Here is a 55,901-nt window from a genome sequence, read left to right on the forward strand (position 1 = left end):
ACATCGTCGAATTGCCATGCGGAGGCCCAGGCGCCCGAACTCCGCACATCGCTCCCCGGTGGTGTGCCCCACCCCAACGCGCCGGTCGCGTCCTAGACGATAGCGGACCCGCGACCTGCGCGGGTCGTGCCCTCCGCCGGCCAGAGCCGGTCCACCTCGGCGTTGAGGGTCGCCCCGATGAGTACGGCGAGAGCCGTGATGTAGAGCCAGAGCAACACGGCCACCGGCGCGGCGAGCGAGCCGTACACCGACAGGGGGCTGAACCACGCGGCCAGCACCGCCCGCAGCACGGCCGCGCACACGATCCATATGAACAGGGCCAGCAGCGCCCCCGGCATCTCCCGCCACCACCGCGTCCGCACGGGCACGCTCACGTGGTAGAGCAGCGTCAGGAAGAGCACCGACCCCACGATCACCACGGGCCAGTAGAGCATGCTCACCAGCCCCGCCTGCTGCGGCAGCGCCGCCTGGAGCAGCGTCGGCCCCACCACCAGCACCGGCATCACGATGATCCCGATGAGCAGCGACACGAGGTAGAGCCCGAAGGACATGAGCCGGGTGCGGATGATCCCGCGCTCCTCGCCGAGTCCGTAGGCCACCGAGATCAGGTCGACGTAGACGAACAGCGCCCGCGACCCCGACCACAGCGACAACACGAATCCCAGTGAGATCAGCGACACCGTGCCCTGGTCCACGCCTCTTAAGACGTCGTCGATGAGCGGCGTGACGACACGGTCGACCGCGTTCTCGGTGAAGAGCAGGTGGGCCTGCTGCTCGACCCAGGAGCGGATGTCCACCACCGTGGACGGGCCGAGCACGGTGCTGAGGTGGGCCAGGACGCCGACGAGGCCGAGCACGAAAGGGGGCAGGGACAGCAGAGCGAAGAAGGCCGCCTCGCCGGCGAGCCCGGTGACGCGATAGGTGATGCCCGCCATGGTGGTCGAGCGCACAAGCGCCCAGGCGTCGGTGCCCTTGATCCAGGTCAGCCCCGCTCTGGTGCGCGTGACGGCCCAGCGACGGCCGCGTCTGGCGCGGCCGGTCCGCTGTGGCGGGGCTTCGGTGGACGTCATAACACCTAACGGTATTGCCACACCTCCCATCCCCGCGCCTATCAGCAATTTTTTCCTGTTTTGCGGAGAAGATGGCGTTGCTGAGGGGACGGATGAGGCGGCTGATGCGTCACTGATCTCAGCGGACGCGTCCGAAGTGTGGACCCGACATTGGACATTCAGGATGGGGCAGGTATGGTTTTGGACATGCCTGCGGACCCGATGCTCGTCGTGCGACGTCACGTCGACTTTCTACGTGTCCGCAGTGCCATCTGTCGCGACGCCCGTTGAACCCCGCACCTGACTGTTGCCAGCAGGGCGCGCGACAGGCGTCTTGATCCTCACCTCCAAGACCCCCGGACTCAACGATGAGACGGGCGGTCGCCTGTGCCGCGCGTCCGTGACGCCGAATCCCTGTGAAGACGTAAGGACGCGCACATGACGACCCCGGCCAGGCCAGCCAGCCGGCACCACAAGCGCCCCAAGGGCGAAGGCCAGTGGGCCCTCGGCTATCGCGAGCCGCTTAACAAAAACGAAGAGAACAAGAAGAACGACGACGGGCTCAACGTCCGTCAGCGGATCATCGACATCTATTCCAAGGGCGGGTTCGACTCGATCGATCCCTCCGACCTACGCGGCCGTTTCCGATGGTTCGGTCTCTACACCCAGCGCCGCCCCGGCATCGACGGCGGCAAGACCGCCATCCTGGAGCCGGAGGAGCTGGACGACCGTTATTTCATGCTCCGCGTGCGCATCGACGGCGGCCAGCTCAGCCTTGAGCAGCTCCGGGTGATCGCCGACATCTCCAACAAGTACGGCAGGGGCACCGCCGACGTCACCGACCGGCAGAACATCCAGCTCCACTGGATCGAGGTCGAGTCCGTGCCCGCGATCTGGGAGGCCCTGGAGGCGGTAGGCCTGTCGACCACCGAGGCCTGCGGCGACACGCCGCGTGTGATCCTCGGGTGTCCGCTGGCCGGCATCGACGCCGAGGAGACGATCGACGGCACCAAGCCGATCGAGCAGATCTTCGAGCGCTACATCGGCGACGCCGCCTTCTCCAACCTGCCGCGCAAGTTCAAGGCCGCGGTCAGCGGCTGCACCGCCCACTGCACCGTCCACGAGATCAACGACGTGGCGTTCGTGGGCGTGGTGAACGAGGCAGGGGAGCGCGGCTACGACATCTGGGTGGGCGGCGGCCTGTCGACCAACCCGATGTTCGCCAAGCGACTTGGCGCGTTCGTCTCCGAGGAGCGTGTGCCCGAGGTCTACGCGGGCGTCTGCGGCGTCTTCCGCGACTACGGCTACCGCCGGCTCCGCCACCGGGCCAGGATCAAGTTCCTGGTCAACGACTGGGGCGCGGAGAGGTTCCGCGAGGTCCTGGAGAAGGAATACCTCGGCTACGCCCTGCCCGACGGCCCGGCCCCCGAGGCCCCGCGCGGCGGCAGGCGCGACCACGTCGGCGTGCACCCGCAGCGCGACGGCAACTTCTACGTCGGGTTCGCGCCGAAGGTGGGCCGGCTCGACGGCGACAAGCTCCACCTGATCGCCGACATCGCCGAGCGGCACGGGTCCGGGCGGGTGCGCACCACCGTCGAGCAGAAGATGGTCATCCTGGACGTCGCCCCCGACCAGGTGGACAGCATCGTCGCCGACCTGGAGGCCGCGGACCTCCAGGTCAACCCCTCGACGTTCCGCCGCCAGACGATGGCCTGCACCGGCATCGAATACTGCAAGCTGGCCATCGTCGAGACCAAGGGCCTGGCGGGCAAGCTCATCGACGAGCTCGAGCAGCGCCTGCCCGACTTCAAGGACCCGCTGACCATCAACGTCAACGGCTGCCCCAACTCCTGCGCGCGCATCCAGGTCGCCGACATCGGCCTCAAGGGCCAGCTGGTCGTCAACGACAAGGGCGAGCAGGTGGAGGGCTTCCAGATCCACCTCGGCGGCTCGGTCGGCCTCAATCCCGTCTTCGGCCGCAAGGTCCGCGGGCTCAAGGCCACCGCCGATGAACTGCCCGACTATGTGGAGAGGGTGCTGAAGAACTTCGAGGCCCAGAAGAACGAGGGTGAGACCTTCGCCGCCTGGGTCGCCCGCGCCGACGACGCGGATCTGAAATGACCGAGAGAGCCGTTCCCTTCCATTGCCCGTATTGCGGTGACGAAGACCTCGAACCCTATGAGACCGACGGCGGGTGGTACTGCAGGTCGTGCGCCCGCGCCTTCAAGCTGAAGTTCCTCGGGATCGGAGTACGAAGTTGAGCATGGTGGACATCGAACTCGGCCTCAGGCAGCAGCGCGGCACCCTGGACCTCCAGGACATCGTCACCTCCGCCGCCGTCTTCCTGGAAGAGGCCTCGGCCCGAGAGATCATCCGCTGGGCCGCGGCCACCTTCGGCGACCGGATGTGCATCACCGCCTCGATGAGCGACGCACTGCTCATCGACCTGGTGAGCCGGGTTAAGCCGGGCATTGACACTCTTTTCATCGACACGGGCTATCACTTTCCCGAGACCATCGGCACCCGCGACGCGGTGCGCCAGGTCTACGACGTCAACGTGATCGACGTGAAGCCGTCCCGGACCGTGGCCGAGCAGGAGCGGGATCTCGGCCCCCGGCTGTTCGGTCGCAACCCCGATTTGTGCTGCTATTTGCGTAAAGTGGAGCCTTTGAACCGGGCGTTGGAGCCGTACCTCGCGTGGATCTCCGGCATCCGCCGCGACGAGGCGGTCACCCGGGCGGGCATCAAGGTCGTCGAGTGGGACGCCAAACGGCAGATGGTGAAGGTCAACCCCATCGCCCGCTGGACCCAGGAGGACGTCGACAACTACATCGCCGACAACGGTGTGCTGATCAACCCGCTGCACTACGACAACTATCCGTCGATCGGCTGCGCCCCCTGCACCCGGCAGGTCGCACCCGGCGAGGACCCGCGCAGCGGGCGCTGGGCGGGCCTGGGCAAGACCGAGTGCGGTTTGCACGTCTGACACCCCTTCCCGGCCGGCGCCCCGTGCGCCGGCCGGGCCCGGGGTACGGCAAAGGCCCGGCAGGCCGGTCGCCTCGCACGCCGCCGGTGCCCGGAGACGCGACACCCGCCGGTCATCGAAACGCAACACCGCCGACATCGGCCCGGCCGATAGTGGCACAGCCGACAGTGGCCCAGCGCCGATCCGGGTCATCCGTACGGCTCATGCCGTACGCCCCGACGCACACCGCCGCGCCCGCTCCCGAGAACGGCCCAAGACACGACATGACACGACACAACACACCGCTGATCGCCGTCGCGCACGGCTCGCGTGACCCGCGTGCCGCCACGACGGTCGAAGCCCTGCTCAGACGTGTGCGCCGGGCCCGCCCCGGCCTCGCCGTACGCGCCGCCTATCTCGACCACAGCGTGCCCACCCTCGGGCAGGCCCTCAAAGGGCTGGACGAGGCGGTGGTCCTGCCCCTCCTCCTGACCGCCGCCTTCCACAGCAAGGTCGACATTCCCACCGCGCTCCACGAGGCGGAGCTCGGCACCCCGCTGCGCCGCGTGCACTACGGACCCACCCTCGGCCCCCACCCGCTGCTTGTGCGGGCCTTGGAGCGCCGTCTGGAGGAGGCCGGGGTGCTCGTCGGCGACCCGAGCACGGCGGTCGTGCTCGTCTCGGCAGGTTCCAGCGACCCCGCCGCCAACGCGACCATCGCCGCCATGGCCCGCGACTGGTCCGCCGAGCGCGGCTGGTGGTCGGTCACCCCGGCCTACGCCTCCGCCGCCTCCCCCTCCCCCGAACAGGAGGTGACCCGCCTGCTGCGCTCCGGCGCGCCCCGGGTGGTCGTCGCGCCCTATCTGCTCGCACCCGGATATTTCTCCGACAAGGTACGGCGGGCCACCCTGGCCGCCGGGGCCACCTCGGTGGCCGACGTGCTCGGCGACGCTCCCGAGGTCGCCGCCGTCCTCCTGGAGAGGCATCACCAGGCACTCCCGGTTCTCGCTCCTCGCTGAAAGCGGCACGTCGCGATTGACGCGAGGTCCGCCGGGGACGACCTTTGACGTGACCGCCCGGTCGACGCCGAGGGAGGTGCCGGTTGGCCACGCCGACCTCGGACGTCCCCGGCGGAAATCTGCGCCGGGAGTTCACTTTCGCCTCGACGTTCTCCTTGGCGTTCGCGTTCATCTCGCCGATCATCGCCCTCTACGCGATCTACGCCCTCGGCCTGAGAACCGCCGGGCCGCCGTTTTGGTGGGCCTTCCTCGCGGTTTTCGCGGGACAACTGCTGGTCGCGACGGTCCTGGCGGAGCTGGCCAGCCGATGGCCGGTCGAGGGCGGCCTGCTCCAGTGGTCGCACCGCCTCGTCGGCCCGCGCTACGGCTGGGCCACCGGATGGGTCTACATCTGGACGCTGACCACCCTGGCGGTCGCCACGGCCTACGCGTGCAGCGCCTTCGCCGCCCGCCTGCTCGGCCTCGGCGAGCCGCCGGTCGCCGTCCGCCTCGCCCTGGCGCTCGCCGTCGTCGCGTTGTCCACGCTGCCCAACCTGGTGGGCCCGCGGGCCCTCAAGGTGTTCGTGCTGGTCGCCCTCGCCTGCGAGGCGATCGGCTCGCTGGTGCTCGGCACGGTCCTGCTGGTGTTCCACCGCGCCAACGACCTGTCCGTCCTGTTCGGCGGCTCGGCGGGCGACTTCTCGGCCGGGGCCTTCGTCGGCGCCGTCGCGATCGTGGGCTGGGCGTTCATCGGTTTCGAGAGCGCCGCCGACGTGGCCGAGGAGGTCAGAGAGCCCGAGCGCGCCGTCCCGAAGGCGCTCGTGCGCTCCCTGGTGCTCGTCGCGCTGACCGTCATGTACGCCGGGCTGGCCCTCATCCTCGCCACCCCCGACCTCGGCGCCGTCACGGCGGGCGGCGTCCCCGACCCCATCTCCCACACCGTCGCCGCCACCCTCGGCCCCGCCGCCGTGCCCGTGGTCATGCTGGTCGTGTGCACCGGCTTCATCGCCGGCATGGCCGCCATCGGCGCCGCCGTCTCACGCGTCGTCTACGCCCTCGCCCGCGACCGCGAGCTCCCCTTCTCCCGCGGCCTCGGCGTCCTGTCCGCTGCCCAGGCCATCCCCCGCAACGCCGTACTCGCCTGCTCGGCCCTGGCCGCCGCCCTGCTCGTCCTGACGGTGTCCGCCGGCCTCTACGACACCCTCATCGCGATGTCCACGGGCGGCTTCTACCTGGCCTTCGCCCTGCCGGTCCTGGCCCTCCTCGCCCACCGCCGTCGCGGCGGGTGGCACGGCGGGCCGTGGCGCCTGCCGTCCGTGCTCTCCGCCACGGTGAACGTGCTCGCGGGCCTCTGGCTGGTGGCCGAACTCGTGAACATCGTGTGGCCACGCGACACGGGGGCACCCTGGTATGTCCAGTGGGGTAGCCCGCTCATGTTCGGGGCCGTCGCCGTACTCGGCGTGGTGACCCACCGCGCGCGGCGATGGGAGCGCCTCAACGGACGGGCGCCACTTTGACCGGCGTGAGTCACAGGTTCTCAAGTATCGACACCGCTTAGGGGCTGTCACAGCCATCAGCCGAACACGAACTCGAACTCGGATTCAGGGGATGTGCCCTGGAGTGCGGGCATCTCCTCCGGCCGGTCATGCAGACGTTCCACGACGAAGATCGTCGGTGGTCCGGGGGAGGGGACGGGGGCGTGGTTGGGAGGGTGTCCTTCGACGAAGAAGTGCACAGCACCCTGATCGGCTGGCTACGGTTAAGGCGTGCGTGGCGACCTTCTGGACATCATCCTGATCGTATTGATGGTCATTTTCGGCGTGTCCGGCTACCGTCGAGGCTTCATCATCGGCGTCCTGAGCTTCATCGGGTTCGTGGGCGCGGGTTTCCTCGGCATCGCCATCGCCCCGTCGATCGCCGAGTCCCTGGTCGCCGGTGAGACCGAGCAGGCTCTGCTGGCGCTCGTCATCGTCTTCCTGAGCGCCATGATCGGCCAGTTCGCCTTCTCCACGATCGGTGCCGTCGTGCGCAGCCACGTCACCTGGGAGCCGGCCAAAGTGGCCGACGCCGTCGGGGGCACCTTGACGAGCGCGGCGTCGGTGCTGGTGATCGCGTGGATGATGGGGTCGCTACTCAGATATTTCCCCTACCCGGTGCTCAGCCAGCAGGTCAACGGCTCCCTGCTGTTGTCGACGGTGGACCAGGCGCTGCCGCCGTCGGCGAGGAGGTGGCAGGAGCCCTTCCGGGACCTGATGGATCGCTCCGGCTTCCCGACCGTCTTCAGCGCGATAGGGCCCAGCCCGATCGTCGAGGTCCCCCCGCCCGACCAGAGTGTGCTTAAGTCCGGTCTGCTTCAGCGGGCGCGCAAGGGCGTCGTCAAGGTCCAGGGGCGCGCCCCCTCGTGCAACAAGCAGATCGAGGGCACCGGCTTCGTCTACGCGCCGGACCGGGTCATGACCAACGCCCACGTCCTCGCGGGCGTGACGCAGGGCCTCACCGTGAGCGACCACGAGGGACGCGTCCACCAGGCCCGCGTCGTGCTCTTCAACCCCAACCGCGACATCGCGGTGCTCCATGTCCCCAACCTCAACCTGCCGAGCCTCCGCTTCCACGGGACCGCCTCCAAGGGCGACGACGCGCTCATCGTCGGCTACCCCCGCGGCGAGGGCTTCAAGGCGCGCCCGGCCCGCATCCGCAACAAACTCAAGGCCGAGGGCGGCGACATCTACGGCAGGGACGCCGTCCGCGAGACCTACGCCATCCGAGGTGTGGTGCAACCGGGCAACTCCGGCGGCCCGCTCCTCACTCCCGACGGCCGTGTCTACGGCGTGATCTTCGCCGCGGCCACCGACGACGACGAGACCGGCTTCGTCCTCACCGCCTCGGAGGTCCGCGCCGACGCTCAGGTCGGATCCACAGCCACCAAGCCCGTCAGCACCCAGGTGTGCGACTGAACCGGTAGCACCTCGCTCTTCCGCCGCAATGGCGAGGATCGATGTCCACGAGGCAACTCATTGTACGGCCGCGATGTCTGCGGCATGCAGGGCACATCTGTCCTCGGCAGGCTGACGCAGAGCCGATCCCTACAGCCGAACGATAGCCGTCCGGACGGGGTCGAGGTGTAGTTCGTAAGGCCCGAAGCAGTCGGCCGCGAGGGTCGCGACCGGAGCTCCGCAGGGACACGCCCGGTTGAGTCCCTGGTCACCGGCCGGCCCGCAGCACCCACCGCTGTTCTCCCAGTCGGGCAGGGGCTGAAGGCCGGGGGCGTCCCCGGGGTGTATCAGCACTGTGTCCTGGACGCCCGCCGAGATGACGAAGCCCTCTTCGCGGGAGACCAGAGGCCCGCGGGACTGGGCCGGCTTCGGGTTCTCCTGATCGTCCTGCACGACGTAGGGAGGTCCCCAGGGCTCCGGGTCGATCGCGTAGCAGCCCTGCGGGACAGTGGAAGGCGCTCGGCGGCTTTCCTTGTCCCGGTCCTGATCGTCGCCTGAGACGGCAGGGATCGCGGCAAGCTCGGCCAGGTCCGGAGTGATCGCGGTGCCGCACTTGGAGCAAAGGAAGACGGTCATCTTTTCGTTGTAGTGCTCAGGGCTGCCGGTTCGCTGGTCGGGGCACGGGTGTTCAAGCGGTTTCGTGTCCGCGTAGATAGTGCAGGACTGCCAGGACGCGGCGGTTGTGGTGGGTGGAGGGTGGGAGGTCGAGGCGGTCGAAGAGGGTGGAGATGCGTTTTTCCACGGCGGCGGGGGTGAGGTGGAGGCACTCGGCGATGGAGGTGTTGGAGCGGCCCTCGGCCATGAGGACAAGGATCTCACGCTGGGCGGCGGTCAGTCGGCGCATGTCCATACTGCTCCCTAGGTAGGGAAAACCCGAGAGTTCTCCCTGTTCTCTTGCCACATTCTGACCGGTCAGAATAAATACTGTCCATGCGGACAAGCGAGAAGGCCTCCCTCATCGAGGAGATCCGCCGCCGGCAGATCGTGACGAGCGCGATCGAGACCATCGCCGGCAGCGGCTTCAATCAGGCGTCGCTCACGGAGATCGCCAGGAACGCCGGCGTCAGCAAGGGCGTGATCGGCTACCACTTCGAGGGCAAGGACGAACTGATCCAGCAAGTGGTCACCACCCTGCTGCGGGAGTCGAACGATTACATCAAGGAGCGGGTTCGGGCCCAGGAGAAGGCGGCCGATCAGCTCAGGGTCTACATCGAGGCCAGCTTCGCCTTCATGGGCGAGAACCGTGCGAACTTCGTCGCGTTGGTCGACATCTGGGGCAGCTTCGGGAGTGTGGCGGCCAAGCGGGCGTTCAACGCGACGGCGTATGAGCCATGCCGGCGCCACCTGTCGGGCATTCTCCGGGCAGGGCAGGAGAAGGGGGAGTTCCGGGACTTTCCCGTGGAGACGGTGGCGACCATGCTCCAGGGGGCCGTCGACGGGGTGATGCTCCAATGGGTGTTCGACGAGCGGGCCGTCGACCTGGCGGCGTGCGCGGCCGAGTTGACGGCGATGTTCGACCGCGCCACGGCGGTCGAGCCGTGAGCCTTGGCCACCTGCTCCGCGAGCGGGCGGAGGCGGCGGGTCACCGTACTCTGCTGCGTTTTCCCGGAGTGGCGGAGTTGACCGTGGCCGACGCCGATCTCCGGTCGAACCGGCTGGCCAACGGCCTGGCCAGGCTCGGCGTCGGGAAGGGCGACCGGGTCGTGGTCATGCTGGCGAACGGGCTCGGCTTTCCCCTGCTGTGGTTCGCGCTCGCCAAGCTGGGTGCCGTGATCGTGCCGGTCAACGCGGGCTACCGGCGCGACGACCTGCGCCACGTGCTCACGGACTCGGGCGCGGGGGTGGCCGTGGCGGGCACGCCGGAGGCGGCCCGCCTGCTGCGCGACGCGGGCGGCGTGCGTGCGGTGGTCATGCTCGACGCCGCCACCGGCGACCCCCGCGACGGGGAGTACGGCACAGCCATCGACATCTCGGACCCGCACTTCGAACTCGGCGACGTCGGGCCGGGTGACCTGCTCAACCTGCAATACACCTCCGGCACCACCGGGTTCCCCAAGGGGTGCATGCTGACCCACGGCTACTGGCTGCGGCTGGCCGGGGCGGCGGCGGACCTCATGGAGGTGCGTGAGGACGACGTCGACATGACGGCTCAGCCGTATTCCTATATGGACCCGCAGTGGAACACCGTGCTGTGCCTGATGGCGGGGATTCCGCTGGTGGTGCTGCCGCGCTTTTCCGCCTCGGGGTTCTGGGGCTCGGTGCGTGAACATGGGGTGACGTTCTTCTACGTGCTCGGCACGATGCCGGTCTACCTGCTCAAGCAGCCGGCCGATCCGGTGCTGGACCGGGCGCACCGGGTGCGGGCCGTGTTGTGCTCCGGCATCGCCCCGGGCATCCACCGCGCCTTGGAGGAGCGCTGGGGTGCGCCGTGGCGTGAGGCATATGGCAGCACGGAGACCGGGGTGGACCTCTTCGTCCCGCTGGAGGACGCCGGCAGCGTCGGGTCGGGGCTGATGGGGCGGCCGGTGCCGGGGAAACGGGTGGAGATCCGGGACGGCGAGATGGTGGTCAAGGGCGAGCCGATGATGCTCGGCTACTGGAACCGGCCACCGGTGTTCGACGACGGCTGGTTCCACACCGGCGACCTGGTGGAACGTGCCGCGAACGGCTACTTCCGCCTGGTCGGCCGGACCAAGGACATGATCCGCCGCGGTGGCGAGAACATCGCCGCCGCCGAGGTCGAGGCGGTGCTCACCGGCCACCCGTCGGTGCTGGCGGCGGCGGTGGTGCCCGTGCCGGACGAGTTACGCGGCGAGGAGGTGCTGGCCTACCTGCGGACGCGGGAGCCGGTCGAACCCGGCGAGGTGGTGAAGTACGTCGCGGACCGGTTGGCGAAGTTCAAGGTGCCGAGGTTTGTCGTCTTCGTCGACGACTTCCCGATGACTCCCTCGGAGCGCATCGCCAAGCATGCGCTGACCACCGCCGGTGCTCATGTGTATGACGCGGTGAAGGGCGAGTGGGTTCGTGGGTGATCTCGTTGTGGAACGTTCCGGGCGGGTCGGCGTGGTGCGGTTCGACCGGCCGGCCAAGCTCAACGCCTTCACCTCGGCCATGCTGGCCGACCTCGCCGCGGCGCTCGCCGAGCTCGCGAACGACCCTCGCACGTCGGCACTCGTGCTGACGGGCACGGGCAGGGCCTTCTCGGCCGGCATCGACCTCGCCGAGGTCGCGGCCGACCTGGCGGGCGGCGACCCGGCGGCGCAGCGGGCCAGGGTCGCCGCGTTGCAAGACCTCACCCGCACCCTGTCGGTCTATCCGAAGCCGGTGATTTCCGCCGTCAACGGGCTGGCGGTGGGGGTCGGCGCGGAGCTCGCCATCGCCAGTGATCTGCGCATCGCCGCGGAGAGTGCGTCGTTCGCCTTTATGGAGGCGCGGCGCGGCCTGTTCCCCACCAATGGTGTTCTCTACTATCTTCCCCGGCTTGTCGGGCACGGCAGGGCGATGGACCTGCTGCTGTCCGGCGACCCTCTCACCGCGGCGGACGCCCTGACGGCGGGCCTGGTCAGCCGCGTGTTGCCGGAGGGCGATCTGCTGGCTCACGCCGTACACCTCGGCGAGACGATCGCCGGGGCCGCGCCGATCTCCGTCGACCTCATCCGGCGGGCGGCGCGCCGGGTCTGGGAGATGGATCTGGCGCAGGTCCTGGAGACGGAGACCGAGGGCATGCTCGCCTGCCTCGGCAGCACCGACCTGGTCGAGGGCGTCACCGCCTTCGCCGCCCGCCGCACCCCCGATTTCGACTGAGACCTCCCACGCTGACACACCCCCCAAGGAGCCACCATGCGTGTTCAGCCTGCCCGAAAACTCAGGCACGACCTTTCCCGCCGGCATATGCGCATGATCGGCATCGGCGGCATCATCGGCGCCGGGCTGTTCGTCAGCAGCGGCTCGGTCATCGCCTCGGCCGGTCCCGCGTCGATCGTCGCCTACGCGGCCGGTGGCCTGCTCGTCATCCTCGTCATGCGGATGCTCGGGGAGATGGCCGCCGCTCATCCCGCTTCCGGATCGTTCTCGGAATATGCCCGGATGGCCTTCGGGCGGGCGGCCGGGTTCATGACCGGCTGGACCTACTGGTATTTCGCGGTGTTCGTCATCGCCTTCGAGGCGGTGGCGGGAGCGCAGCTGGCGCGGGTGTTCGTGCCGGAGTTGCCGGTATGGCTCGGGGCGCTCATCCTGCTGGCCGTACTGACGGGGGCCAACCTCGTCTCGGTGCGGCTGTTCGGGGAGACCGAGTTCTGGCTGGCCTCGATCAAGGTCGGCTTGATCGTGGGGTTCCTGGTGGCCGGGGCGGTGTTCGCGGCCGGGCTGTGGCCGGGCGGGGGCGGCGTCGAGGCCCTGTGGGTGCACGGCGGATTCGCGCCGCACGGGTGGGGTGCGGTGCTCCAAGCCCTTGTGATGGTGATATTTGCCTACTTCGGGGCGGGGATCGTGACGATCGCTGCGGCGGAGTCGGCGGAGCCGGCCAGGGAAGTGGCCCGCGCGACCGTCTCCGTCGTGTGGCGGGTGCTGGTGTTCTACGTCGGCTCCATCTTCGTGATCGTCGCCGTCGTGCCGTGGAACCAGGTGCCGGCCGACGGCCAGGGCAGCCCCTTCGCGACCGCCTTCGACCGGCTCGGCATCCCCGGAGCGGCGACGCTGATGAACCTCGTGGTGCTGGTGGCCGTCGTGTCGATCCTCAACGCCGGTGTGTACGGCTCGTCGCGCATGCTGATGGCCCTCGCCGCCCGGGGCGAGGCACCCGCCGTGCTCGGCCGCGTCGCCCCCTCAGGCGTGCCCGTGCCGGCGGTGCTCGCCGGTGCCTCCGTCGGAGTGGTCGCCGTGGTGCTCGCGGTGCTGTTCCCCGGCGAGGTCTTCGGCTTCCTGCTCAACGCCTCCGGGCTGCTCACCCTCCTGCTCTATCTCGTCATCGCGGCCAGCCAGCTCAAACTGCGGCGCACACTCCCCCAGGACGGCGAGGTGCGCATGTGGGGGCATCCCTGGCTGAGCGCCGCCGTCATCGTGGTGCTGCTCGCGGCCCTGGCCGCCGTGGTCACCTCCCCCGGCACCCTGCCCATCATCGCCGGAGTCGCCACCGTGCTCGCCCTCACGTATGCGGCCTACCTGGTCGCCTTCCGAAAGGACATCTGATGTTCACACGCATCGCGGCGCTCCTCGCCGCCTGCGTCACCGCGCTTCACATCCTCACGGCGCCCGCGTCGGCTTCGCCGTACGGCTTGCGCTGCCTGATCGACACCTGGGCGGCACGGCCGGAGATCCCCGGTGTGTCCCTGGAGGTGCGCGGCCTCGGAGTGCGGTTCCGGGAGGCCGCCGGGCTGTTCGCGGAGAATGGCAGGCGGCTGCGGCCGACTGACGCCTTCCGGACGGCGAGCGTAACCAAATCGATCACCGCTGCGACGCTTTTGCGCCTGGCCGAGCAGCGCAAAGTACGACTGGACGCCCCAGTGTCCACCTATCTCGACATGGCGAAAGTGCCGAACGGCGCGGACATGACGGTGCGGCAGCTACTCGACCACACGGCGGGGCTCTACGACTATGTGACCGACCCGGCCTGGCGCGAGGCCGTCATCGCCGACCCGCAACGCACATGGACCCCGGACGAGCTGCTGGAGTGGGGCCTCACCAGGGGCCGGCCGTATTTCAAACCCGGCGAGGGCTACCACTACTCCGACACCGGCTATATCCTCGCGGGTCGCGTCATCGAGAAGGTGTACGGCAAAGCCCTCCATCACGCCTACCGCGACCTGGTGTTCCGCCCGCTTGGCATGCGTGACACCTACCTGGAGCACTGGGAGCGGCCCCGGGCGCCGAGGCCGCTCTCGCACGCCTACTTCGGCGAGATCGACACGCGAGACTGGAACCCCACGTTCGACACGTTCGGCGGGGGTGGGCTGGTCTCCACGTCGGCCGACCTCACCCGCTTCGCCCGCGGCCTGTTCGAGGGCCGGCTGTTCGGCCACGCCGACACGCTGCCCACCATGCTCAAGGCCACTCCGCAGAGCGGCGGCAGGTATTCCCTGGGGCTGGTCAAGACGCGGCTTGGCGGTGAGGAGGCTTGGGGGCATAGCGGGTTCTTCGGGGCGTTCTTCCTTTACGTCCCCGCCCAGGGACTGTCCATCGCCGGCACCGTCAACCAGAGCGACGCCGATCAGGGCGAGCTCGTGACCCAGGCTTATGGGCACGTGGCGGGGACTCTCTCCTGCCCTCGGTAGAGCGGGAAACCCACCTTTTTGATGATTTCGCGTTGTTCTTGGGTGCGTATCGTCGCTAGCAGTGATCCCGATCATGCGAGGAAGGGTCTGAATGACCGATGATGCGGCGCGGCGCGTCTTCCAGGTAGTCGACACGTTCGACCCCGACCGGTTCGTGCTGCTCCTGGCCGAAAACGCCACGCTGACGTTCGGCAACGCCAAACCGGTGACAGGGCGTCAGGCGATCGCCGACAGTTTGCGGGCGTTCTTCTCCACGATCGCCGGGCTACGGCACCGCATCGTCCGCAGCTGGGAGGTGGACGCCGACGTCATCGCGGAGACCGAGGTGACCTATCGGCGGCTCGACGGGTCACATGTCAACGTGGTGGCGGTGTCGATCTGGCAGACCGGTGAGGATGGGTTGATCACTGACTATCGGATCTTTGTGGATCTGGCACCCATCTACACGGTCTAGGGGTGTTGTTCGAGGGCAGGCTCCTTCCGACCCACCCGGAGGGGCTTGTCCGCAGTCTCGAACTCCGTCGCCGTTCACTCGGTCGCGGTGCTGGTGTGACTCACCGCCACCACCTGATGTCGGTCCCTGCGTGCGCCGCTGCGGGCCACCATTCCTCATCAGTCAGATCTTGACGATTCAGGCGTTCATCCACGCCAGTGGTCTACCGGAATCCGTGATCAAGATCTACGGGACAGGCCCTAGGCGATGGCAGGATGCCGCTTGCGGCGAACCGGCCAACAAGCGTGTGACCTTTGGCCCGGACCATGCGGGCGTCTCTGCAAGCGGCGCCCGCGCCTTCTACGAACGGGTCGGGTCCACCCTCGCTGAAGCTGCGGACCCCCGGACCGGGAGGCGGTCCCCGCCAGGTTTGCCGGCGAGCCCTTCTCTGAGGGGACGCCGCCTTACGCCGTGCTCAGAATGCCGGCCAGAGCCTCGCGTGAGTGATCGTCGCCCGGGGCCTGGGACAGGATATAGATTCCCTGCTCCGCCACAGGGCGCAGCAGGGAAAAGCTCAGCCTGAGCCGGGAGGACGCCCGCGAAGGGATGGTCACCTCGACCGTGACCGGGGTGAAGTCCTGGACGGCGCGGCAGCGCCACCAGTGGGACACGTCAGGGCGTTGCGTGGTCAGCAGGTGGACGATCTCGGCGGTGCGGGGGTCGTCCGGCACGTGGGCGGTGTTGGCGCGGAACTGTTCGTAGAGGCCGCGGAGCAGGGGTTCCGGCTCGGCCACGGCGGGACGGTCGTCCGCCGGGGTCGCCAGCCACAGCAGGACGTTGCGGTGTTCCTCGGGGATGAGGGCGGGATCGCCCCAGAGCCGGCTGTGGGCGGCGTTGCCGCCCGCGATGTCGAAACGTTCGTTTACGATCGCGGCCGGGGTCGTCGTCCAGCTGTCGACCAGCAGGCGGGTCTCCTGGCCGATGCGTTCGGCGCGGGTGCCGTTCAGCGGCGCCAGGGGGAGGAAGCCCGCCAGCGCCAAGGTGTGGCGGTGAGCCGCGGAGTCCATGCGCAGGACGCGGCACAGTGCGTCGATGACCTGGCGGGTCGTGGTGGCCCGGCCCTGCTCAAGCCACGTGTACCACGCGACGCTGACGCCGGCCAGGGCGGCGACCTCTTCGCGGCGCAGGCCGGGGGTGCGCCGTCGTTCCCCGCCGACGAGGCCGACCTCGGCCGGGGCGACCTGCTCGCGGGCCGCGCGCAGGTGTGCGCCGAGTTCGCGGCGGAGCGAAGAATTCATAGCGTAATCCTATGACTTCGCCCTGTTCGTGCCGGAAGGTGAGAGTCGAACCTCTCACCAAGCTGTGATGAAGGTGTGAGTGGAAGTAACCCCATAAACGGTTATCTGTCGGGATCGTAAACCTGTCTCCAGGCTGGACCTATGACAACTCGGCAACCACGTGTGTGGCGGAAGAACACCGATTCCTCCACACTCACCCGGCCTCGTGTTCTCATCCGGGTGTTCCTTCCCCCAGGCACGATCGAGGACTCCGCCGACTTCTACGAGCGACTCCAGGGGATCGAGGCCGACGCCCGGTTCGATTTCCCGGAAGCCCGCCTCAATCTCGCCACCGTCGGGGCGTTTCTCCTGATAGAGGGGGATGAGGAGGCGCTGGCCCCGTTCCGCGATACGGCGGGCACCCTGCTCGTGGACGACGTCCAGCCTTACTACGACAAACTCATCTCCGAGGGAGCGGAGATCATCTTCCCCTTGCAGCAGGTGCCGACGGGAGCGGGCTTCAACGTCCGGCACCCCGACGGCACGACGGTGGAATATGTCCACCATCGCCCGACTGTGGAAGGGCATTGACGTTCACAACCGGACGGGGCCCAAAGTGCGGCGATGGGACCTCGTGGACCACATGAGTATGACTACATTACCCTCGTGAGTATGACCAAGAAGATTACGATCAGCCTGCCCGACGATCTCGCGGAGGAGGCGCAGAGATCGGGCAACGCGTCCGGCTACATCGCACATGCCCTGCGGGAACAGCGCAGGATCAGGAACGGCATGGCCGCCCTTGACCGCCTTTTCGGAGACGGCTGGCAGGAGCACATCAGCGACTCCGACCGCCGCCGTGCGGAGACCCTGTTCGACGGGGCTCATCGGCAGGGCAAGGGGTGAGCACCGGTGATGAGGAGCTGACCGGCCACAGACTGGACGTGAGCACCGGCGGTGAGGACGAGGGGCTGACCGGCCACATCTTGGACCTCGCGGCCATCTGGCACCTCCTCGACGGGAAGAGCCAATATGGCCGCGAGATCCTCCAGCAGTCCGTCCTGCGCAACACCACGCTTCTGCTGCCCGCCCTCGCCGCCGAATATCTGGCCGCCATGCGGCCCGAGCAGGCCGAACACCTGCTGGCGGTGCCGGTGGTGACCATCGGCGCCCTGACCGAGGCCGACGCCGTCGGTGCGGGCCGAGTGGGAGCGCAGATGCTCGCCAACCTCCGTAGAGGCCCCAGTGCCGTCGACGCCGAGTTGCCCGCCGTGCTCGCGGGGGCTCATGCCGTACTCCTGTCGGAGGCCCGCGGGGGCTGGCGTGTGATCACTGCGGCGCCGTCGCTCTACGACGGTGTCAAGGTGCGCCTGGAGATCCTGCCCTGAGCTGCGGTCAGGCGCGGCCGAAGTCCGCGGCGACCTGCTGGTGGAGCTGGAAGGCCCGCGGAGAGTAGGCCGCGTAGAAGTCCTTACCGCAGGTCAGGTCGTCGAGAGCGGCGGCGATCTCCTTGTCGAGGTACGGCTTGGCCTCCTCGGGCTTCATGGCCGGGACGAGGTGCACCTTCCTTCCCTTGGCCCTGGCGGGCGGCTTGAGGCCGCGCTCCTTGGCGACGTCCGTGCGGTCCTGCATGAACGCCTCCCGGCCGCGCTCGGCGAGGGCGCCGGGCTTGGCCGACGCGACCTCGTAGTCCCTGCCCTTGAGACAGGTGCCGAAGTCCGCGGCGAGCTTGACCAGGTTGCGGTCGGAGTCCAGCTCACGGGCGGTGAGCCTCTTCAGCGCCGCGTTGAACTGCCGGTAGTAGTCCTCCTGCGAGGCGACGCGCTTGCCCACCACGGACTTGACCGCCTGCGAGAAGCACTTGTCGTTCGCGGCCTTGTAAGCCTTGTGCTCCTTCTCCGGCAGGGCCAGCACGATGGCGTTGTTGGGGCTTTCGACGTCGGGACCGTTCACCGCCGGGTCCTTGGGGTAGACCTGGGTGGCCCACACGCCGAAGCCATACTTCGCGCGATATGCCTGGAGGGCGGCGTGGTCGCCGTTCAGCCGCTTGAGCCGGGCCTCGTCGGGACGCGGGAGGGGCGACTCGGGGATGTATTTGTAGCCGGCCTGCTTCATGCACTCGGCACGCGCGGCCTCCAGCCGTTCCTGCGCCGCCCGGGCAGGGGCGGCCGCGGTCGCGGTGGCGGATGCGGCGGCGGTGAGGCCGGTTCCCGCGGCGAACGCGGTGGCGAGCAGGATGGCGGTGACGCCTCTGGAGACGGTCATTGTCTTCCTTTGTTGTGATGAATGGATATCAGCAGGGGATGGTCATGCGGGAGGCGTCGGCCGACAGCTTGGGGAGCCGGTCGACGACCTCGACGCCCATGACGGCACTGCCGCTCGGGCTCTGGGTTCTGGGGACCTCGCGCGCGGGCCCCCGGGGGGCGCGGTCGCCGGTCGGGACCTCGCGCTCGCCGAGGTAGCGGTAGGTCTCCCGATCGAAGATCAGCTCATAGCGAGTGCCCTCACCGTCGTCGAACGCGGCGGCGACGCCGACCCTGCCGGCGACGTCGACGGCGTCCCGGACGAGCGTCACTCCGTCGACCCCGGCTGCCACCTGGTAGAGCGCGCCGGTGAGGCTGGGGCGGGCGGCCGAGAGCCGGATGAGCTCGCTGAGCGTGGCCCACAGACGTGTGTGCGCGGGACTGGGGCGCCTCGCCGCCACGGCGCGCACCCGCTGGCTCAGCGCCTCGACCTCGGTCGGCCAGGTGTGCAGCCGCAGGAAGGAGAGGGTCGCGTCCGGTGCGTCCTTGCACGAGGTGCTGTACAGAATGTCCTCCACCACGCCCTCCCGCTTCGACAGCGCCTTCGTGATGTGGGCGGGCAGGGGGCGATCCTTGTCGGCCGGCGATGTCGAGAGGGTCTCCTCGCGCTGCAGCATCGGCAGGCCGGCCTCGGCGGGCACCCACCGCTCCTCGCGGCGCACCTGGAGTGCCTCCGCCCACTGCCCGTCGCTCCGCCGCATCATGAGCCCGGCGGCGACCAGACTGCTCGTGCGCACATATTGATCGGGGCGGGGTCGCAGGTCGGGCTGACCCTCCGTGGCGGCTGCGGCGAGCGCGAACAGTTCCTTGGCGTTCGCCGGCGTCGCCGGGCCCATGAGGTTGCCCTGGTGCACCAGCACGGCGGCGGCGACCGCGCCGGCCAGCCCGGCCGCTGTGGCGAGCCGGGGGAGGCCGCGGCGCCACATCCGGCCGAACAGCCGCCTGCGGGGGGAAGGCCGGGGCTGCTCCTGCCGTTCCGGTGTGGACTGGCAGGTTCGCAGCAGCGACGCCCGAGCGGTGGCCAGGTCTTTCGCGGAGCCTTCGGGCGTGCCGGCCCAGAGGCTCCGCACGGCGTCCATCTCATCCATCGCAGTCCTCGTCCATTACGGACAACATCGGCGTTCCTTCAAGGGCGTGCCGGGCTTTCTTTCTGGCCCGGTTGAGGCGGGAGCGAACGGTTCCCAGGGGGATGTCCAGCGCCTGGGCGACCTCCTCGTAGGTCAGCTCGCCCCAGGCGATCAGCAGCAGCACGTCGCGGTCTCCGCTGCGCAGCTTGGCCAGCATCGTGACCAGCGGGCGGTTCAGGGCCAGCAGTCCCGGACTGTCGCCGTCGGGCTCGTAGGAGATCTCCGTCGGGTCCGGGGCGCGCGCATGTGCGCGATATCTGGCGATCTCCTCGCGAAGGCGCTTGCCGATCACATTGGAGGCGATGCCGTACAACCATGGCCGCGCGTCGGTATAGCCGAGATCGAAACGTTCCCGGTGCTGGAACGCGACGAGGAACGTCTCGGAGACGACGTCCTCGGCCGCGTCGCGCCCCAGCCGCCGCGTGGCATATCTGTGCAGGCGAGGGGCGTGCCGGTCGAATAGCACGGCAAAGGCCTCGGGCTCTCGCCACGAGCGGTGCACCAGCTCCGCGTCGGACAGTTCCAGCGCCGTGGCCAGATCAGCCATGGGCAGCCTGTTCGATCATTCGTGGCCTCTCTGCGTGGTGGTTCGGACGCCAGTACTTACCTTGAGGCGATGAAATGGTTCACGCTGCGGCCGGAAGATTTGGACGGCGGGGCACGCCGATAAATGGCTTGCGCCGTACGGCAGAGCCTGCGTTACAGTGGGCGCGAGCGCCAGCCGGATCAGCCGGCGGGCCATGGGGAGGAGAGGAGGTGCGGACATATGCGGGTCTACAAGGCGCAGGTTTGCCATGCGCGGGTCTTTCACGTGACTTCGTCGTCCATTCACCTCCAGATGTCCTCCTGATCTGAGACCACCTCGGATCCGTCGGTTTCACCGACGACCGCCGCCCCTGTGCGGGGTGGGGAGGGCATCGGGCCTTCCGAAGGGGTTTCCCAATGTCCTCACCAGGCGACGCTGGTGTTTTCGATCTTTCTCTTCTCGGCTGGACCGACTCTCTGGCCGCCGATCTGCCCGCCGGGAGCGTGCCCGGCCGCATCGCCCAGGTGCACCGGGGCGCCGCCGAGGTCATCACTGCCGAGGGGCGGCGGCAGGCGCGTTACTCCGCGAAGGTGCGCCGCGCCGCCGCGGCCGATCCGGTGATGCTGCCGTGCGTCGGCGACTGGGCCGCCGTGCGCCTCGTCGTGCCCGAGGGGCGCTACGAGCTCGACGGTGTGCTGCCGCGCCGCACGGCGTTCGTGCGGGGCGGGGTCAGCCGTGACGTTCGCGGCGGGCTGTCGGGCGACGGGCAGGGGCAGGTGCTCGCCGCCAACGTGGACGTCGTGTTCGTGGCCGAGCCCTCGATGCACGGCACCGACCTCGCCGACCTCGGCCGTGTGGAGCGGCTGGTCACCCTGGCCTGGGAGAGCGGGGCGCGGCCCGTCGTGCTCGTCACCAAGGCCGACATGCTGACACTGGGCCTGCACGACCTGATCAAGGACGTGGAGGGTGTGGTGCCCGGGGTCCCCGTGCACGCGGTCAGCTCACTGCGGGGGCAGGGAGTGGAGATCGTGCGCGACTACCTCGGGACCTCCGCCACGGCGGTCGTGCTCGGCACGTCGGGCGCGGGCAAGTCCACCCTCGTCAACGCCCTGGCGGGCAGGGAGGCGATGGAGACCCAGCAGGTGCGCGCGGGCGACGGCAGGGGGCGCCACACCACGGTGCACCGCGAGCTGATCCCGCTTCCCGGCGGCGGCCTGATCATCGACACGCCGGGCATCCGCCGCGTCGGGCTCTACGAGATCGGCGACGGGGTCGAGCGGGTCTTCGCGGACGTCGAGGACCTGGCGCGGCTCTGCCGCTTCGACGACTGCGCCCACAACGGCGAGCCGGGGTGTGCGGTGCTGGAGGCGCTCCAGAGCGGCGCACTGCCGGAGCGGCGCTATGAGAGCTGGCGCAAGCTCCAGCGGGAGGCGGCCTGGATGGCCCGCCGCACCGACGCCCGCCTCCGCAGCGAGGAACAACGCAAGTGGAAGACGATCCACAAGGAGATGCGCAAGTCCGGCCGCAACCGTCCGTGACCAATCTTGTACGGCGAAAGCCAGGCTGGCCTCGACAACAGGGGCCTAGGCCGGCCGGGCTTTGCCAAGCCGGGGGTTGGGGCCGGCCGGTAGGCACCGTCCGTGACGAACTCTGTACGGCGAAAGCCGGGCCGGCCTTGCCGACAGGGGCCTTGGCCGGCCGGGCCTCGCCAAGCCGGGTCTTGACGGGTGGGAAGTTTGCGTCTTATGTCCTGATTAGGTATTTCGGGGTAGGAGTCGAGGTATGGCGGAGATGCCATACGACCTACCCTTCCTTGATCGCGCTGAGGCGGGTGTCCTGCTCGGCGAACGCCTCACGCGGCTGGGCCTGCGTGCTCCCGTCGTGCTGGGGCTGCCGCGCGGGGGTGTGGCGGTGGCCGCGCCCGTCGCCGAACGGCTGCACGGGACGCTGGACGTGCTGATCGTGAGGAAGATCGGTTATCCGTTCCAGCCCGAACTCGGGGTCGGCGCCATCGCGGAGGGAGGCGCCCCCGTCCTCGACACCACGCTGATGCGCAGGCTGGGCCTCACCGAGGAGACCCTGGCCAAAGTGGTGTCCTCGGAGCGCAAGGAACTGGCCCGGCAGGCCGCGGTCTACCGTGGCGGACGTCCGCTGCCCGACCTGTCGGGACGGGACGTCGTGGTCGTGGACGACGGGCTGGCGACCGGCGGCACCGCCCGTGCCGCCCTGCGCGCGCTGCGGCCGATGGACACGGCTGTGCTGGTCCTCGCCGTACCTGTCGGGGCCCGTGAGACACGGGAGGCGCTGCGCGACGAGGCCGACGATGTCGTGATTCTGGTGACACCACCGCAGTTCCGGGCGGTGGGGGAGTGGTACGAGCACTTCGGCCAGCTGACCGACGACGACGTGCTCGACCTCCTCAGCCGCTGACCGCCACCCCTTCCGCGCTCACCGCTCTGCCCAGACCCACCGCTCTGCCCAGACCCACCGCTCTGCCCAGAGTCGACGCCATGAGCTAACTCAACGCTCTGACCAGGGGATACGTGGGGAGATCGGCCGCGCGCCTCCATCTCGGGGGAGTTTCCCTCACCTAAGGTGATCATGTCGTGGATGTCGTACGGGGGAGGCGGCGTGGAAGCGCTCGATCTTGCGCGCTGGCAGTTCGCGGCCACCACCGTTTACCACTTCCTCTTCGTGCCGTTGACGATAGGCATGTCGCTGGTAGTGGCCATTCTCCAGACGGCGTGGGTGCGGACAGGGAAAAGTGTTTATCTGCGAGCCACGAAGTTCTGGGGAAAGCTTTTCCTGATCAATTTTGCCATGGGCGTGGTCACGGGCATTGTGCAGGAGTTCCAGTTCGGCATGAACTGGAGTGAATATTCGAGATTCGTGGGAGATATCTTCGGTGCCCCGCTGGCCATCGAAGCCCTGCTCGCTTTCTTCCTGGAATCCGTGTTCATCGGCCTGTGGATCTTCGGCTGGGGCACTCTTCCGAAAAAACTGCACCTCGCCACGATCTGGGTGGCCGCGATCGGCAGCGTGGTCTCCGCCTACTTCATCCTGGCGGCCAACGCGTTCATGCAGTGGCCCGTCGGCGCCGTCATCAACCGGGAGCGGGGGCGGGCGGAGCTCGCCGACTTCGGGGCGGTCCTGTCCAACAAGGTGCTTGTCAACTCCTTCCCGCATACTTTGTTCGGCTGTTTTCTCGCCGCCGGGGCACTGTTGATCGCCGTCTCCTCCTGGCATTTGGCGAGAAGGCGTGACCTGGAGGTCTTCCGCCCGTCGATGAAACTCGGGGCCTGGGCCGTCTTGATCGGCTTCGCGGGCACTCTGATCAGCGGAGACACGCTCGGCAAGGTCATGACCGAGACCCAGCCGATGAAGATGGCGGCGGCCGAGGCGCTCTACGAGACGGCCCGGCCCGCGCCCTTCTCGCTCTTCACGATCGGCACGCTCAGCGGCGAGGCACCTACCTTCAGCCTGGACGTGCCGGGGCTGCTGTCCTTCCTGGCGACGGGGAGCTTCAACGGCGAGGTGCAGGGGATCAACGACCTCCAGGCGGAATATCAGCAGACCTATGGTCCCGGCAACTATCGCCCGTATATTCCGCTGGCCTACTGGTCGTTCCGCCTGATGATCGGATTCGGCGCGCTCACGGCGCTGCTCGCCCTGCTGCTGCTCTGGCTGACGCGCCGGGGCCGCCTGCCGGACGATCCGATGTTGTGGCGGCTCGGCACATGGTCGGTGGCGTTTCCGCTGCTCGCCAACAGCTTCGGCTGGATCTTCACCGAGACCGCCAGGCAGCCGTGGATCGTGTTCAGCCGCATGAAGACGGCGGACGGCGTCTCACCGGTCGGTGCGGGAACGGTCCTGACCTCCTTCATCGTGTTCACCGTCCTGTATGGCGTGCTGGCCGCCATCGAGGTCGGGCTGATGATCAAATATGCCAAGGCCGGGCCGCCGAGTGCGGAGGACGCGGAGCCCCGGCCGGACAAGGAGGGGCCGCTGTCGTTCGCATATTAGCGAACGAGCGTCGATTCCGCTGTCAACTCCCTGGTCGCAGATGTGGCCAACCTGTCATCGCGAGACCGCCGTTTGCGGAGAGATGGGTGCCGATGATCCTGAACGATGTCTGGTTCGTAGCCATAGCTATCCTGTGGATCGGCTACTTCTTGCTGGAAGGCTTTGACTTCGGCGTAGGGATTCTGCTACCTGTCCTGGCCCGTGACGACACCGAGCGCCGTGTCATGATCAACACCATCGGCCCGCTCTGGGACGGCAACGAGGTATGGCTGATCACCGCGGCCGGCGCGACCTTCGCCGCCTTCCCCGAGTGGTATGCCTCGCTTTTCAGTGGTTTCTACATCCCGATGCTGGTCATCCTGGTCGCCCTGATCCTCCGAGGACTCGGGTTCGAATACCGCGCCAAGCACGACTCGGTTCTCTGGCGGCGCCGGTGGGACGCGGCCCTCATCGCGGGCTCCGCCGTACCGGCGTTCCTGTGGGGCCTCGTGGTGGCGAACGTCGTGCGCGGGGTGCCGCTCGGCCCGGGACACCACTACGTGGGAACGGTCTGGGAGCTGCTGCATCCCTATGCGCTGCTGGGTGGGTTCATGACCTTTGCCATCTTCGTCACGCACGGAGCGGTCTTCATCGCGCTGAAGACGAAGGGCAGCCTCAGGGTGAGGGCCAACAGGCTGGCCGCGGGGGCGGGGGTGGGGGCCGCCGTGCTCGCCGTGGGATTCCTGGCCTGGACGCATTTCCAGAAGGCATCGCCGGTCGGGGGAGTGCTGGCCGCGCTGGCGGTGCTGGCGTGGCTCCTGGGGCTGGCGGCGAACGCGAGGCGAGCGGAGGGCTGGGCTTTCACCGGATCGGCCACGACCATCGTGCTGGCTGTGGCCTCGCTCTTTGTGGCGCTCTATCCCGACGTGCTGCCGTCGACGGTGAATCCCGCCTACAGCCTGACGGTGGAGAACGCCTCCGCGACCCAGAAGACACTAGGTGTCATGACGTGGGTCGCGGTGATCTTCCTTCCGCTGGTGCTGCTCTATCAGTCCTGGACGTACTGGGTGTTCCGCCGCAGGATCGGGGTGAGCGACATCCCAGCGGGATAAAACGGTCTTGCGGATCTCAGCGGCGTGATCTCGCGACCGCGAGATCACGCGCCTTCGAAGGGGGAATGCAGCTGCTGCGATGCCGGGTGGGAAGTCAGGCCGCGGAGATGCCGGCGCTGGCCGCGCGGCGCATGCGACGGCGGCGCTCAGACGCGCGCTCGTCCTCGTTCAGGCCACCCCACGTGCCGTATTTCTCAGGACGCGAGAGCGCGTAGTCAAGGCATTCGGCGCGAACGGGGCACTGGGCGCAGATGGCCTTGGCCTTCCGCTCGCGGATGTCACGCTCGGGCTGACGCTCGCCGTCGGGTCCAAAAAACAGCACGAGGTCCTCACCCCGGCACGCGGCATCATCCTGCCACCCCCAGGAGGGACGAGGGCGGGCGATCTGCCGACGTACCTGAGACATGAGAGAACCACCTTTGGTGAGAGGTATTTCGTGTTTGTGCCGCAATGAACGCTTGTGACGTCCCTGGGTCAACGCGCGGATCAGCCGTGGTTGTTCCCGTCGATCAGGTCACAGGGCGTGGTATACCGCACAAGCTAGAGCTCGTGCAGCTCAACCAGGCGGTAAGTCTTGATCGTGTTGTCGGCGCGGTCGTCTCCGCCCGCCGCCCAACACGGTGCCTCGAACACCGCCGGCTCAACCACAACCCGAAACCGGACAACGCCCCCGCGCACGATGGCCTCGGTGGCGTCGCCTTCTGACCTGGTGGATTCCACGGCCACTCCGCTGACCGAGAGCTCACCCGTGTGTGCACGGACGAAATGCTCAGCAGCTTGCGATGGCTCAGGGATGCCTGCGCGTCCCCGGAAGCGGTCGAGGATGACCTCGCCGTGCCGGTACGCAACTGCTGCCGCGAGCGCGGCAGCTTGAGACATGCTGCCGTAGTAAAGCCCGTGTGGCAAGCACACAACGTTGGCGGCGTATCGATCGCCGCCAACATGTGACGTTTCCCATACTACGTCTGGCATGATCTCCGCCAGGCCGCGAGCTATGGGCAATCCAATGCGGGCACAGCACGCATTGCGCTTGGCGTGCGTGCAGACCAGAAATACCGGCTCGCTCACAAGTATGCAGGACTCGGGGACCACTCCGCGCAAGACGGCGTCCAGGTCAAGATCGTCTGGAGCTGCGACGATGCCCTCGGCCAGCCAGGGGTGCTCGCCGGCGGAGTGCGCGACTAGCACATGGACGCCGTCGGCCCGCGGGCGGGGGCGGCGTCCGGGACGGCGGATGAGCTGCGCTCGAATGCCGAGCCGGGTCGCCCGCTTGATCAGCAGATGCACGACTTCGGGAAGGTCGCAGTCGGGCAGATGCGACGCCCAGGGGCCGTGGTGCTCGATCAACAGCCAGGAGCGTGTGGCGGACGTCGCGCTGGCGAAGATCGGTGCGTCGCCCGTGTGCAGCGCGGGGATGTGCGTGCAGCCCTTGGGCCGTGCCAGGGGTGCACACGCCCCCGCACGACCGCCGCTCTCGCCCATCACGTCCCTCACACCTCCTTGTAGATTTAGGGAAGCCTAACCTAATCAGATCTGGGGGTGTTCTTGGGGTGGCAACACGCGCACGAAAGGAGTGACAACTTTCTCGCGATCATCGCCGTGCAACATCAGAACCCCCTAATTTTCCAGGCATTACTCAACGCGAGTGCGGCGGCGGATTCCGCAATCTTGCGATCCTCGGCTACCAGACCGATGCGGGTTCTTCTGTCAAGCAGATCTTCCACATTCAAGGCCCCCTCATGACGCACCGCCCACACCATTTCCGCCCGGGTCACGGCGATTCCCGTCGCGACCGGTTCGGCGAGCGAAGGATCGTCCTTCCCCAGCGCTATTACGGCGTGAGCCTCGGTCCCATAACGCTCGGCCAGCCGGCGCGGCACACTGCCGTTCCCCGGCCCCGCGCCTCCTTTACCTGGGGCGCCCACCAAGGGCAGGCGTGCCGTACGGCAGGGCCCCGCGGAGAGGGAACGCTCCCGCACCACGACATCCACCGCGTCCTCGGCCATACGCCGATATGTCGTCAGCTTCCCCCCGACGACGGTGACGATGCCGTCCGCCGATCGCAGCACCGCGTGCCGCCGCGACAGGTCGGCCGTGCGGCCGCCCGCCGCCAGCAGGGGCCGCAGGCCCGCGAAGGCCCCCGCGACCCGCTCCCGCGGCACCGGCACGGACACCACGGAGTTCAGCACGTCGAGCAGGAACGTGACGTCCTGCGGCGGGACGTCGGGCACATCGGGCACCGGCCCGTCCACGGGCTCGTCCGTCAGGCCCACGTAAACCCGCCCGTCGTGCTGGGGCAGCACGAGCACGAACCGGTTGCTCTCCCCGGGGATCGGCACGTGCAGACCGGCCCGCAGCCCCGGCAGCGTTCCGGCGCGCAGCACCAGGTGCGTGCCTCGCGACGGCCGCAGCCGGGCCGAGGGCACCAGCCCCCCGGCCCACACGCCCGCCGCGTTGACCACCGCCCGCGCCTTGATCGCGAACTCGTCCCCGGTCTCCTCGTCCCGCACCCACGCCCCGTGCCCCGACAGCCGCAGCGCCCGGCACCGCGTGATCACCCGGGCTCCGTGGGCCGCCGCCGTACGCGCCACGGCCACCACCAGCCGGGCGTCGTCCACGAGCCGCCCGTCCCACGAGAGCAGCGCCCCGCGCAGCCCGCCCGCGGCGAGGGGGCCGGCCAGCTCCAGCGCCCGCGCCGCCGTGACGCGCGACGGGCCGGGCAGAGTTCCGCGAGGTGTGCGCGCGGCGGCCCGCAGCGCGTCACCCAGGCGATATCCCGCCATGACCGTCGCACCCTGAGCCCGTGACACATCGGGTGTCAGCGGCAGCACGTAGGGCGCGGCGCGCACCAAGTGCGGGGCGGTGCGTGTGAGCAGGATGTTGCGTTCCACGGCGCTCTCGTAGGCGACCCCCACCTGGCCCTTGGCGAGATAGCGCAGCCCGCCGTGGATCATCTTCGAGCTCCACCGGGACGTTCCGTACGCGAGGTCGTGGGCGTCGATCGCCGCCACCGACAACCCGCGCGAGGCCGCGTCCAGTGCCACTCCCGCACCGGTCGCGCCGAGCCCGACCACCAGCAGGTCCACTTCCCCGCCGTCCGCCAGCGCGGCCAGCTCGCGGGCGCGGCGCGCCGCGTTGAGGGATGATCCCGCGGGGGGAGGGGGAACCACCTGTGACATACCTCCTGGCTGTACAGCCGAACGGCGTCCGGGCAACATGCCACAGTGTAAGGGGAAGTGTCCGAAAAGCCCGATCTATGCATCAGGGTATTACGGATGGCCGAAACCCGGGAAGCGATGACAACGTGGAGAGAGCAGTGAACGGACCGGAGAACCCGCCAACCGCGATGAACTGGCGCGGATGGGGTGACCCCGGCAAAGAGGCCGAACTCCCGGAAAGTGTGCGCACCCTCCTGCGCGACCTGCTCGGCGTCCGCGAGCCCACCACCCCCGCCGCCACCCTCGATGAGGTGCGGCTGCCGCCCGCCGATCTCCCTGAAGGCTTCGCCGAGGCGGCCCGGCTGATCGTCGGGGCCGGCGCCGTGCACCTCGACCACGAGGCCAGGGTCCGCCACACCCGCGGCAAATCCACCCCCGACCTGCTCCGGATGCGCGCCGGCGACGCGAGCGACGCGCCGGACGCCGTCGTCGCGCCGGGATCGCACGACGACGTGCTCGCCCTGCTGCGCCTGTGCGGCGAGCACCGGGTCGCCGTGGTGCCCTTCGGCGGCGGCACCTCCGTCGTGGGCGGCCTGGCGGCCGACCGCGGCGGCTACGCCGGGGTGATCGCCCTCGACCTCGCCCGCCTCAACCGGCTGATCTCCGTCGACACCGAGTCGATGACCGCCACCCTGGAGCCCGGCCTGCGCGCCCCGGAGGCGGAGCGGCTGCTCGCCGGGCACGGCCTCACCATCGGCCACTTCCCCCAGTCATATGAATACGCCACGCTCGGCGGGTTCGCCGCCGCCCGCTCCAGCGGGCAGGCGTCGGCCGGCTACGGCCGCTTCGACGACCTGGTGGTGGGCCTGACCGTCGCCACCCCGCGCGGCACCCTCGACCTCGGCCGCGCCCCCAAGTCGGCGGCCGGCCCCGATCTGCGGCAACTCGTGCTCGGCTCGGAGGGCGCCTTCGGCGTGATCACCTCCCTCCGCGTCCGGGTACGGCGGCAGCCCGCCGAACGTGTCTACGAAGGCTGGCGCTTCACCTCCTTCGCCGCCGGGCGCAGGGCGATGCGCGCCCTTGTCCAGGAGGGGCCGCTGCCCACGGTGCTGCGGCTCTCCGACGAGACCGAGACCATGGTCGGACTGGCCAAGCCCGGCGAGATCGGCGCCCCCTCGGCCGGCGGGTGCCTGCTCATCGCCGGCTACGAGGGCGACAAGGTCGCCCCCGCGTGCGAGGGGGTGGCCAAGGCGCTCGCCGCGTTCGGCGGCACGCACCTCGGGGCGGGGCCCGGCGACTCGTGGGTGCACGGCCGCTTCTCCGCGCCCTATCTCCGCGACTCGCTCCTCGCCGCAGGGGCCACGGTGGAGACCCTGGAGACCGCGGGCTTCTGGGCGGACCTGCCCAGGATCTACGATGCGGTGCGGCTGGCACTGCACGGCGCGCTGGGGTCGCCGCTGGTGATGTGCCACGTGTCCCACGTATATCCCACGGGGGCGTCGCTCTACTTCACCGTGGTGACCGCGCAGACCGGCGACCCGCTGGAGCAGTGGGCCTCGGCCAAGCGGGCGGCGAACGAGGCCATCCTGGCCGCCGGCGGCACCATCAGCCACCACCACGGGGTGGGGCGCGACCACCGCGACGGCTACGCGGCCGAGATCGGGGAGCTCGGCCTTGAGATCGTCCAGGCGGTGAAGGAGCGGCTGGACCCCGAGGGCGTGCTCAACCCGGGAGTGCTCTTCCACAAAGCGTGAACCAGACCTATTCCCCTTACACCACCGGCCGTTCGCGGTGCGCGCACTGCCCGGCGGCCACTGGTGGAGTAGCGGGCGGCGTTCCGGGAGAACTCCCCCCCGCGACAACACCCCGGCGAGGGTGAACGATTCGGGATCCGACAGAGCGGCGTCCAGGTAGACCCAGCCGAATTCGGTGCCGGCGACTACTATGCGCAACGGATTCTGGTCGGTCACAAAGCCCGGCGTTTGCAGGGCGACCTGTGGGGGGCACTCGACCACCGGGAGGTCTCGGCGGTTTGGGTGACGCGGGAGATGGCGAAACGCACCAGTGAGGCCGAGGGCGTGGAGGTCACCCACCGGGCCGCCGCCAACACCGTGGAGGACATCAACGACAGATGCGCCGCCGGCCCTGGCGACCGTGTGCTCGCGGTCTCCGCGCTCGACTTCGACTTGTCCGTCTACGACATCTTCGGCCTGCTTTCCGCCGGCGGCGCCGTCGTCACCGTCGACGAGGCGAACGCCCGGCGCCGGGCGACCCTCGCCGCCCGGCACGGGGTGAGGATCTGGAACACCGTCCCCAAGCTGCTCGACATGCTCCTGGTCGTGCTCGAATCCGGCGGACCCGGCGGTCCGGTACGGCTGCGCCGCGCCCTGGCCTCGGGAGACTGGGGCGGGGGTTTCGGGAGACTGGGGCGGGCTGAATCTGCCGGACAGACTGGCCCGTGCCATACCCGGATGCCGGCTGGCGGCGCTCGGCGGGGCGACCGAGGCGTCGATCTGGTCCAACGCGTTCGAGGTTGAGCGGGTCGATCCGGTATGGCGGTCGATTCCGTACGGTTACCCGCTGCAAGGGGAGAGCTTGCGGGGGAGCGCGGCCGGGCCGGCGATGTGCGAGATCCGGCCGCGGCTCTCCGCCGGCTCGTGCCGTACCTCCCCGCCGGGTCAGGAGGTCTTCGGCAGCGAGATGACCACTTCGTCCTCCAGGGGCGGGTTCACCTCCTGGGCGAGGCAGCCGGTGGCGGCGAAGCAGCGGATCCGCAGGGTGTCGGGGGAGACGCTGATGTGGAGGAAACTCTTGAAGAACGGAGGCTGGTCCCAGTCCGACATCTCCGATAGATAGCGGTGGAAGACCCGGCCCACCGGCAGGCGCACCGGCGAGCCGCCCGCCCCCAGCAGACCCGCCGCCCAGCGCATGCGGCGCGTGATCCTGACCCGCTCGGCCTGCGGGCGCACCGGAGGGTTGCCGACGCGCTCCCGCATGATGGCCGCCGCCTCCTTGGGCGCGAGGTAGAGCCAGCGCATGCGGAGCCGCCTGCTGTAGAGCCGGCTGTAGAACGACAACGAGTCGCCGCGCAGCGGATAGCAGCGGAAGTCGTCCTCGTCCACGCCGCCCACGCTGATCCGGTCGATCGTATGCGTCGCGTGGGTGAACGCCCCCGAACCGCCCGCCACGAGGTATTCGATCGTACGGTCACCCACCTTCACCGGGTAACGCTGGTAGTTGTGGATGTCACCGCCGATCGCCACCACATAGTTGTGGGCGGGGTCCCGCACGATGTCGTCGATCGTGCCGCCGCCCTCGATCTTCGACGGCTTGTAGGCGTTGCGCGTGTAGATCGGTTTGCCGGTGACGAGCATCTTCGGGCGTGGGTCACGTGACACCTCCCGTAACCATTGCCCCTGTTCGGCGTCGATTTCGCCGTTGATCCCGGTGTCCACTCCGACGATCAGCAGGTTCGGCGTCTCCATCGCCCAGTAGGGGCCCGGCTGCGTCGCCCGCTGGCCCTGGGCGCCCCGGCGCTTGCGGGCCATGGCCAGCCGCGGCTCGTCGATCGCCTCCGGCTTGCGCCAGAAGAGGCCGCGCAGCAGGCCCCCCACCCGGTGGTGCCGCGGGTGGAGCGGGGGAGCGTCGCAGAAGACCCGCATGAATCCACCGAGGCCGTCGTACCAGTCGTGGTTTCCGGGAAGGGCGTAGATGGGCGAGGGATAGTCCTGATATGGGCGGAAAAACTTATCGTCATAATCGCTTGCTGCCCCCGCCGGATAAACCACGTCACTCGCCACCACTGCGAACGACGTGCCCTCACCCAGCTTTAACAGTCCAGGCACCACGGCATATTGCGAGAAATCCCCCTCACCGGGGTCGCCCAGCAGCAGGAATGAGAAGTCATCCCCCTCCACAGGCCTGATGCGAAAGCCCGGCTCCGCCCCGCGTCTCCGCTGCTCCGCCACCCACGCCCGGCGGATCTTCGGTGAGGGGTCCCCGAACAACTTGGCGACCACCTCGTTGCGGGACCGCCATAACGTCAGCGGATGCAGCCACGAGAAGCTCTTGCGATTTGGCTTAAGTTGGACAAACGTGCCAATCTCCCCGCAGTCCCAGCCTGCTCCCTCCTCCGAAACCCGCGAAGAACCCTCGCGTCCACGCTCGACGGCTGCCGTCAAATCGACCATGGTTACATCCTCGCGGCGCACACCCTCTCGCGCACGAACTTGCTTCACATTCCACAGAAACCAGGCAGGTCGGCTAGTCCGCCACGATCCACCTTTCCACCCGCTCCCGCACCCGCCCCGGACCGAGGATTTTTGGCGCACCTGGTCCGGGGATTGTCGGTGGGGGGTGGCAGGCTGGGTGGGTGCGGGTGGGAAGGGTCGAGGTGGCGGCTGAGGGGGCCGGGGGGTCGATCACGGCTGTGGGTGGGGAGACGCGGTGGGTGGACGATCTCGTGGGGGTGATGCGTGAGCTGGAGGGGGAGCGGCCGCGGTGGGTGTGGGGGGATGGGCGGGAGTTTTATCCGGGGGTGTTGAAAGCGGATCTGCGGGTCTCGCGCTGCCACGACCTGTTCTTGACGGAGGGGCTGCTCCTGGCCGCCGAAGGCCGGTTCGGTGAGCCTCGATCGGTTGGGGCGGCTTACGCGAGGCTTCACGGGTTGCCGGTTCCCGGCGAACGCGCCGGTCCGGTCGCGGGGGATCAGGGCACGCTTTTCGAGACGGCGAGCGAGGCGCCGCCCGTGCCCGCGGCCGAGATGGTCGCGGAGGTCCACGCCGACCAGCTCCGGCGGATCGCCGCCCGGGAGGATCCGGCCCGGTTCGGGCTGCTGGTGGCGGCGGAGTCGGCCGGAGGGCTGATCGCCGCCGAGATGAGCCACGACGGCATGCCGTGGCGGCGCGACGCGCACGACGCCCTGCTCACCGAGCTGCTCGGGCCGCGCCCCGCGCACGGCATGCGCCCGGCCAGACTCCAGCACCTCGCCGACGAGGTGTCGGCCGCCTTCGGCAGGCAGGTCAACCCCGACTCCCCGCAGCAGATCGTCAAGGCGTTCAAGACGGCCGGGGTGACGGTGCCGTCCACCAGGTCCCACGTGCTCAAGCAGGTCGAGCACCCGGCTGTCGCGCCGCTCCTCGCCTACAAGGAGCTGGCCCGGCTGTTTAGCTTCCACGGCTGGGTGTGGGCCGACCAGTGGGTGCACGGCGACCGCTTCCGGCCGGAATATGTGGTGGGCGGCGTCGTCTCGGGGCGCTGGGCCACGAGCGGCGGTGGCGCGCTCCAGATTCCCAAGATCATGCGTCGTGTGGTGGTGGCCGACGAGGGCTGGTCGCTGGTCGTGGCCGACGCCGCCCAGCTGGAGCCCCGTGTGCTCGCCGCTATGGCGGGCGACCGCGGCCTCGCCCACGCGGCGGGCGAGATCGACCTCTACTCCGCCCTGGCCCAGTCCTTCGGCGGGGCCCGCGACGACGCCAAGCTCGCCATGCTGTCGGCGATGTACGGCGGCACCAGCGGCGACGCGTCCAAACTCCTGGCCTTGATGCGTGAGCGCTTCCCCCGCGCCTACGGCTTTGTCGAGGCCGCCGCCAAGGCGGGTGAGGACGGCAAACTTGTGCGCTCCTGGCTCGGCCGTACAAGCCCCCCGCCCTCCGACAGTTGGCGTGAGCTCGTCTCCACTCCGGAGGGCACCCGCGCCGCCCGCGACCGCGGCCGGTTCACCCGTAACTTCGTAGTCCAGGCCACCGCCGCCGAGTGGGCCCTGGCCATGATGGCGGTCCTCCGCACCCGGCTGCCTGCCCCCGCCCACCTGGTCTTCTTCCAGCACGACGAGATCATCGTGCACTGCCCGGCCCCTCTGGGCCCCGAGGTGGCGGCGGTCGTCCACGACGCGGCGGTCGAGGCGACCCACCTCCTGTTCGGCTCCACCCCGGTGCGCATCCCCATGGAAACCGCAATCGTTTCGTGCTACGCAGACGCCAAATAACCCATTTAGCACGAAATTTCATGACATTACGCGAGGTGGGCTCGTGTAATTTACCCCTTCTGGGAAGCTCGCTATTGGTGGTGGCAACGGCAAACGCCTGAAGGACGTTCACGCCGGGCTGCGGGGTTAGTGGTTCAGGTGCGGCGGCCGGCGAGGAGGAACCACGCGGTGCACAGCACCACAAGTGTGCTTGTGACGATGCCGAGGGTGGCGTAGCTCCACCAGCCGACGATCGCGCCCGCGACGAGGGTGCCGCCGGCGCCGCAGACGTTCATGAGGAGGTCGGACAGGCCCTGTACGGCGGGGCGGCGTTCGAGCGGGACCGACTCGGTGAGCAGGGCGGAGCCGGCGACGAGGGCGCAGGACCAGCCGACGCCGAGGAGGGTGAGGCCGGCGGTGATCTGGGGGACGTTGTGCGGGTCGGCGGCGGGGGCGATGACGGCGGCCGACAGGAGAAAGACGAGGCCGAGGACGAGGACCGGGGCTCTGCCGTACCGGTCGGAGAGCCAGCCGACGATGGGGGAGAAGACGTACATGCCGGCGATGTGCAGGCTGATGATCATGCCGATGACGGTGACGCTCGCCCCGTGGTGATCCATGTGCACGGGGGTCATGGTCATGATGGAGGCCATCGCGGTGTGCGCGACCGCGATCGTGACGAGGGCCCGCCGGGCGTTGACCGACTCCTTGAGAGCGGTCCAGGCGTCGCGGGTGGCGCGGGGCCTGCTCTTGGGGGCGATGTCGCCGCCGGCGGCGCGGCGTGCGGTGACGAGCGGGTCGGGGCGCAGGCCGATCGCCACGATCAGCAGGGCGGTGAGCGCGGTGATCGCGGCGACGGCGAACGGGCCCGCCGGCGGGCTGAGGCCCGCCCAGGCGCTGAGGCTCAGGGACGGGCCGACGAGATTGGGGCCGATGACCGAGCCCACGGTGAGGGCCCACACGGCGAGCGACAGGTGCCGGCCGGCGTGCCCGGGGGGTGACAGGTCGGTGGCGGCGTAGCGTGCGGCCAGGCCGCCGGCGCTGCCGCCGCCCATGAGCACGAGCCCGGCGAGCAGCAGGGGCCAGGAGGAGATCTCGACGGCGGCGACGCCGATGAGACACCCGGCGAGCGCGGCGGCGAACGCGGTCGCCAGACCCGGCCTGCGCCCGCCCCGCGCCGCGAGGTTCGCGATCGGCAGCGCGAGCATCGCCGCGCCGAGCACGCTCGCCGTCCCGGCGAACCCGCCGATCGCCGCCGAACCCGACAGCTTCGCCACGATCAGCGAGGAGTATGCCAACCCCACAGCGACCCCGACCCCACCCGTCACCTGCGCCGCCGCCAGCACGGCAAGCGTGCGCCGCTGCACGACGCGCAGCCGCTCAGGTCCAAGATCGGTGGGAGATATAGCGGACTTCGTGGGGATTTCCGTCACGGGTGAAGTGTGCCATCACCCCTGGCACGCTCCACCGCCCACCCGCTCGCAAACCTCCCCATCGCCGCCTCCCGCGCTATCGGCATCCCCTCCAGCTCTCGTTGCCTACCGCACAGCCGGGCCCCCGCGACATCCCCTCACAGCCCTCGTTACCTATCCCGCCGCGCTGGGACACCGTGGCATCCCCTCACAATTCCCGCTGTCTCCTGGGCCGCCCCTGCTACCGTCTCGCGCGGTTGGAATCGTTCGAGAGGCACGTGTGATGGCTGGATACCACACCCGATGGGTTCGGTCCGAGGTTCATGACGACGACCCCGAGCGCTTGGAGATTCGTGAGGCCCTCGCCTTCGGCAAGGCGCACTACGACCGCCGGACCGCTATGGGGCTGAGTGTGGCCCAGGTGGCCGAGCGGGCGGACATGAGTGAGGACGAGGTCGAGTGCATTGAGGAAGGCGGCACCGCTCCGATGGTCCCGCTGCTGCGCCGCCTGGCGGCGGCACTCGACGCCGATGTGCGACTCACCGCCGCCGACGTGCACTTCGAGGCCCACGCCGCCTGAGGGCAAGGCCAGGAAAGGGCCTTTCGTAAGCACCGTTTCGTCCGCGGCTGAGGGCGGGTGGAGAAGTCAGATGCCGAAGCAGCGTGTCGGGCCGTTCAGGACGGGGTGAAGGTGTCGAGGAAGGTGGCGCGGAGTTTCGCGTTGTCGTCCCAGCGGGCTTCGGGGAGGGCGAACTCGATCGTGTACGCCTTGTCATCGCTGATGTTGACGAAGCGGGTGAGGGCGTGCATGGGCACCCCGTTGGACTCCGTGTAGGTGTACTCCCAGTCGGTGGCCTTCCACTCCCCGTAGCTCACCGTCTGCAACTGGATCTGGATATACTCCGCCACCGTCGCTCCGGCACGTTCCCTGGTGAGGGTTTCGTAGCCGCCGTCGGCCACGGGGGTGGCGGGCAGGACCGTGATGCTCATGCGTGAGTCCTGCGGGCCGTTGAAGCGGAAGCCGCCCTCACGCTCGGTGGTGCGCCACGAGGTGGGGATGGCGGCGGAGAAGCCGCCCTGGACGCGGCGTTTGTAGCCGTCGGGCACCCGGCCGCTGCCGGTGACGGGGCGGGGGGTGGTCGAGCGGGCGGGAGGTTTCGCGGTGGGGACGTTGCCCTGCGGGGTGGCGGGTTCCTCCTCGCCGCCGGGCAGGACGATGAGCATGATCGCCGCCACGAGGGCGACGACCCCGGCGGCGGCGACGGCGATGAGCCGGGGGGTGGGTTGCCCCTGCTGCATCCACTTGCCGTTCTCCTCGACGGCTCTGCGGCGGCCGCCCCGGCCGCTGCGAGGCGCGGGGGCGGGGGTGCCGCGGCGGCCGCGGCCGACGGGTCTCGGGGTGGTGGGCGCTTCGGGGACGACCTCGCCTGCGGGGGTGTCGGGGACTCTGTTCCCGCCGGACGAGCTGCGCAGGGCGTCGAATCCGAGGCTCTGCAGGTCGGCGGGTGAGCCGAAGGGGTCGTCCGCGGGAGGTGCCGCGGGGGAGGCGGGCACGTCGGGGTGGGTCCCGTTGGGGATCGCGGGCATGAGCGGCGAGCCGTCGGCGGGCACGCGGATGGGGCCCGAGGGGGTCTCGATGATGCGCAGCGGCGTGGGCCCGAGCGGCGGGTCGAGCGGCGGCAGCAGATGCGGCGCGGCGGCGGCGTCGGGCGCGGCGGCGGCCGGGGTCTGGGCGAGGTCGGGCGGGCTGGAGCCGTGGCTGCGCAGGACGCGTTCCAGCATTTCGGCCACCTGGCCGGCGTTGATGCGCTCGGCCGGGTTCTTGCGGAGCAGGCCGTCGATGACGGGCAGCAGGGCGCCTGCCCGCTGCGGCCGGGTGGGCTCCTGGGTGAGCACCGCGCCGAGCACGGCGACGGCGTCGGGCCCTTCGTACGGCGGACGCCCCTCGACCGCGGCGTAAAGCGTGGCCCCGAACGACCAGAGGTCGGCGGAGTGGGTGACGGGCTGCCCTTGCAGCCGCTCCGGCGGGATGTAGGCCGGCGACCCCATGAGCAGCCCGGTCTGGGTGATGTTGACATCGCCTTCGACGGCGGCGATGCCGAAGTCGGTGAGGATGACCCGGTCGGAGGTCAGCATGACGTTGCCGGGTTTGACGTCGCGGTGGAGGATGCCCGCCGCGTGGGCGTGGCGCAGCGCGTCGAGGATCCGCACGCCTATCTCGGCGGCCTGCACGACGGGTAGGGGTCCGCTCTGGCGCACGGCCTGTTCGAGCGACCAGGCCCGCACGAGCTCCATGACGATCCAGGGCCGCTCGTCCTCTTCCACGACATCGTGCACGGTCACGATGCCGGGGTGGCTGAGTCTGGCCGCGGATCTGGCCTCGCGGAGCATGCGCCGGTGCGCGGAGCGTTTGCCGGCCTCGTCGAGGCCGTAGGGGAGAATGAGTTCCTTGACCGCGACGTCGCGGTCGAGTAGGACGTCGTGCGCGTGCCAGACCATGCCCATGCCGCCTCGGCCGACCGGCGACAGCAGTCGGTAGCGGCTGCCGACGAGGCGGCCCTGGTTCTCCTTGGCGCCATGCCCTTCCGGCATCGGAGGCACCTTCCCGAGCAGGCGGTCGGTCGTCAAATCCGTACCCCCTCATCCAGGTCATCCAGCGCCGGGCGCGTCTCAGGCAGGGCACACGACATGAGCTGTGATTGTTCCAGATTGCGGGGCTGTACACGATATCGGCTGTGGAACCACCACTTATCCACACATAAAGCTAGCGTGGAAAGGGCATAGTGTCGCGCGACTTGACCTGCGGAGTCATGGAGAGTCGGGGATCGTTCAAGCGGTGTTTTCCGGAGCCTCCTCCGCCAGCGCGGCGAGCGCTGTGGTAAATGCCTCAACGGGGGGATTGACCAGCCCTGCTCCCACCTGACCGGTTCCCGCCACCCGCCCGGCGATACCGGTGTTGACCACAGGCAGCAGCCCGGTCCGCGCGACCAGCGTGACGTCAATGCCCACGGGTGTGCCCCGGAATCCAAGCCCGGGAATCTGGTACGCCGGGTGCTCGGCCAGCGTGATCTCGTACATCGATCGGGTCGCCGCCGTCGCCTCCGCCACGTCGCCGCCGACGAACCGCACGATGGCCGGTGAGGCGGCCATCGCGAACCCGCCCACACCCCCCGTCTCGGTGATCGTCGAATCCCCGATGTCAGGGTTGGCGTCGGCCGGGCCGTACGCCCCGAGATAGAGCCCGTCGGGCACCCCCGCGGGCCCGGTGAACCACCGGTCGCCGAGGCCCGACACCTGGATGCCGAAGTCGGTGCCGTTGCGCGCCATCGCCACCACCATGGAGGATCCGGGCACGTTCCGCGCCGCGTCCGCCGAAACCTTGCAGGCGGCCATGCCGGCGTTCAGGAAGAAGTGATCGTTGCCGTGGATGAAGCGAAGCACCTCGGCCGCCCGCTCCGGCGCGGCGTCGACGATCGCCGGGGCGAGCTCGCGCAGCAGCAGTGACGTGGCCGCCCGGTTGCGATTGTGGAGCTCGTCACCCATCTGCAGCGCCTGCGCCATCAGTGCGCGCAAATCCAGCGGCCCGCTCACCGCGAGCGCCGCCCGCAGCACCGGGCCGAGCACGTCGCCCATCCACTGCAGCCGTTTGAGCACCTCGGGGCCGTAGGCGCCGTAGCGCAGCACCTTGCCCAGCCCCTCGTTCAGCGAGCAATAGGCGGTGCCGCCGTGCTCGGCGTCGTGCACCTCCAGCATCCACATCGACCGGCTCACCACTCCGGCCATCGGCCCGACGGTCCGGTGGTGGTGGCAGGGCGACAGGCGCACGTCGCCCGCGGCGAGCATCCGCTCGGCCTCCCGCGCGTCGCCCGCGGCCCCTTCGTACAACATCGCGCCGATCAGCGCCCCCCGCAGCGGCCCCGACGCCCGCTTCCACCCGATGGGCGGCCCCGCGTGCAGGAACGCGCCGGGCGCCAGGTCGAGCACCTCGTGCGCGGGCCGTACGGTGACCAGGTGCGGCCGGGCCGACAGGAGCCGGTCGACGGCGGTCTCGTTGGCCGCCGCACGCCGCGGGTCGGCGAGCACACGGGCGATAGCCGCCTCGGTGCCGGGCAGCGGTGGCCGCCAGTCGACCCCCACGCGGGGTACGGCTTGCGCGTCGACGGCCTCCCCCAGCAGGCCGGCGCCCACCGTGATCACCTGGAGGTCTCCGGAGAGCATCGGCAGCGTCATTTGGCACTCCCGGTCAGTGAGACGGCGTGCCGTACGGCATGCGCGTTGGAGATGAACACCGACGCCCCCGCGCCGGCCAGCGCGTGGATCTGCCGGGTGAGGCCCTGTGGATCGCCCTCGGTGCCGACGACCACGGCGACGACGGCGATGCCGCGCCGCACAGCCTGGGCGACGGCGGGGGCTAGGGAGGCCGACGGGTCGGGGTCGGCGCCGTGGCCGAGTACGACGTCCAGCAGGACGACGTCGCCCGCCGGCACGGCGGCCAGAGCGTCGAGGCGGAGTGTTCCGTCGATCATGGGGTGCGGGCGGCCCCGCGTGTAGGCGTCGGCGCCGAAGTCGGTGAACGTGCCCTCGCCGGCCAGGGCCTCCGCCTCGGCGCACAGCGTGCCGCCCGCGTACAGCCCGTGGAGAGCGCCGCCGGCCCACCCCGGCCCGTGCGCGGTCATCTCACCGGACTCCCGCGCGATCCAGGAGGGCCAGTCGGGGATCGGCATCTCCAAGGCGTTGAGTACGGCTTCCGCCGCCGAGGTCAGGTCGTGCCCGTCCGGCCCGAGCAGCGCCGGCACGACCGGCGTGGCGAGGCCGCGGACGGTGTCGAGCACCAGGTCGGCCGCCTCGGGGGCGGGCGGTTTGGAGATGAGCACGATGAGGGAGGTGGCCGGGTCGGCGTCCAGCGCCCGCAGCGCCCGCACGGTGGAACGCCCGCGAACCTCGGCCGACAGGTCGCGCCCGCCGACGCCCAGGATGTGGCTGACGCCCGCACCCGCGTGGTCGAGCAGCGTCGCGACCTGCTGAGCTCCGGTGCCCGAGGCCGCCACCAGCCCGACCTCACCCGGTCTCAGCACGTTGGCGAAACCGAGGCCCACGCCGCCCACGGCAGCCGTGCCGCAGTCAGGGCCCATCACGAGCGCGCCGACGGCGGCCGCCCGGTCCTTCAGCCGGATCTCCTGCTCGATGGACACGTTGTCGCTGAACACCATGACCGAGACCCCGGCCTCGACCGCGTCGAGCGCCTCGGCGAAGGCGTGCTCACCGGGGACCGAGACCAGCGCCACCGCCGCCCCTTCCACCCCGGCGAGCGCGGCCCGGGTGGTGCGCGGCGGGCTCACCGCCGCCTCCCCGCCGGTCCTCCGGTTCGCGAGCGCGGCGAACTGCCGCTCCAGCTCGGCCTCCGCGGCGTCGAGCGTGCCGGCGTCGCCGGCCCGCACGGCGATCAGCAGCCCCGAGGGGTCGGCGGGCGGAAGATCGAACCCGAGGTCGCGGGCGAGCCCCAGGTTCAACTCCGTCGCCATCGCCACCACGGCCGCCTCGACCCCGGGCAGCGCGGCCAGCGCCCGGCTGACCCCCATCAGGCTCACCGAGTCGTGGTAGACCCCGCTACGCACCCGGACGAGATCAGCGCTCATCGTTCCCCCCAACCTTCCGTACGGACAATCCCGGATAGGTCTGTCGTGTGCCCGTCGTGCGGGCTTTGATCTGGTCAGGCCAGGCTCACCACGGTGTCGAGGCCGATGCGGAGCCCGCAGGCCAGGTCGGCGCCGGAGGTGTGGCCGAGGGGGAGCAGGCGTTGCACGGCGGGTTCGAGGGGGTGGCGCCCGGCCATGCCGCGCAGCACCGACATCACCTCGGGGCTGGCCTCGCCGCGGGCCGCGCAGTGCAAGAGCGTCGCGGAGATGGGGGTGGTCCGGGTGCGGGCGTCGAACGTGACCGCGGCGGCCAGCCAGTCGGCCAGGTGGACGGCTCTCGGCACCCCGGCGGCGGTGCCGAGGTGGCGCAGGGCGACGAGCAGCCCGGCCAGGACGTCGTCGCCGCTCGGGGTGAGCCCGGGGCCGAGGCCGATGAGCCGGTAGGCCGCGCTGATGGTGTCGAGTAGCGATCCGCGGGCGCAGCCGTCGGCGAGCAGGGCGACCGCGCCGTTGCCGTCGAGGCCGGGCCGTCTGGCCGCCCGGTCGAGGGCGGCGGCCATGGCGGGGGCGGCGAGGGCGAGCAGGCCGGGCTCCGCGGGGCCGAGCGGGGGAGCGGGATTCCACCAGCGTCCGGCGCTGAGGCTGAGGCCGCCGAGCCGGATCGTGCCGTCGCCGACGGCGGCGTCGTCGCCCATGGCCGCCTCGGGGACGGCGCCGGAGAGCACGATGGAGTTGGGGAGCCGTACGGCGTCGCCTCTGATCACGGCGACGACCTGTGGCTCGTTCTCGGTCCGGACCTCCAGGTAGATCCCCGCCGGAAACGCCGCCAGCACCCGGGCCGGCCTCCGGGGCGACTCGAGGACCGGGCGCAGTGCCGTACTCGCCGCCCCTGTCACATGCGTGGTCGGGCGCACCTGCGCACGCCGCGCTGCAGGGCGTGTTCCGACGGTCACGAAAAGACCTCCTGACGTGGGCGGATACCTGGAATGTGCCTGCCCTTCGGCATGGCTCTCGAACCCGACGGTAGAGCGTGATTCGGAGCGGCCCGTACGGAGAAAGATGCCAACAGTCCGCCTAAAGGTTGGCTCTTCCTGACAGATGGGTGCATGGGTAAGAATCTCCCTATGGAGCCCCCTGTACGGCTGGCAAGTACCGGCACGATCATCCACGGTGTAGCGGTGGGTGAGGTTCTCGGCGTTTCCACGCTCGCCGGAGCGCGACTGATCGCCGGAGAGAACGGCCTGAACCGGATCGTGCAGCGACTCAACGTGATGGAGGTCCCCGACATCCTCGCGTGGGTCAAACCCCATGAACTCCTGCTGACCACCGGCTATCCGCTGCGCAACACCCCCCAGTCCCTCAGCAGGCTCATCACCGACCTCGACGAACGGGGACTGGCCGCGCTCGCCGTCAAACTCGGCCGCTATCTCGACGAGCTCCCCGAGGAGATGGTCGAGCAGGCCGACCGGCTGGGCTTCCCGCTGATCCAGCTCCCAAACGACGTCGGCTTCGACGACATCCTCAACCAGGTCCTCACCGACATCCTGAACCGGCAGGCCGCCGCGCTCGCCCGCACCGAGGAGGTGCACCGGGCTCTCGTACAGGTCGTGCTGGCCGGGGGCGGGCTGCGCGAGGTGACCGCCGAGGTGTCGGGGCTGCTCGACGTCGCGGTCGCGGCGGTCGACGGCGTGGGCCGGGTGCAGGCCGCCACCGGTCCGAACGACCAGGTCCTCGCCCTGCGCGACATCATCGCCCGCGAGGTGGCCGCCGTCGACGCGGTGGGCCGCGGCCACGCCGGACGTTCACCCGCGGGGCGCGGCGACAAGAGCGACGCCCCCGCCGGGCCCGGCGCCTACGCCACCGTGCCGGTCGTCGCCGGCGGCCACCACCACGGGCGGATCGTCGCCTACAGCCCGGCGGGCGCGCTCAGGGAGAGCGACATCGGCATCCTGGAACGCGCTGCCACGGTCGCCGCGCTCGTCGTGACCCGCCAGGAGGCGGTCAACGCCGTCGAGAGCAAATATCGCGCCGACTTCCTGCGCGACGTGCTCACCGGCCGCGCCGGCGGCGCCGAGCGGGTCGCCGCCCGCGCCCGCGCCTTCGGCTGGGACCTGGAGCGGCCCGTGACCGTGCTCGTCGCCGAACTCGACCCCGAGGGCGACGTGCGCGTGGCGCAGGACCGCCTGATCACCTCGTGGGCGGGGGCGATGCGCCGCCACGACCCGAGCGGCGCGGTCGCCGGCTTCTCGCACGAGGTCGTGGCGATCGTCGGCTCGGCCGTGGACGGCACCCGTATGGCCAAGGACGCCGCCGCCGCGCTCGCCGACGCCTGCGTCACGACCTTCTCCACCGGCACGAGTCGTACGGCTGCCGCCCCCGAGGAGCTACCCGAGGCCTATGCCCAGGCCCTCAAGGCGGCCAGGGTCGGCCGTCAGCTCCACGGGCCCGGCGCGGTGGCCCACTTCGACCAGCTCGGCGTCTATCGGTTGCTTTCGCTCGTGAACGACACCGAGGAACTCCATGCCTTCGTCAAGGAGACCTTGGGCCCCCTGGCCGGGGACGCCGACGCGGAGAACGCCGACCTGCGCCGCACGCTCCACGTGCTCCTGGAGACCAACCTCAACGTCGCCGAGACCGCCCGCCGCCTGCACTTCCACTACAACACGCTGAGGTATCGCATCGGCAAGCTGGAACGATTGCTGGGAAACTTCACCGAGGACGCTCACCTCCGGCTCAACCTCACGCTGGCCCTTCACATCATGCGCATGCGCGGAATCTGATGGAATTCGCGATGGTACCCCTGGTCAGAAGCACAGATTTGGCACATCATGCCCGTGTAACGTGAAGATCGCGGGCCTACTGTGCCCGCAACGCTCAGATCCGCCGCGGAGGATGCCTGCGGGGTGGCCTACCGACCGACGGCCCAGGCACGAAAAGGGGCTCAATTGGTTTCCGGTTGGATAAAACATGGCGATGGCAAGCACTTGGCCCCCGGCGAGGTGGTGCGGCCCGACGAGCGGCTGACCTGGCCGCGAACCGTCGGCATCGGCGCCCAGCACGTGATCGCGATGTTCGGCGCCACCTTCGTCTTCCCCGTCGTCATGGGACTCGACCCCAACGTCGCGGTCATGATGTCGGGTGTCGCCACCATCCTCTTCCTGCTGATCGTGCAGGGGAAGATCCCGAGCTATCTCGGCACCAGCGCCTCCTTCGTCGGCGGCGTGCTCGCGATCCGCGCCGCCCAGGGCGACAGCGCCACGGTGACCGGCGCGATCTTGGTCGCGGGCCTCGTGCTCGCCGGCGTCGGCGTGCTGATCCACGTGCTCGGCGTCAAGGTCATCAACAAGGTGTTCCCGCCGGTCGTGACCGGCGCCGTCGTCATGCTGATCGGCTTTGGCCTGGCCTTCGTGGTCGCCGACGTCTACTGGCCGAAGGACCAGTGGATGGCGCTCATTACGATGACCCTCACGTTCATATTCATCGTCGCCTTCAAGGGCTTCCTCGGCCGCATCGGCATCCTGCTCGGCCTGGTGGCCGGCTTCGTGCTCTCGTGGGTCGCAGACAAGGTCTTCGGCAACCTCACCGTCGTGGACGCCGCCACCCAGCAGGTCACGAGTGTTCCCCGGGTCAGCTTCGACGCGGTCGCGAAGGCGGACTGGTTCGGCTGGCCCAACTTCCACGGCCCGGCGTTCGAGCTCGGCGCCATCGTGCTCGTGCTCCCCGCCGTCATCGCGCTGATCGCCGAGAACGTCGGCCATGTCAAGGCGGTCGGCGAGATGACCGGCACCGACGTCGACCCGTCCATGGGCCGCGCCGTCGCCGCCGACGGCGTCGCCACCGCCGTCGCGAGCGCCGTCGGCGGCTCGCCCACCACGACCTACGCCGAGAACATCGGCGTCATGGCCGCCACCCGCGTCTACTCCACCGCCGCCTACTACGTCGCCGCCGTCATCGCCATCCTCTTCGGCCTGATCCCGAAATTCGGCGCACTCGTCGCGGCGACTCCCGAAGGCGTGCTCGGTGGTGTAACAGTGATCCTCTACGGCATGATCGGTCTGCTGGGGGCGAAGATCTGGATCGAGAATCGGGTGGACTTCGCGGACCCGGTCAACATGGTTCCGGTCGGCGCGGGCATCATCCTCGCCATCGGACCGGTCAAACAGATGATCACAGACGACTTCACGCTGGAGGGCATCGCGCTGGGCACCATCGTCGTGCTGGTGGGATACCACCTGTTGCGGGTCATCTCCGGTCGGAGAGGAGCCACCGCTCTCGCCGGTGGCACAAGGGGAGACGCCGGGTGAAACCACCCCCGTTCGACTACCACGCTCCCCGGGACCTCGGCGAGGCCCTCGCGGTCCTCGCCGAGACCGGGGAGCACGGCAAGGTGCTCGCGGGCGGGCAGAGCCTCATCCCGCTGCTCAACATGCGGCTCGCCGCCCCCGGGCATCTTGTGGACATCAACCGCATCGATCCCCTCGACACCCTCACGGCCACCGCCGAGGGTGTCACCGTCGGCGCCCTGGCCAGGCACAGCCGAGTGGAGCGCTCCAGCGAGGCCGCCGCCGCGCAGCCGCTGCTGCGCCAGGCGCTGCGCCTGGTCGCCCACCCGGTGATCCGCAACCGGGGCACCGTCGTCGGCAGCCTCGTGCACGCCGACCCCGCCGCCGAAATGCCCGCCGTCCTGGCCCTGCTCGGCGGCAGTGTACGGCTGGCGCGGGCGGACGGCCCGGCCCGCGAGGTGGCCGCCGCCGACTTCTTCACCGGCCCGCTCGAATCGGCCCTGCGGCCGGGCGAACTCGCCGTCTCGGCGTTCTTCCCCGCGCTGCCGCCCCGTTCAGGCACCGCCTTCCGCGAGTTCGCGCGCCGCCACGGCGACTACGCCCTCGCCGGCATCGCCGCCCTCGTCACCCTCGACGAGGCCGGGGCCGTCGGCGCGGTCAAGGTCGCCTGCATCGGCGTGGGCGCCACGCCGATCGTGCTAGACCTCACCGGGGTGGAGCCGGACGCGGTGGCTCACGCCGTACGCGGGCGGATAGAGCCGGAGGCAGACATTCACGCGAGTGCGGACTATCGCCGCCATCTGGCGGGGGTGCTCGCGGCCCGCGCCGTCGACGAGGCGAACGGAGAGGCGAGACGTGCATTCGATCACGCTGGTCGTTAACGGGGTCGTCCGCGAGGCGACGGTGCCGGCGCGCACGCTGCTGTCCGACTGCCTGCGCCACCACCTCGGGCTGACCGGCACCCACGTCGGCTGCGAGCACGGGGTCTGCGGGTGCTGCACGGTGCTGATGGACGGTGAGCCGGTGCGATCGTGCCTGACGCTCGCCGTCACCGCCGACGGGCACGAGATCACCACCGTGGAGGGGCTCGCCGGGCCCGGCGGCGCCCTGTCCCCGGTGCAGCGGGCCTTCGCCGAGTGCCACGGCCTGCAATGCGGCTTCTGCACCCCCGGGTTCCTGTGTACGGCGACGGCCCTGCTGGCCGAGAACCCCGATCCGAGCGACGATGAGATTGTGGAGGGCATCTCCGGCAACCTCTGCCGTTGCACCGGATATCAGAACATCGTGAAGTCCGTGCGCCGCGCGGCAGAACTGATCCGGGAGGAGGCGTGACCACCAAGCTCTTCGGCGAGCCCGTGCAGAGGCGGGAGGATCCGCGCCTGCTCACCGGGCAGGGCCGCTACCTCGACGACCTCGGCCCCGGCGCGCTCGCCGCCGCGTTTGTACGCTCACCCCACGCGCACGCCCGCATCAGGGACATCGACGTGTCGGGAGCCCTCGACGTCGAAGGGCTCGTCGCGATCTACACGTGGGAGGACCTGCCCGGTCGGGCCGGGCAGCCCCTGCCGCTGCTCATCCCGCACCCCGCGCTCACCCACGGCCGCACCGCCTACCCGCTGGCCAAGGACGTCGTGCGGCACGTCGGCGAACCCGTGGTCATGGTCGTCGCCCGCGACCGCTACCTCGCCGAGGATGCCTGCGCGCTCATCGAGGTCGACTACGAGTTCCTCAAACCCGTCGTCGGGGTGGAGGAGGCGCTGCGGTCGGGCAACCTCGTGCACGAGGACGTGCCCGACAACGTGGGCGCGCACATGGTGCAGGAGGTGCCGTCGGCCGACGGGCGCGGGGCGGCCGAGGCCATCGAGGCGGCGCCGTACTCCCTGGAGTTCCGGCTCGACATCGAGCGCAGCGCGTCGATGCCGCTGGAGGGGCGCGGGGTCTACGCGCGGTGGGACGCCGACGATCATTCGCTGCGGGTCTACTCCAGCACCCAGACCTCCACCAGCGTGCGCATGGCGATCGCGGCCACCCTCGGGCTGCCGCTGCCCAAGGTCGAGGTGATCGCGCCCGACGTCGGCGGCGGTTTCGGGGTGAAGATCATGCATCCGTGGCCGGAGGAGATCCTCGTGCCGTGGGCCGCGATCACCCTCGGGCGCGAGGTCAAATGGACCGAGGACCGGCGCGAGCACTTCATCTCCTCGGCCCACGAACGGGCCCAGGTGCAGCAGGTGAAGGTGGGGTTCGACGGGGAGGGGCACGTCCTCGGGCTCGACGTCACGATCCTGCACGACCACGGCGCCTACACGCCCTACGGCATCATCGTGCCGATCATCACCTCCACGCAGCTGCTCGGGCCCTACCGCATCGGGGCCTACCGGGTCGAGTTCTCCTCGGTCTACACCAACACCGTGCAGGTCACGCCGTACCGCGGGGCCGGGCGGCCGCAGGGTGTGTTCTGCATGGAGCGCACCATGGACCACATCAGTCGCCACCTCGGCCTCGACCGGGCGGCGGTGCGCGCGGCCAACTTCATCCAGCCCGACGAGTTCCCCTACGACCAGGGCATGATCTTCCAGGACGGGCGGCCGCTGATCTACGACAGCGGCGACTACCCCGAGTCCCTGCGCATGCTCAAGGAACTGATCGACTGGGACGGTTTCCCCGCCCGCAAGGCCGAGGCCGCCGCGCGGGGGCGCCGGCTCGGCATCGGCATCGGCTGCTATGTCGAGGGCACCGGCGTCGGTCCTTATGAGGGCGGCCACGTGCAGGTCACCTCCGACGGGCGTGTGCACGTCTCCACCGGGCTCACCTCCCAAGGCCAGGGCCACGAGACCGTCTTCGCCCAGATCGCGGCAAGCGAACTGGGGGTCCCGCTGGAGCGCGTGTCGGTCGTGACCGGAGACACCCGGCGATTCGGCTATGCCGTGGGCACATTCGCCTCGCGCGCCGCCGTGATGAGCGGCAACGCCATCGCGCTGGCCTGCCGCAAGGTGCGGGAGAAGGCGCTGCGCATCGCTGCCGACGCCCTGGAGGCCGACCCGCGCGACCTGTCGATCACCGACGGCGTCGTGCACGTCGCCGGCGACCCGCGCGCCTCTATCCCCCTCGCCACGGTCGCGGTGCTCTCCAACCCGCTGCGCTACGCCTTCGACGAGGAGGCCAAACGCGCCACCCAGTTCGCGGGCGGCGGCTCAGCCGACCGGCCCCCCATCGAGGAAGGGGACGAACCCGGGCTGGAGGGGCGCGAGTACTATTCGCCGATCCGCTCGACCTTCGCCTCCGGCATGCACGCGGCCATCGTGGAGACCGACCCCGACACCGCCGAGATCACCATCCTGCGCTACGCCGTGGTGCACGACTGCGGCAACCTCATCAACCCGATGATCGTCGAGGGGCAGATCCACGGGGGAGTCGCCCAGGGGGTGGGCGGCGCGTTGTACGAGCGCATGGTGTACGACCAGCACGGGCAGTTGCTCAACGCGTCGTTCATGGACTTCCTGATGCCTTATGTCACGGAGGTGCCGGCGGTCGAGACCGCCCACCTGGAGACCCCGTCACCGCTCAACCCGCTCGGCATCAAGGGCGCAGGCGAGGCGGGCGTGATCCCGGTGTCGGCCGTCATCGCCTCCGCCGTCGAGGACGCCGAGGACTTCCCGATCGATCGCATGCCGCTGTCCCCGTCGGAGTTGTTCGACCTCAGATCCCGGCACGGGACGGGGTGACCGGGTCCTGATCGGCAGCCGGCCGGTGTGGTTGCGACCGGAGGGCGGACATGCCTCGGGGCCGGTTCCCGGGCGAAAGGAACCGGCCCCGATGTTTTCCGGCCGCCTCAGGCCTTGGCCGGCACCACCTCAAGCCTTGGCCGGCACCACCTCGGCCGTCGGTTCGGTGACCGGCTGGCGGGTGAGGCGCTTGCGGAACACCCAGTACGTCCATCCCTGGTAGAGCAGGATGAACGGCAGAGCCGCGATGGCGATCCAGGTCATGATCGTGAGCGCGTAGGGCGCCGACGCCGCCTCCAGCAGGTTGATCCCCGGCATCGGCGTCGGCCACAAAGCCAGGAACACCGCCGCCGACACCCCGGCGATCGCGCCCGCCGTCGCCGTGAACGCCCACCCCTCGCGTCCCCGCCACACGGCCACGCCGGCCCCCGCCAGCGCCGTGACCGAGGCCCACACGAGCAGTGCCGTCAGCGCGTCGCCCCGGGGGACCGCGCTCAGCGCGAACGCCGCCAGGGGTACGGCGACGGCGACCGTGGCCAGTGCCGTACGGCGGGCCCGGACCCGCACCTCGCCCTCGGTCTTCAGGGCCACGAACACCGCGCCGTGCAGGACGAACACCACGAGCGAGAACACCCCGCCCAGCAGCGCCGCGGCGGCGCTGTCGAACAGCACGTCGGCGAAGACGCCGCCCCACAGGAACGCCGGCAGCAGGCTTCCCACGAGAATGCCGGTGTCACACCACATCCGGCCGCCCGGCCGGGTCACCTTGCCGCGCCACTCCAGGCCGACACCCCGCACGATCAGGCCGACCAGCACCAGCATCATGGCCAGGTAGAAGTGGCTGAGCATGCCCGCATACCAGGCGGGGAACGCGGCGAACATGCCGCCGATCGCGGTGATCAGCCAGACCTCGTTGCCGTCCCAGACCGGGCCGATGGTGAGCAGCACCTGGCGGCGCTCGCTCTCGTCGCGGGACAACACCGGGGCGAGGATGCCGACGCCGAAGTCGAAGCCCTCAAGGACGAAGTAACCGGTCCAGAGCACGGCGACGAGGATGAACCAGACAGTGATGAGGTCCATGGCGAATCACAGGTCCTGTCAGTACATGAAGGTGAGTTGGCGGGCGTTGTCGTCGGTCTTGTCCGCCGCGGGGGTCTCGACCGGGATCGGCTCGGGACCCTTGCGGATGTAGCGGGCGAGCAGGATGCCCTCGGCCACCGCGAGCGCGCCGTACAGGAGGGTGAAGACGGTGAGCGAGATCGCGACCTCGGCGAACGTCACCCCCGGCGACACGCTGGCCGCCGTCAGCAGTTCACCTTGCACCACCCACGGCTGGCGTCCCATCTCGGCGAGCAGCCATCCGGCGATCACGGCGAGGAGGGGCAGCGGGAGCGACCAGAAGAGCACGCGGGCGAACCAGAAGGGGACCTGCTCCTTCGACCGCGCACGCTTGCGGGTCAGCCAGAGGCCGATCAGCGACAATCCCACGGTCGCCAGGCCGAACACGATCATCACGCGGAACGACCAGTAGATGACCGGCATGTTGGGGCGGTAGTCCCCGGGGCCGAACTCCTGCTCGAAACGTTCCTGCAGGTCCTCCACACCGGAAATGGTGGAGTTCGTGTCGTAGGTCGCGAGGAAGCTGAGCATCCCGGGGATCTCCACCCCCGGCACCGGCGAGAAACCCGCCCCCTGGGTGTCGCGTTCCAGCCCCTCGGCCGCCGCCAGCTTCATCGGCTGCTGCTCGTGGAGGAGTTTGGCGGAGAAGTCCCCGCTGACCGCCACGATGACACCCGCGATCGCGGTCATCACGAGCGCGCCGCGCAGGCTCGACCGCCACATCGCCGCGTCCGGCCCGGTGGGGTCCTTGCGGCGCTCACGCATGATGCGGTAGCCGATCACGGCCAGAATGAACCCGCCGGCCACCACGAACGACCCGCTCACCACGTGCGGGACCTGGACCAGCGCGGTCGAGTTGGTCAGCACGGCCCAGATGTCGGTCATGCGGGCTTTGCCGTTCTCGACGACGTAGCCGACGGGGTGCTTCATCCAGGCGTTGGCGGCCAGGATGAAGTAGGCGGAGAGGTTCGACCCGATGGCGGCGGCCCAGATGGTGGCTAGGTGCACGCGTTTGGGAAGCTTGTCCCAGCCGAAGATCCAGAGCCCGAGGAACGTCGACTCCAGGAAGAACGCGAGCAGCGCCTCCATGGCCAGCGGCGCACCGAAGACGTCACCCACGAAGATCGAGTACTCGCTCCAGTTCATCCCGAACTGGAACTCCTGCACGAGCCCCGTGACCACACCCATGGCAAAATTGATCAAGAACAGCTTGCCGAAGAACTTGGTCAGACGGAGGTAGTGGTCTTTGCCTGTCCTGTGCCAGGCAGTCTGCAGACAGGCCACGAAGATGCCGAGGCCGATCGTCAGAGGTACGAACAGGAAGTGATACACGGTGGTGATGCCGAACTGCCACCGTGCGAGATCAAGTACGTCCATCTTCCCCTCGCCGGGACTGAGCTCTACAGCTTGTAGTGCTACCTCAAGTAGTACTACAGCCTGTAGAGCAACGGCACCGGATGCCGCCCTTTGGACCGTGCGATCTTCGTCACACCGCATCCGAGGGGCATGTACTAGGCTTAGTACATGTCGCTGAAACGCACGAACGTATATGCCGACCCGGAAGATCTGGCCATCATCAAAGAGGCCGCCATACGCAGAGGGGTGCCCGAGGCGGAGATCATCCGTGAGGCCATTCATCTTGCCGCGCTGGCGAGCCGGGTTTGGGACGAGCCGCTTGACTGGCCGACCTTTGACGGTAGTGAAGAACCGATCACCGGCGAGGCGATCGCCGACGCCGTCGTGTCGGGAAGTGAGAAGGGCCTCCTGGAGGACCGCGACCGGTGATCGTCATCGCGGACTCGTCCGGCGTCATCGCGGCGTCGGATCGCAGAGTGTCCGAGCACGCAGAGTGCCTGCGTGTGCTGAACCAGGCCGGTCTCGTAGTCGTCTCGCCACTGGTGCTGGCGGAGGTCGGCCACATAGCCGGCAAACGCCTCGGCAAGGGGCCACGAGCAGCCATCTTGGACTTCATTGTGACCCAGGTCCGACGTATGCGATTTGTGGTGCCGGAGACCGACATTTCGGTTTTGGAACGTGCCATCCGAGTGCAACGACGCTATGCGGGCCTCAACCTCGACCTTGCCGACGCCGTGAATGTGGCGCTGGCCTCCGTCTACCGCACCGACGTGCTCCTGACCCTTGACCGCCGTGACTTCCGGGCGGTGCGGCCGCTCACGGGTCACAAGGCGTTTCGCCTGCTCCCCGATGACCTCTGATTATTCCTATATTTTTCTCTTGTCGGATGGAATTTCGCCGATGTTGCCTGGGTTGGGGAGAAGTGACGCCACATCCTGGGGAAATGAGTTAAACGGGGAGTTTGTCATGGCCAAGGACAAGGTAATCATCTATGAAGAGACTGGGGCCGATCCTTCCGTCGATCTGGTTGTGACGGTCAGCGGGGCGGGGCGGACGCGGGTTCGGGCGGTTTCCGAGGCGCACCAGGTGGTTGACCTGGTGCGCGGGCTCGTGGACGAAGGGGTCGACCTGGTGGAGTTGTGCGGCGGGTTCGGAGCCGTCTGGCATGACGAGGTGGCTCGGGTTGTGCGGGGGCGGGTGCCGCTGGGAGCGGTTTACTTCGGGTTCGAGTCTCTGACCAGCGTGGCTGCTTTTAAGGCCAGATTCGAGGCGGGGGAACACCTTTCCGAGCTGTTTATTTATGTGCACGAGGGGGCCGACCCCGCCTTCGACCGTCTCGTCCGGGAAAAGCCCGGAGGCGGCACCACTACTTTGGTCGGCGTGCCCGATGAGGCCGCCGCGGCCAAGGTGGCGGCTGAGCTGGCCGCCGATGTTCAGCTCATCGAGTTGTACGGCGGGCACGGGCCGGCGTGGGCCCGGGGTGTGATCGACGCGGTGGAGGCCAAGGTGCCGGTGGGTGTGACCGGTTACGCCCGCTGATCACTCACCCCGCCGACACGTCGGCGATGGCGCAGCTCACGTTGTCCGGGCCGCCGCGGTGGTTGGCCCGGGCGACCAGTTCGCGGATCGCCCGCTCGGGGCCGGGGACGGTGGTGATCACCTCGCGCACCTCGTCGTCGGTGACGACGGCCGACAGGCCGTCGGAGCACAACAGGAAACGGTCTCCCTCCCGCACGTCGTGCAGGCCGACATCGGGGGCCGCCGCGCTCACCGACCTGCTCGGGGGCGTAAAGCCGGTAACCGGTGTCCGGGGCGACCCGGGCGGGCGGCAGCAGGCCGAGTTCGTCGTAAAGGCGCAATGCCTTGGGCGACAGCCGGGACGCTTTCGCGAACGCCCCGATGGTCAGCAGGCCCATATCGCAACCCTCCTCATACCGGGCACGCCGCCCGGTGATGTGAGCCTGCGGCCTTCCCCAAGGTGAAGGTCAAGGTGCCCCCCGGATGCTGGTTCCTATTCCATTTGGCGAGAGCCACAGAGAGCTTTATCTGGAAAAATCCACCCGGAAGGACTCGGTGCCACACGGCCTAATCCCCGAGGTGCCGGGAAAGATCACCTGCCCGTCAGGGAGATTCCCCAACATCCCCACCGACTGCCACATTGTTCGTGAATCCCGCAAACCAGTGCCGTACGGCGAAGCACCCTTAGCCGGGGTTTCAGATAAGCCGCCGAGACAACGCCACCGCCACCGCCGCGGCCCGGTTGTCGACGCCCAGTTTGGCATATACGTGCTTAAGGTGGGTTTTCACCGTTGTCTCGCTGATCAGCAGCGTTCGCGCCACCTCCTTGTTGCCCGCCCCACCCGCGATCAGCCGCAGCACCTCCAGTTCCCGCGCGCTCGGCTCCCGCCGGTTGGCGGACGGTGTGACCAGCCTATCGGCCAGGCGGGACGTGACCGCTCCGGCGAACACCCGGCCGCCCGCGGCCACCGTACGGACCGCCCGGTGCAGGTCCTCCCGGGGCGCGTCCTTCAGGAGGTAGCCCGCGACGCCCGCGGCGAGGGCGCGGGACACATCGCCGTCGGTGTCGTAGGTGGTCAGGACGATGACCTTGATCTCCGGATAGTCGGTGTGCAGCCGTTCGACGGCGCCGACGCCGTCGAGGCCCGGCATGCGCAGGTCCATGAGGACGACGTCCGGGCGGTGGGACCTGGCCTGGGCGAGGGCCTCGTGGCCGTCGGCGGCCTCCGCCACGACGGTGATGTCGGCCAGGCCGTCGAACATGCCCCGCAGGCCGTCGCGCACCACGGGGTGGTCGTCCACGATCATCAGGCGCACGGGATGCTCAGGCACAGCGCCGTCCCCTCTCCCGGTGCCGATTCCACTGTGACGGTCCCGCCGGTCCTGGCCGCGCGCTCGCGCATCGCGCACAGGCCGTAGCCGGAGGCGGGTTCGCCGGGATCGAACCCCTTGCCGTCATCGAAAACGTCAAGGGTGATCTCGTCGTCCATATACGTCAGGGTGAGCGTCACATGCTTGGCCTGGGAGTGTTTGGCGGCGTTGGCCAGCCCCTCCTGGGCCGCGCGCAGGACGGTGGTCTCCACCTCCGCGCCGAGCGCGCGGGGCTCGCCGTCGACGGTGAGCCCGACCGGGATGCCCATCTCCGACGTCCAGCGTTCGGCCACGCCCCGCAGGGCCTCGTGGAGCGGCGCGTGTTCCAGCGGCCCGGGGCGCAGCGCGCCGACCGAGCGCCTGGCCTCTCTGAGGTTCTCCCGTGCGAGGAGTTTGGCCTGGGCGATCCGGGTGCGCAAGGCCGCCGGGTCGTCGAAGTTCTGCTCTGCGGCCTCAAGCTGGGCGATCACCCCGCTGAACCCCTGGGCGAGGGTGTCGTGGATCTCCCCGGCGAGCCGCGCCCGCTCCTCCAGGACGCCGATGGTCTTGCTCTGCTCGACATGGGTGAGCAGCCGATTGGCGAAAAGTCCCACCATGACGACCAGCACGACGTTGCCGAGCGGCGTGATGAGCATCCCGGGATCGCGGGAGATGTCGCTCGGATCGACGTCGGCGGCGCTGGCGGTGACAACGAGCAGGGCCGCTCCGGCATAGCCCCACCTGCCGGGCAGGAGCATGTACGGCAGAGCGAACATGCCCCAGAGCAGCGTCTGATAGACCGGCTCCCGTTTGATCAGAACGTAGAGCAGCGTGAGAAGCACGAGGAGATGCCACACGTTGGGATTGAGACGTTCGAGCCGCGGAGGGTGGCGGGCGACGAAGAAGGCATACCACCCGCCCATCACCGCCGTCAGCGCGAGGGTGACCGGGGTCTCCGCCGGCTTGCCCTCGCCCAGCAGCATGGACCCCGTGACCACGGTAAGGCAGGCGAAGAAGAGCAGATGGAAGGCGCGCAGCCATCTGGTCTCCTCATCGTTCACGTCATCGATCCCATCTGAAGAGGAAGGCGGCTCCCGCCGTACATATCACGATTATGCCGATAAGCAGGAGGAACGGCATGAGCGTGGGAGTCTCGAACCACCCCTGGCGCAGCGCCGTGACGCCGTAGGTGAGCGGCAGGAAGTCGCCGACGCGCTGCACCGACTCGGGCAGCCCGCCGCGCGGCACCGCCGCGCCGGCCAGGAAGATGCTCGGGAACATCACCATCAGGCCCATCACACCCGCGCTGATCGCCGTCCGGGCTACAG

At 69.5% G+C, this 55,901-nt stretch carries 54 protein-coding genes and 1 pseudogene (1 of these 55 only partly in view); 31 read left to right on the top strand and 24 right to left on the bottom strand.

Translation table 11 applies throughout. The features are described from left to right. Positions 1-92: 92 nt before the first annotated feature. Positions 93-1,070 (bottom strand): YihY/virulence factor BrkB family protein, encoded by a 978-nt coding sequence (locus tag Ssi02_RS11170; protein ID WP_239128800.1) that lies wholly within the window; start codon positions 1,068-1,070, stop codon positions 93-95. A gap of 417 nt (positions 1,071-1,487) precedes the next feature. On the opposite strand from Ssi02_RS11170, the gene Ssi02_RS11175 reads away from it, so the two are divergent. From Ssi02_RS11175 to Ssi02_RS11190, 5 genes are all read left to right on the top strand, one after another. Further along, the gene (locus Ssi02_RS11175) at positions 1,488-3,170 is read left to right on the top strand and encodes a nitrite/sulfite reductase (RefSeq protein ID WP_204024541.1); all 1,683 of its coding nucleotides are present in this window, start codon (positions 1,488-1,490) and stop codon (positions 3,168-3,170) included. After that, positions 3,167-3,310, top strand: a complete 144-nt coding sequence (locus Ssi02_RS38640) for a DpnI domain-containing protein (RefSeq protein ID WP_239128801.1) — start codon at positions 3,167-3,169, stop codon at positions 3,308-3,310. The genes Ssi02_RS11175 and Ssi02_RS38640 overlap by 4 nt, the downstream gene beginning before the upstream one ends. Positions 3,311-3,312: 2 nt before the next feature. After that, on the top strand, positions 3,313-4,035 hold the full coding sequence (locus Ssi02_RS11180; RefSeq protein WP_373870116.1) for a phosphoadenylyl-sulfate reductase: 723 nt from the start codon (positions 3,313-3,315) through the stop codon (positions 4,033-4,035). Between the two features lie 263 nt (positions 4,036-4,298). Beyond that, a complete protein-coding gene (locus Ssi02_RS11185; protein WP_204024545.1) occupies positions 4,299-5,033 on the top strand; it encodes a sirohydrochlorin chelatase in 735 nt (244 codons plus the stop codon). A gap of 83 nt (positions 5,034-5,116) precedes the next feature. Beyond that, a complete protein-coding gene (locus Ssi02_RS11190) occupies positions 5,117-6,529 on the top strand; it encodes an APC family permease (RefSeq protein WP_204024547.1) in 1,413 nt (470 codons plus the stop codon). A gap of 56 nt (positions 6,530-6,585) precedes the next feature. On the opposite strand, the gene Ssi02_RS11195 is transcribed toward Ssi02_RS11190, so the two are convergent. Beyond that, a complete protein-coding gene (locus Ssi02_RS11195; RefSeq protein ID WP_204024548.1) occupies positions 6,586-6,747 on the bottom strand; it encodes a hypothetical protein in 162 nt (53 codons plus the stop codon). 31 nt (positions 6,748-6,778) lie between these two features. On the opposite strand from Ssi02_RS11195, the gene Ssi02_RS11200 reads away from it, so the two are divergent. Then, a complete protein-coding gene (locus Ssi02_RS11200) occupies positions 6,779-7,966 on the top strand; it encodes a MarP family serine protease (RefSeq protein ID WP_204024550.1) in 1,188 nt (395 codons plus the stop codon). 129 nt (positions 7,967-8,095) lie between these two features. Here Ssi02_RS11200 and Ssi02_RS11205 read toward each other — a convergent pair whose 3' ends face one another. Together Ssi02_RS11205 and Ssi02_RS11210 are read right to left on the bottom strand one after the other, a co-directional pair. Further along, positions 8,096-8,581, bottom strand: coding sequence for a hypothetical protein (locus tag Ssi02_RS11205; protein WP_204024552.1), 486 nt, complete (start codon positions 8,579-8,581; stop codon positions 8,096-8,098). A gap of 52 nt (positions 8,582-8,633) precedes the next feature. Continuing rightward, positions 8,634-8,855 (bottom strand): LuxR C-terminal-related transcriptional regulator, encoded by a 222-nt coding sequence (locus Ssi02_RS11210; protein WP_204024553.1) that lies wholly within the window; start codon positions 8,853-8,855, stop codon positions 8,634-8,636. Between the two features lie 80 nt (positions 8,856-8,935). On the opposite strand from Ssi02_RS11210, the gene Ssi02_RS11215 reads away from it, so the two are divergent. The 6 genes from Ssi02_RS11215 to Ssi02_RS11240 all read left to right on the top strand — a co-directional run bounded on the left by Ssi02_RS11215 (position 8,936) and on the right by Ssi02_RS11240 (position 14,728). Then, positions 8,936-9,547, top strand: coding sequence for a TetR/AcrR family transcriptional regulator (locus Ssi02_RS11215; RefSeq protein ID WP_204024556.1), 612 nt, complete (start codon positions 8,936-8,938; stop codon positions 9,545-9,547). Further along, positions 9,544-11,037 carry an AMP-binding protein gene (locus tag Ssi02_RS11220; protein ID WP_204024558.1) on the top strand — a complete coding sequence of 498 codons (1,494 nt, stop codon included), beginning with the start codon at positions 9,544-9,546 and terminating at the stop codon, positions 11,035-11,037. Before Ssi02_RS11215 ends, Ssi02_RS11220 begins: the two co-directional genes overlap by 4 nt. Beyond that, on the top strand, positions 11,030-11,809 hold the full coding sequence (locus tag Ssi02_RS11225) for an enoyl-CoA hydratase/isomerase family protein (protein WP_204024560.1): 780 nt from the start codon (positions 11,030-11,032) through the stop codon (positions 11,807-11,809). Before Ssi02_RS11220 ends, Ssi02_RS11225 begins: the two co-directional genes overlap by 8 nt. A 36-nt stretch (positions 11,810-11,845) precedes the next feature. After that, a complete protein-coding gene (locus Ssi02_RS11230; RefSeq protein WP_204024562.1) occupies positions 11,846-13,192 on the top strand; it encodes an amino acid permease in 1,347 nt (448 codons plus the stop codon). After that, positions 13,192-14,274: a serine hydrolase domain-containing protein gene (locus tag Ssi02_RS11235; RefSeq protein ID WP_204024564.1), complete on the top strand. Its 1,083-nt coding sequence runs from the start codon at positions 13,192-13,194 to the stop codon at positions 14,272-14,274. The genes Ssi02_RS11230 and Ssi02_RS11235 overlap by 1 nt, the downstream gene beginning before the upstream one ends. A 91-nt stretch (positions 14,275-14,365) precedes the next feature. Beyond that, on the top strand, positions 14,366-14,728 hold the full coding sequence (locus Ssi02_RS11240) for a nuclear transport factor 2 family protein (protein WP_204024565.1): 363 nt from the start codon (positions 14,366-14,368) through the stop codon (positions 14,726-14,728). 443 nt (positions 14,729-15,171) lie between these two features. Here the strand turns inward: Ssi02_RS11240 and Ssi02_RS11245 are convergent, their stop codons facing one another. Beyond that, the gene (locus tag Ssi02_RS11245) at positions 15,172-16,005 is read right to left on the bottom strand and encodes a helix-turn-helix domain-containing protein (protein ID WP_204024566.1); all 834 of its coding nucleotides are present in this window, start codon (positions 16,003-16,005) and stop codon (positions 15,172-15,174) included. Between the two features lie 141 nt (positions 16,006-16,146). On the opposite strand from Ssi02_RS11245, the gene Ssi02_RS11250 reads away from it, so the two are divergent. The 3 genes from Ssi02_RS11250 to Ssi02_RS11260 all read left to right on the top strand — a co-directional run bounded on the left by Ssi02_RS11250 (position 16,147) and on the right by Ssi02_RS11260 (position 17,372). Beyond that, positions 16,147-16,575, top strand: coding sequence for a VOC family protein (locus Ssi02_RS11250; RefSeq protein ID WP_204024567.1), 429 nt, complete (start codon positions 16,147-16,149; stop codon positions 16,573-16,575). 81 nt (positions 16,576-16,656) lie between these two features. Then, positions 16,657-16,890 (top strand): hypothetical protein, encoded by a 234-nt coding sequence (locus tag Ssi02_RS11255; protein WP_204024568.1) that lies wholly within the window; start codon positions 16,657-16,659, stop codon positions 16,888-16,890. Next, on the top strand, positions 16,887-17,372 hold the full coding sequence (locus Ssi02_RS11260) for a hypothetical protein (RefSeq protein ID WP_204024569.1): 486 nt from the start codon (positions 16,887-16,889) through the stop codon (positions 17,370-17,372). The genes Ssi02_RS11255 and Ssi02_RS11260 overlap by 4 nt, the downstream gene beginning before the upstream one ends. Before the next feature lie 7 nt (positions 17,373-17,379). Here the strand turns inward: Ssi02_RS11260 and Ssi02_RS11265 are convergent, their stop codons facing one another. Genes Ssi02_RS11265 through Ssi02_RS11275 form a run of 3 tightly spaced genes read right to left on the bottom strand, consistent with a single transcriptional unit; the run spans position 17,380 to position 19,961 of the window. After that, positions 17,380-18,249 (bottom strand): hypothetical protein, encoded by an 870-nt coding sequence (locus Ssi02_RS11265; protein WP_204024570.1) that lies wholly within the window; start codon positions 18,247-18,249, stop codon positions 17,380-17,382. 28 nt (positions 18,250-18,277) lie between these two features. Continuing rightward, on the bottom strand, positions 18,278-19,375 hold the full coding sequence (locus Ssi02_RS11270) for a CU044_5270 family protein (protein WP_204024571.1): 1,098 nt from the start codon (positions 19,373-19,375) through the stop codon (positions 18,278-18,280). Then, a complete protein-coding gene (locus tag Ssi02_RS11275; protein ID WP_204024573.1) occupies positions 19,368-19,961 on the bottom strand; it encodes an RNA polymerase sigma factor in 594 nt (197 codons plus the stop codon). Before Ssi02_RS11275 ends, Ssi02_RS11270 begins: the two co-directional genes overlap by 8 nt. 395 nt (positions 19,962-20,356) lie before the next feature. Between Ssi02_RS11275 and rsgA the strand changes: the two genes are divergently transcribed. From rsgA to cydB (Ssi02_RS11295), 4 genes are all read left to right on the top strand, one after another. After that, a complete protein-coding gene (gene rsgA, locus Ssi02_RS11280) occupies positions 20,357-21,478 on the top strand; it encodes a ribosome small subunit-dependent GTPase A (RefSeq protein ID WP_204024575.1) in 1,122 nt (373 codons plus the stop codon). 244 nt (positions 21,479-21,722) lie between these two features. After that, positions 21,723-22,370 (top strand): phosphoribosyltransferase, encoded by a 648-nt coding sequence (locus tag Ssi02_RS11285; protein ID WP_239128802.1) that lies wholly within the window; start codon positions 21,723-21,725, stop codon positions 22,368-22,370. Between the two features lie 201 nt (positions 22,371-22,571). Continuing rightward, the gene (locus tag Ssi02_RS11290) at positions 22,572-23,963 is read left to right on the top strand and encodes a cytochrome ubiquinol oxidase subunit I (protein ID WP_204024578.1); all 1,392 of its coding nucleotides are present in this window, start codon (positions 22,572-22,574) and stop codon (positions 23,961-23,963) included. 92 nt (positions 23,964-24,055) lie between these two features. Next, positions 24,056-25,054: a cytochrome d ubiquinol oxidase subunit II gene (gene cydB, locus Ssi02_RS11295; RefSeq protein ID WP_204024580.1), complete on the top strand. Its 999-nt coding sequence runs from the start codon at positions 24,056-24,058 to the stop codon at positions 25,052-25,054. A 94-nt stretch (positions 25,055-25,148) separates the two neighbouring features. Here the strand turns inward: cydB (Ssi02_RS11295) and Ssi02_RS11300 are convergent, their stop codons facing one another. From Ssi02_RS11300 to Ssi02_RS11310, 3 genes are all read right to left on the bottom strand, one after another. Beyond that, complete coding sequence (locus tag Ssi02_RS11300) at positions 25,149-25,460, bottom strand: WhiB family transcriptional regulator (RefSeq protein WP_093171423.1); 312 nt, start codon at positions 25,458-25,460, stop codon at positions 25,149-25,151. A 134-nt stretch (positions 25,461-25,594) separates the two neighbouring features. Then, the gene (locus Ssi02_RS11305) at positions 25,595-26,548 is read right to left on the bottom strand and encodes a sucrase ferredoxin (RefSeq protein WP_239128803.1); all 954 of its coding nucleotides are present in this window, start codon (positions 26,546-26,548) and stop codon (positions 25,595-25,597) included. Between the two features lie 113 nt (positions 26,549-26,661). Then, the gene (locus Ssi02_RS11310; protein ID WP_204024589.1) at positions 26,662-28,233 is read right to left on the bottom strand and encodes a glycerol-3-phosphate dehydrogenase/oxidase; all 1,572 of its coding nucleotides are present in this window, start codon (positions 28,231-28,233) and stop codon (positions 26,662-26,664) included. A gap of 167 nt (positions 28,234-28,400) precedes the next feature. On the opposite strand from Ssi02_RS11310, the gene Ssi02_RS11315 reads away from it, so the two are divergent. Together Ssi02_RS11315 and Ssi02_RS11320 are read left to right on the top strand one after the other, a co-directional pair. Then, the gene (locus Ssi02_RS11315) at positions 28,401-29,966 is read left to right on the top strand and encodes an FAD-binding oxidoreductase (RefSeq protein ID WP_204024709.1); all 1,566 of its coding nucleotides are present in this window, start codon (positions 28,401-28,403) and stop codon (positions 29,964-29,966) included. A gap of 294 nt (positions 29,967-30,260) precedes the next feature. Continuing rightward, positions 30,261-30,749, top strand: a complete 489-nt coding sequence (locus Ssi02_RS11320) for an AMP-binding protein (protein WP_239128804.1) — start codon at positions 30,261-30,263, stop codon at positions 30,747-30,749. A 141-nt stretch (positions 30,750-30,890) separates the two neighbouring features. On the opposite strand, the gene Ssi02_RS11325 is transcribed toward Ssi02_RS11320, so the two are convergent. Beyond that, positions 30,891-32,402 (bottom strand): metallophosphoesterase family protein, encoded by a 1,512-nt coding sequence (locus Ssi02_RS11325; protein ID WP_204024590.1) that lies wholly within the window; start codon positions 32,400-32,402, stop codon positions 30,891-30,893. Between the two features lie 188 nt (positions 32,403-32,590). On the opposite strand from Ssi02_RS11325, the gene Ssi02_RS11330 reads away from it, so the two are divergent. Beyond that, the gene (locus tag Ssi02_RS11330; RefSeq protein ID WP_275410653.1) at positions 32,591-34,198 is read left to right on the top strand and encodes a bifunctional 3'-5' exonuclease/DNA polymerase; all 1,608 of its coding nucleotides are present in this window, start codon (positions 32,591-32,593) and stop codon (positions 34,196-34,198) included. A 134-nt stretch (positions 34,199-34,332) separates the two neighbouring features. On the opposite strand, the gene Ssi02_RS11335 is transcribed toward Ssi02_RS11330, so the two are convergent. Further along, entirely contained in the window at positions 34,333-35,610 is a 1,278-nt protein-coding gene (locus tag Ssi02_RS11335; RefSeq protein WP_204024591.1) for an MFS transporter, read from the bottom strand. Positions 35,611-35,872: 262 nt separating this feature from the next. Between Ssi02_RS11335 and Ssi02_RS11340 the strand changes: the two genes are divergently transcribed. Continuing rightward, complete coding sequence (locus tag Ssi02_RS11340; protein ID WP_204024592.1) at positions 35,873-36,169, top strand: helix-turn-helix domain-containing protein; 297 nt, start codon at positions 35,873-35,875, stop codon at positions 36,167-36,169. Positions 36,170-36,264: 95 nt separating this feature from the next. On the opposite strand, the gene Ssi02_RS11345 is transcribed toward Ssi02_RS11340, so the two are convergent. From Ssi02_RS11345 to Ssi02_RS11360, 4 genes are all read right to left on the bottom strand, one after another. Beyond that, complete coding sequence (locus Ssi02_RS11345; RefSeq protein WP_204024593.1) at positions 36,265-38,181, bottom strand: serine/threonine-protein kinase; 1,917 nt, start codon at positions 38,179-38,181, stop codon at positions 36,265-36,267. 237 nt (positions 38,182-38,418) lie between these two features. Continuing rightward, positions 38,419-39,819 carry a YlbE family protein gene (locus Ssi02_RS11350; protein ID WP_204024594.1) on the bottom strand — a complete coding sequence of 467 codons (1,401 nt, stop codon included), beginning with the start codon at positions 39,817-39,819 and terminating at the stop codon, positions 38,419-38,421. Then, on the bottom strand, positions 39,816-41,225 hold the full coding sequence (locus tag Ssi02_RS11355) for an AllF/FdrA family protein (RefSeq protein WP_204024595.1): 1,410 nt from the start codon (positions 41,223-41,225) through the stop codon (positions 39,816-39,818). Before Ssi02_RS11355 ends, Ssi02_RS11350 begins: the two co-directional genes overlap by 4 nt. A 74-nt stretch (positions 41,226-41,299) precedes the next feature. Next, positions 41,300-42,178 carry an oxamate carbamoyltransferase subunit AllH family protein gene (locus Ssi02_RS11360; RefSeq protein WP_204024596.1) on the bottom strand — a complete coding sequence of 293 codons (879 nt, stop codon included), beginning with the start codon at positions 42,176-42,178 and terminating at the stop codon, positions 41,300-41,302. 171 nt (positions 42,179-42,349) lie between these two features. Here Ssi02_RS11360 and Ssi02_RS11365 point away from each other — a divergent pair, with 171 nt between their 5' ends. From Ssi02_RS11365 to cutA, 5 genes are all read left to right on the top strand, one after another. After that, positions 42,350-44,005, top strand: a complete 1,656-nt coding sequence (locus tag Ssi02_RS11365; RefSeq protein WP_204024598.1) for a PucR family transcriptional regulator — start codon at positions 42,350-42,352, stop codon at positions 44,003-44,005. Positions 44,006-44,170: 165 nt separating this feature from the next. Continuing rightward, positions 44,171-45,529 carry a uracil-xanthine permease family protein gene (locus Ssi02_RS11370; RefSeq protein ID WP_204024601.1) on the top strand — a complete coding sequence of 453 codons (1,359 nt, stop codon included), beginning with the start codon at positions 44,171-44,173 and terminating at the stop codon, positions 45,527-45,529. Continuing rightward, entirely contained in the window at positions 45,526-46,389 is an 864-nt protein-coding gene (locus Ssi02_RS11375) for an FAD binding domain-containing protein (protein ID WP_204024603.1), read from the top strand. The genes Ssi02_RS11370 and Ssi02_RS11375 overlap by 4 nt, the downstream gene beginning before the upstream one ends. Continuing rightward, positions 46,364-46,840, top strand: coding sequence for a (2Fe-2S)-binding protein (locus Ssi02_RS11380; RefSeq protein WP_204024605.1), 477 nt, complete (start codon positions 46,364-46,366; stop codon positions 46,838-46,840). Before Ssi02_RS11375 ends, Ssi02_RS11380 begins: the two co-directional genes overlap by 26 nt. Beyond that, a complete protein-coding gene (gene cutA / locus Ssi02_RS11385; protein WP_204024607.1) occupies positions 46,837-49,230 on the top strand; it encodes an aerobic carbon-monoxide dehydrogenase large subunit in 2,394 nt (797 codons plus the stop codon). The genes Ssi02_RS11380 and cutA overlap by 4 nt, the downstream gene beginning before the upstream one ends. 129 nt (positions 49,231-49,359) lie before the next feature. Here cutA and cydB (Ssi02_RS11390) read toward each other — a convergent pair whose 3' ends face one another. Both cydB (Ssi02_RS11390) and Ssi02_RS11395 read right to left on the bottom strand, forming a co-directional pair. Continuing rightward, on the bottom strand, positions 49,360-50,310 hold the full coding sequence (gene cydB, locus Ssi02_RS11390; protein ID WP_204024609.1) for a cytochrome d ubiquinol oxidase subunit II: 951 nt from the start codon (positions 50,308-50,310) through the stop codon (positions 49,360-49,362). 18 nt (positions 50,311-50,328) lie between these two features. Next, entirely contained in the window at positions 50,329-51,726 is a 1,398-nt protein-coding gene (locus tag Ssi02_RS11395; RefSeq protein WP_204024611.1) for a cytochrome ubiquinol oxidase subunit I, read from the bottom strand. 147 nt (positions 51,727-51,873) lie between these two features. Between Ssi02_RS11395 and Ssi02_RS11400 the strand changes: the two genes are divergently transcribed. From Ssi02_RS11400 to Ssi02_RS11410, 3 genes are all read left to right on the top strand, one after another. Beyond that, positions 51,874-52,134 (top strand): ribbon-helix-helix domain-containing protein, encoded by a 261-nt coding sequence (locus Ssi02_RS11400; protein WP_204024613.1) that lies wholly within the window; start codon positions 51,874-51,876, stop codon positions 52,132-52,134. Further along, positions 52,131-52,565, top strand: a complete 435-nt coding sequence (locus Ssi02_RS11405; RefSeq protein ID WP_204024618.1) for a type II toxin-antitoxin system VapC family toxin — start codon at positions 52,131-52,133, stop codon at positions 52,563-52,565. The genes Ssi02_RS11400 and Ssi02_RS11405 overlap by 4 nt, the downstream gene beginning before the upstream one ends. Positions 52,566-52,671: 106 nt before the next feature. Continuing rightward, positions 52,672-53,244: a DUF6506 family protein gene (locus Ssi02_RS11410; protein ID WP_204024619.1), complete on the top strand. Its 573-nt coding sequence runs from the start codon at positions 52,672-52,674 to the stop codon at positions 53,242-53,244. A gap of 4 nt (positions 53,245-53,248) precedes the next feature. Here the strand turns inward: Ssi02_RS11410 and Ssi02_RS38645 are convergent, their stop codons facing one another. The 5 genes and pseudogenes from Ssi02_RS38645 to Ssi02_RS11430 form a co-directional block, all read right to left on the bottom strand. Continuing rightward, positions 53,249-53,476: a PP2C family protein-serine/threonine phosphatase gene (locus Ssi02_RS38645; RefSeq protein ID WP_239128815.1), complete on the bottom strand. Its 228-nt coding sequence runs from the start codon at positions 53,474-53,476 to the stop codon at positions 53,249-53,251. Between the two features lie 13 nt (positions 53,477-53,489). Beyond that, positions 53,490-53,621, bottom strand: a pseudogene (locus Ssi02_RS39270) (MerR family DNA-binding transcriptional regulator); the annotation flags it as partial. Between the two features lie 298 nt (positions 53,622-53,919). After that, positions 53,920-54,555, bottom strand: a complete 636-nt coding sequence (locus Ssi02_RS11420) for a response regulator (RefSeq protein ID WP_239128806.1) — start codon at positions 54,553-54,555, stop codon at positions 53,920-53,922. Continuing rightward, complete coding sequence (locus Ssi02_RS11425) at positions 54,531-55,634, bottom strand: sensor histidine kinase (protein ID WP_239128807.1); 1,104 nt, start codon at positions 55,632-55,634, stop codon at positions 54,531-54,533. The genes Ssi02_RS11420 and Ssi02_RS11425 overlap by 25 nt, the downstream gene beginning before the upstream one ends. Position 55,635: 1 nt before the next feature. After that, positions 55,636-55,901, bottom strand: the final stretch of a protein-coding gene (locus Ssi02_RS11430; RefSeq protein ID WP_204024623.1) for an ABC transporter permease. It continues 436 nt past the right edge of the window; the window shows 266 of its 702 coding nt (coding positions 437-702); the start codon falls outside the window, past its right edge — the gene reads right to left on this strand; it ends in the stop codon at positions 55,636-55,638.

It is taken from the genome of Sinosporangium siamense, assembly GCF_016863435.1.
In the GTDB taxonomy this organism is placed as follows: Bacteria; Actinomycetota; Actinomycetes; order Streptosporangiales; family Streptosporangiaceae; genus Sinosporangium; species Sinosporangium siamense.

What these genes read in the sequence shown, in the direction of transcription:
- Ssi02_RS11170 (WP_239128800.1), bottom strand. Translation starts at nt 1,070, where the DNA reads ATGACGTCCACCGAAGCCCCGCCACAGCGGACCGGCCGCGCCAGACGC.
- Ssi02_RS11175 (WP_204024541.1), top strand. Translation starts at nt 1,488, where the DNA reads ATGACGACCCCGGCCAGGCCAGCCAGCCGGCACCACAAGCGCCCCAAG.
- Ssi02_RS38640 (WP_239128801.1), top strand. Translation starts at nt 3,167, where the DNA reads ATGACCGAGAGAGCCGTTCCCTTCCATTGCCCGTATTGCGGTGACGAA.
- Ssi02_RS11180 (WP_373870116.1), top strand. Translation starts at nt 3,313, where the DNA reads ATGGTGGACATCGAACTCGGCCTCAGGCAGCAGCGCGGCACCCTGGAC.
- Ssi02_RS11185 (WP_204024545.1), top strand. Translation starts at nt 4,299, where the DNA reads ATGACACGACACAACACACCGCTGATCGCCGTCGCGCACGGCTCGCGT.
- Ssi02_RS11205 (WP_204024552.1), bottom strand. Translation starts at nt 8,581, where the DNA reads ATGACCGTCTTCCTTTGCTCCAAGTGCGGCACCGCGATCACTCCGGAC.
- Ssi02_RS11210 (WP_204024553.1), bottom strand. Translation starts at nt 8,855, where the DNA reads ATGGACATGCGCCGACTGACCGCCGCCCAGCGTGAGATCCTTGTCCTC.
- Ssi02_RS11215 (WP_204024556.1), top strand. Translation starts at nt 8,936, where the DNA reads ATGCGGACAAGCGAGAAGGCCTCCCTCATCGAGGAGATCCGCCGCCGG.
- Ssi02_RS11230 (WP_204024562.1), top strand. Translation starts at nt 11,846, where the DNA reads ATGCGTGTTCAGCCTGCCCGAAAACTCAGGCACGACCTTTCCCGCCGG.
- Ssi02_RS11235 (WP_204024564.1), top strand. Translation starts at nt 13,192, where the DNA reads ATGTTCACACGCATCGCGGCGCTCCTCGCCGCCTGCGTCACCGCGCTT.
- Ssi02_RS11240 (WP_204024565.1), top strand. Translation starts at nt 14,366, where the DNA reads ATGACCGATGATGCGGCGCGGCGCGTCTTCCAGGTAGTCGACACGTTC.
- Ssi02_RS11245 (WP_204024566.1), bottom strand. Translation starts at nt 16,005, where the DNA reads ATGAATTCTTCGCTCCGCCGCGAACTCGGCGCACACCTGCGCGCGGCC.
- Ssi02_RS11250 (WP_204024567.1), top strand. Translation starts at nt 16,147, where the DNA reads ATGACAACTCGGCAACCACGTGTGTGGCGGAAGAACACCGATTCCTCC.
- Ssi02_RS11255 (WP_204024568.1), top strand. Translation starts at nt 16,657, where the DNA reads ATGACCAAGAAGATTACGATCAGCCTGCCCGACGATCTCGCGGAGGAG.
- Ssi02_RS11265 (WP_204024570.1), bottom strand. Translation starts at nt 18,249, where the DNA reads ATGACCGTCTCCAGAGGCGTCACCGCCATCCTGCTCGCCACCGCGTTC.
- Ssi02_RS11270 (WP_204024571.1), bottom strand. Translation starts at nt 19,375, where the DNA reads ATGGATGAGATGGACGCCGTGCGGAGCCTCTGGGCCGGCACGCCCGAA.
- Ssi02_RS11275 (WP_204024573.1), bottom strand. Translation starts at nt 19,961, where the DNA reads ATGGCTGATCTGGCCACGGCGCTGGAACTGTCCGACGCGGAGCTGGTG.
- rsgA (WP_204024575.1), top strand. Translation starts at nt 20,357, where the DNA reads ATGTCCTCACCAGGCGACGCTGGTGTTTTCGATCTTTCTCTTCTCGGC.
- Ssi02_RS11285 (WP_239128802.1), top strand. Translation starts at nt 21,723, where the DNA reads ATGGCGGAGATGCCATACGACCTACCCTTCCTTGATCGCGCTGAGGCG.
- cydB (WP_204024580.1), top strand. Translation starts at nt 24,056, where the DNA reads ATGATCCTGAACGATGTCTGGTTCGTAGCCATAGCTATCCTGTGGATC.
- Ssi02_RS11300 (WP_093171423.1), bottom strand. Translation starts at nt 25,460, where the DNA reads ATGTCTCAGGTACGTCGGCAGATCGCCCGCCCTCGTCCCTCCTGGGGG.
- Ssi02_RS11310 (WP_204024589.1), bottom strand. Translation starts at nt 28,233, where the DNA reads ATGTCACAGGTGGTTCCCCCTCCCCCCGCGGGATCATCCCTCAACGCG.
- Ssi02_RS11315 (WP_204024709.1), top strand. Translation starts at nt 28,401, where the DNA reads ATGAACTGGCGCGGATGGGGTGACCCCGGCAAAGAGGCCGAACTCCCG.
- Ssi02_RS11320 (WP_239128804.1), top strand. Translation starts at nt 30,261, where the DNA reads ATGGCGAAACGCACCAGTGAGGCCGAGGGCGTGGAGGTCACCCACCGG.
- Ssi02_RS11325 (WP_204024590.1), bottom strand. Translation starts at nt 32,402, where the DNA reads ATGGTCGATTTGACGGCAGCCGTCGAGCGTGGACGCGAGGGTTCTTCG.
- Ssi02_RS11340 (WP_204024592.1), top strand. Translation starts at nt 35,873, where the DNA reads ATGGCTGGATACCACACCCGATGGGTTCGGTCCGAGGTTCATGACGAC.
- Ssi02_RS11345 (WP_204024593.1), bottom strand. Translation starts at nt 38,181, where the DNA reads ATGCCGGAAGGGCATGGCGCCAAGGAGAACCAGGGCCGCCTCGTCGGC.
- Ssi02_RS11350 (WP_204024594.1), bottom strand. Translation starts at nt 39,819, where the DNA reads ATGACGCTGCCGATGCTCTCCGGAGACCTCCAGGTGATCACGGTGGGC.
- Ssi02_RS11355 (WP_204024595.1), bottom strand. Translation starts at nt 41,225, where the DNA reads ATGAGCGCTGATCTCGTCCGGGTGCGTAGCGGGGTCTACCACGACTCG.
- Ssi02_RS11365 (WP_204024598.1), top strand. Translation starts at nt 42,350, where the DNA reads ATGGAGCCCCCTGTACGGCTGGCAAGTACCGGCACGATCATCCACGGT.
- cydB (WP_204024609.1), bottom strand. Translation starts at nt 50,310, where the DNA reads ATGGACCTCATCACTGTCTGGTTCATCCTCGTCGCCGTGCTCTGGACC.
- Ssi02_RS11395 (WP_204024611.1), bottom strand. Translation starts at nt 51,726, where the DNA reads ATGGACGTACTTGATCTCGCACGGTGGCAGTTCGGCATCACCACCGTG.
- Ssi02_RS11400 (WP_204024613.1), top strand. Translation starts at nt 51,874, where the DNA reads ATGTCGCTGAAACGCACGAACGTATATGCCGACCCGGAAGATCTGGCC.
- Ssi02_RS11410 (WP_204024619.1), top strand. Translation starts at nt 52,672, where the DNA reads ATGGCCAAGGACAAGGTAATCATCTATGAAGAGACTGGGGCCGATCCT.